This is a genomic window from Caballeronia sp. Sq4a, from assembly GCF_023170545.1.
Taxonomy (GTDB): domain Bacteria; phylum Pseudomonadota; class Gammaproteobacteria; order Burkholderiales; family Burkholderiaceae; genus Caballeronia.
The window spans coordinates 1137517-1194861 of the sequence record NZ_CP084251.1 but is presented as its reverse complement, the minus strand read 5'-3'; the positions used below and the strand labels follow the sequence as shown (position 1 = coordinate 1194861).

Genomic DNA, 57345 nt, shown 5'->3' with positions numbered 1-57345 from the left:
CGCCCGCCGCCAGCAGCACGGCGGGGCGCGCTTCGAACGGATCGATCGTGAAGCTGCCCGCCGGCTGCCGCGCTTCGATGATGTCGCCCACTTTCAGCGCGTCGTGCAGATACGCCGACGCCCGGCCTTCGCGCTTCACGCTGATGCGATACACGCCGTCAGCCGGCCCGACCGACAGCGTGTACGTGCGCACGAGCGGCTTCGTTTCGCCCGGCAACGTGAGCCGCACCGGCAAATGCTGTCCCGCCGCGTGCGGCACGATGCCCGCGCCATCCGCCGGTTCGAGCCAGAACGAGCGGATCACGTCGCTTTCATCGACGATCCGGCTCACGCGATACGGCCGCCACGCATTCGCGAGCGCCGCGGCCTTCATGCGCTGCGCGGCTTCGTTCCAGTCGCCCGTCATCAGCGAGTTCGGCGACCAGCCTTCGCGGCGAAACGTCCAGCGCAGCGGCAGCGCGTCTTCGCGCAAGAGAACGCGGCGCGGCACGAAGCGCCACAGGCGCTCGGCGCCCTGAAAAGCGGCGGTTTCCGGCGAGTCGAGCAGCACTTTCGCATCGCCCGTGAGTTGCAGGACGTCGCCGGTTTCGAAGTCGGCGAACACGAGTCCCGCCCGGCCGTTGACCGCAATATTGCCGAGCGTGTTGAAGAACAGATTGCCCGCGAAGTCGGGAATGGTGAGCGCGCCGTCGTCCGACACGCGCACGAAGCCCGCCTTGCCGCCGCGATGCGACACGTCCACCTGACGATGCCCGTCCTCGCGATCGAAGTACGACGCGACGAAGAACGTATCGGCGCGCTCGATCATCGCCCGCATGCGCGGCGACTGCGCATCGAGCGAAACGGGACCGGACGGCGAGGGCGCCGACGCGTCGCGCACGAACGCGAAGTCGCGCAACTGAATGTACTGCGGGCAATTGCCGAAGCTCTGCTCGACGGCCACTTCGAATGTCTGCCCGTGAGCCGCGTCGTCGCGATGAATCACGCCGTTCACGCGATTGCGCCGCCGCGTATGCATCTCGATGCCGAGCAGGCCGACCGACGCGCCGTCCGCAAGACCCGCGTCGGCGGGATCGAGCGGATCGCGAATGTGCCCGACGGAAAGCGTGGTCGCATCCGGCGTGCTCATAAAGCCGGGGCGGCCGGTGAGGAACGCGGCCCAGGCGTCGCCGTCGGCATCGACCGTACCGGCGACGATGAACGGCAACTGCGCGAAGAATTGCCGATGCTGTTCCGGCATGAACGGACGCACGACGCGCTGTCCGACGTCGTGCATGCGCGCCGCGACGCCAGCGGCGGTTTGCATCTCGACTTCGCCGCGATGCCAGGGCGAAGGCGCGGTAATCGAAGCGGGGGCAGGCATGATCGTCGTCTCCGGCAAAGGTCAGGCGCGCAGGCCCGCAGCGGTCTGTTGGAATGGCACGAAACCCGGCAACGCCTCGATGCGCGCAAGCCACGCCAGCACGTTGCGATAGCCCGACAGATCGACATTGCCTTCCGGCGCGCCCGCGATGTAGCTGTAGAGCGCGATGTCCGCGATGGTCGGATGCGCGTTGCCGATATCCGCGATCCAGTCGCGGCTTTGCAATTCGTCGTCGATCACGTTGAGCACTGCATGCGCGCGGGCGATGACTTCATCGACGTCGAACTTGCTGCCGAACACCGTGACGAGACGCGCGGCGGCCGGACCGAACGCGATCTGCCCTGCCGCGACCGAAAGCCAGCGCTGCACGGCGGCGGCTTCGGCGGGCGTTTCGGGGAGCCATTGCGTCGCGCCCGCCTTCTTGGCGATGTAGACGAGAATTGCGTTCGAGTCCTGAATGACGTGCTCGCCGTCGACCAGCACGGGCACCTGGCCGAAGCGGTTCAGGCGCAGAAACTCGGGCGATTTGTGCCCGCGGGCGGCGAGATCGACCTCCTCTTCGTCGTGCTCGATGTTCAGCAGATGCAGGAACAGACGAGCGCGGTGCGAATGTCCGGAAAGCGGGTGGTGGTAGAGCTTCATGGCAACTCCTCTCATGTGGACCGGGGGAATCCCGATCGCTTGAGAAGCAGTATGGGTTCGTGCGTCGTGAAGCAGAATACGAGCGAAAATCAAATCACTGTTCTCCTTTCCAGATCAATCAGCGGGCGTTCTCCCGTATCCGCTCACCTTTTGGAGAGGCGCTCCCGAAAACACTCACCGGCACGCGCCTTGCTTCTTTCGGAAAGTATTTCCTACGAGCCGACTCCATGCCTCCACTTCCCGGCCCGCGCCGGCCTCCTGCGAAGATCCTGCCGCCCGACGCGCCGGGCCTGCGCGCGCTGGCGTCCCTCGTGGCGGTCGTCGTCGTGATCTGCGCCTTGTACTTCGGGCGCGCGGTGATGATCCCGATCATCCTCGCGATCCTGCTCAGTTTCCTGCTCGCGCCGTTCGTCGATTTTCTGCGGCGGCTGCGCTTCGGTCAGGTGCCGTCGGTGATCGTGGCGGTCGTGGTCGCTCTGTCGGTGCTCACGGCCGTCGGCGCGCTGATCGGCGCGCAGGTCGCGCAACTCGCGAGCGATCTGCCGAAGTATCAGGTGGCCGTCGAGCGCAAGGTCGACAGCGTGCAGCGCATGACGGTCGGCCGCGCGGACGCGTTTCTCGGGCGCGCGTCGCGTGCGCTGAAGCGTCTATCGCCGGCGCGCGAGCAGGAACCTCACGCGAACGAGGACAACCCGGCGGCTTCGCCCATCGATCAGCCGATGCCCGTCGAAGTCCACGAGCCGGCGCCGTCGCCGCTGGAACTGGCGCAGCGGTTTCTCTCGCCCGTCATCAGTCCGCTGGAAACGACCGGCATCGTGCTCGTCGTCGCGGTGTTCATTCTGTTGCAGCGGGAAGACCTGCGCGACCGGCTGATACGGCTTTTCGGTTCGCGCGACCTGCACCGCGCGACCACCGCGATGGACGAGGCCGCGCGCCGCCTCTCGCGTTATTTTCTGGCGCAGCTGGGCATCAACGTGGGCGTGGGTATCGTCATTTGCATCGGGCTCGCAGTGATCGGCGTGCCCGGCGCGCTGCTTTTCGGCGTGATGACGGCGCTGCTGCGCTTCGTGCCGTATGTCGGGACGTGGATTGCCGCGTTGCTCGCGGTGATCTTCGCGGCGGCAGTCGGGCCGGGCTGGACCATGCTGATCTGGACCATCGTGCTGTACGGCGCCACCGACATCATCGCCGGGCAGGTCGTCGAGCCGCTCCTGTACGGACACAGCACGGGCCTTTCGCCGTTCGCGGTGATCGTCGCAGCGATTTTCTGGAGCTGGATCTGGGGGCCGATCGGCCTCGTCCTTTCGACGCCGCTCACGCTTTGCCTTGTCATTCTCGGGCGACATGTGGACCGCCTCGAATTCCTCGATGTGCTTTTCGGCGATCGGCCCGCGCTGACACCAGCGGAGAATTTCTATCAGCGCCTGCTCGCCAACGATCCCGATGAGGCGCTCGTGCAGGCGGAATCGCTGCTGAAGGACCGCTCGCTCGTCGCGTATTACGACGAAGTCGCGCTCGAAGGCTTGCGCCTCGCGCATAACGACGTGCTGCGCGGCGTCGTCACGGCGGACCAGTTGAAGCGCATCAACGAATCGGCGCTCGACATCATCGAAGGGCTGGAGGACGCCGAGGACGTGACGCCGGTGGTTCAGCGCAAGGAAGAGCCGCTCGTGAATCTCTCCACCGACGATACGGCAGCAATCGCATCGGAGACGCCGCCCGAATACTTCGACGCGGGCGCGGAAGGGCACACGGCGTCGGTGCTCTGCATCGCGGGGAGAAGTCCGCTCGACGATCTCGCCGCGACCATCGCCGTGCAGCTTTTCCGCAAGCACGGGCTAGGCGCGGATCTGACCGGCTACGAGCGGTTCTCGCGCGGGCGCTTCGGCGAAGTGGACCTGTCGGGCGTGACGATCATCTGCGTCGTCTCGTTCGATGCCGCCGAATCGCCGCCGTATCTGCGCAATCTGCTGCGCCGGCTGCATCAGCGCGCGCCTGCGGCGGAGTTGATCGTCGGGCTCGTGGTCGCGGAAAGTCCGTTGCAAGGCGAAGTGCTCGTGCGGACGAGTTCGGCGGCGGTGTCGTTCAAGGAACTGGTCGATGCCTGCGTGGCGGCCGCGCGCCGCCAGTCCACCGATGGCGTGTCGTGGTCCGGCCTCGATTCGCAGGCGACCGCGCCCACGCTGGACAACCCCAGCCGCGCCCCGCAAGACGACGTGCCCGCCTTGCGCAACGTGCTGGGCGACGCCTAGCGGTTGCCGTCGAAGAGATCGTTGAGCATGGTGTCGAAGGACGCCTGCGCGTCTTCGAGCTCCTGCAGCGCGGCGTCGAACGTCTGAAGCGCCATCTGCGAGGGCCGGCCGTCGCCTTCGGGCGGAAACTGCTTCTGCAGCGCGACGAACGCGGACTGCACCTGCCGCGTGGCGTTGACGATACGTTCCATCGCGCGCGCTTCTTCCGCGCGATTGTTCTCAGCGGTCATCGGAGACACTCCTCGTTGGCAATGTCCCGATAGTACCAAGCGCGGCGCGCTTGCAGGCTGCGCCGTCGCGCGGCCCGCTCGACGGACGCGGCGCAGCGTCGCACACGCTTACTGCGCGCTCCAGCCACCGTCGATCTGCAACGCCGATCCGCGCATCTCGCTCGCTGCATCCGAGCAGAGGAACACGGCCATGTCGCCGATCTGCTGCGGCGTGACGAACTGCGCGGACGGCTGCTTTTCGCCGAGCAGTTTCGCGCGGGCGGCGTCGGGCGAGAGCGATTCGCGGGCGGCGAGATCGTCGATCTGCTTCTGCACGAGCGGCGTCAGCACGAAGCCGGGGCAAATGGCGTTGACGGTCACGCCCGTGCGCGCGTTTTCGAGGGCCGCCACTTTCGTGAGTCCGAGAATGCCGTGCTTGGCCGCGACATACGCCGACTTGCCCGCCGAGCCGACGAGCCCATGCACCGACGCGATGTTGACGACACGGCCCCAGCCGCGCTCGCGCATGCCGGGCAGCGCGACGCGCATGGTATGGAACGCGGAGCTCAGGTTGATCGCGATGATCGCGTCCCAGCGTTCGACCGGGAATTCGTCGATGGTCGCGACGTGCTGAATGCCCGCGTTGTTCACGAGGATGTCGAGCGCGCCGAAGCGTTCCGCCGCGAACGCGATCATGGCCTCGATCTCGGCGGGCTTGGTCATGTCGGCCGCGTGATGCACGGCCTTCGCGCCGGTCGCCTCGATCTGCGCGAGCGCGCCGCTCACGTCGCCGAAGCCGTTCAGCACGAGATTCGCCCCCGCTTGCGCGAGCGCCGTGGCAATGCCGAGGCCGATACCGCTCGTCGAGCCGGTGACGAGCGCGGTCTTGCCGGCCAGGTTGTTCGATGCGGATTGAGTCATGAGCGGTTTCCTTTTTCTGTAGCGCTGCGGGTACGACTACGTTCGATATTGCTTCGACAAAACAACTAATCGCTTTCAGGCGTCGCCGGCGCGGCCGATTTTCGCACGACGCGATTCACGACGCGCATGGCGCGTTCCCGCGTCTGTTTGACGAATTGCTTCGTCATATAACCGGTTTGTCCCCACGGCGTCGCGAGCACCATGAATGAAGACATCGGATACGACTCGCCGCCGCTCCATGACGTTTTATAGCGTTGATCGCCGGGACCGAAGTCGAAGTCCAGATGATGTTCGAAAGCCCATTTCACGCATTCATCGACGAGAATGGTGCCGGGCGAGAATTTCTTCAGATCCAAATTGTAAGTAATCGCGATGAGATAAAACGTTTTGCTATTCATCGAAACGATATTCGCCGCGACCGGCTCGCCATTGAACGTCATGACGAACAGCCGAAAGATTCCGGACGCCGCAGCCGGGCCTGAAAGAAGCGCTTTCCAGAATTTCAGGCTGGCATCGGAGAATGTCCATTGACTTTCGCCGACTTTCTCGGTCGCCCACTTTCGCTTTTGAACCACGAACCATTCGATGAACGATTCGAGACGCGGATCGGAAGCGTCGATCAATTCGATCTTGAACTGTCCTTCTTTCGCGAGCCGCCGTTTCAGGTACTCCGGCTTGGTCTTCTCGCGTCCGGACCGCGAGCGGCTGAAAGCATCCCAGTCTTGAACGCCGCGTAACGCTGCGTAAGGCGTGAGGTCATCTTCTTCGCGGCGAATTACCGCATGGCGCTTCACGCACGCATAAAGCGGCGAAGTCTTGCGAACGCGCCATAACTCGAAAACGTCGGCGCGCGTGGCTCGCACGGTCTCTTTGTATAGCGCTTCGACGATTTGCTGCGCGTCCTTTTCCGGTGCGACGAGAATATCGCTCGGCGAGCGGTTTTGCGGTGTCAGCGGTTCAGCGAATTTCCAGCAATTGCGATAAGACACGAGCAGCGGCCACACGGCCACCATTTTTCCATTGCGCCTTGCGACGACGCAATGCGGTTTGCGCCGCGTGCCGACGTGTTCGCACATCAGGCTGTTATAGCAATAGTCGAATGACTGAAAATATTCGCCGTCCACATGGCGATATAATGCGCCCCATTCCGCTTCGAGAGCGCGAATGCTTTCAGGATCGCGGCAGTGCTCGAATGTCAGAGACCGATCGGCGGATGTCGGAATATCAGCGCGAGAGACATTTTCTTTTTCAGGAGTCAGATTCACTTAAAAGCCCGCGATTAAGATGTTCCAGATTAAGCGTGAGCACATGCTTACGCTGGATGACACTGTCGTCTCGTCATTTTATCAGGCATCAGTTAATCGAGCACATAACTGGCGCATTAAATACTAAATGACCGACTATCGGGCGGTAATAAGGGTTAACCTGCTCGTTTTAATCGGACAAAAAATAGCGAATGGCCGCCGCCCTGAAGCGTGCGGCCATTCGATCCATTACACGATGCCCGTCGCGTAGTACACGCCGATGACGAAGAACACCGCGAGCGTCTTGATGACCGTGACGGCGAAAATGTCGCGATAGGACTCGCGGTGCGTGAGCCCGGTGACCGCGAGCAGCGTGATGACCGCGCCGTTGTGCGGCAGCGTGTCCATGCCGCCGCTCGCCATGGCGACCACGCGGTGCAGGACTTCCAGCGGAATATGCGCGGCTTCCGCGCCCTTGATGAAGAGGTCCGACATGGCGGCGAGCGCGATGCTCATGCCGCCCGACGCGGACCCCGTGATGCCCGCGAGCGAACTCACGGAAATCGCGGCGTTGACGAGCGGATTGGGGATGCTCTTCAGCGCGTCCGAGACGACCAGAAAGCCCGGCAGGGCCGCGATCACGCCGCCGAAGCCGTATTCCGACGCCGTGTTCATCGCGGCGAGCAACGCGCCCGCGACGGCGGCGCGCGTGCCCGGCGCGAAACGTTCCTTCACGCGGGAAAACGCCGTCAGCAGAACGAGCAGAATGCCGAGCAGCAACGCGCCTTCGACCGCCCAGATCGCGATGACCGGCTTGATCGCGGTGGTCACCGGCGTGTGCACGCCCGGCAGCGCGTTCGGCGCGACGGTATAGCTCGCGCCGTACCACGTCGGGATCCAGCGGGTGAGCGCGAAGTTCGCGACACCCACGAGCACGAGCGGCGCGACCGCGAGCAGCGGATTCGGCATGTTGGTGGACTCGACGCGTTCCGGCTCGTTCACGAGCGAGGTGCCATAGCCTTCGCCCTTGGCCATGGCCGAACGCCGGCGCCACTCCAGAAACGAAAGCCCCACGACGATGATGAACACGGAGCCGATCACGCCCAGCCACGGCGCGGCCCAGCCCGTCGTCTTGAAGAACGTCGTCGGGATGATGTTCTGGATCTGCGGCGTGCCGGGCAGCGAATCCATCGTGAAAGAGAACGCGCCGAGCGCGATGGCGCCGGGCATCAGCCGTTTCGGGATATTGCTCTGGCGGTACATTTCCGCCGCGAACGGATACACGGCGAAGACGACCACGAACAGCGACACGCCGCCATAGGTGAGGAGCGCGCAAACGGCCACGATCACCGCATTGACTCGCGACTTGCCGATGTAGCGGATCGCGGCGGCGACGATCGACTCGGAAAATCCGGACAGCTCGATCACCTTCCCGAATACCGCGCCCAGCAGGAACACGGGGAAATAGAGCTTCACGAAGCCGACCATCTTCTCCATGAAGATGCCCGAGAACACCGGCGCGACGGCGGCGGGATCGGTGACCAGGACGGCCGCGAGCGCGGCGATCGGCGCGAACAGGATGACGCTGTAGCCGCGATAGGCGGCCAGCATCAGGAACGCCAGGGCGGCGAGCACGATGAGGAACGACATTGAGTCTCCGTTAATGGTTGTTCTTTGAACTTCGTCCACGGCTTGTTACGGCAGGCCGTCGGCGGCGCGCAGTCATGCAGCTTCCGTGCCAACGGTCGCGAAAGCACACTGGCGCACGCGCAAAGGCGGCGCGACCTGCGGGAAGCCGCCGGATTGTCTCCGATAAGAGACCGCCAAGCTATCAACCGTTGCGGCCATCAGGCCAATCAAGGCTGTCGACTGTCTCCGATATGAGATACGCTGTCGCCAACAAGAGAAAACACGGAGACAAGCGCCGATGCGCAACGACTGGATCAACGTACCCGCCGACTACAGCGACGTCATGCGGCGCGCCATGGAGTCGCTCTTCAAGACGTTCGAGAACCTGAGCGAAGGCACGTTCATCGTCGATGCCGACGCCCGCGTCGTCTGGATCAATAAGCGTTATGCGGCGCGCTTCGGCTTCTCCGATCCGACCGACGCCATCGGTCTCGACTGCGAAGCGGTCATCCCGAACAGCCTGATGCGCGAAGTCGTCGCGACCGGCAAGCCGATTCTGCTCGACGTGCTCGAGACGGACCGCGAGCCGCTCGTCGTCACGCGCCTGCCGCTGAAGGACGATCAGGGCGCGACCGTCGGTGCGATCGGCTTCGCGCTCTTCGACGAGATGAAGGCGCTCACGCCACTTTTCGCGCACTACTCGCGCGTGCAGCAGGAGTTGATCGCGACGCGGCAGTCGCTCGCGCAGGCGCGGCGGGCCAAGTACACGTTCGCGAGCTTCGTCGGCACGAGTCCGGCCAGTCTCGAAGTGAAGCGGCAGGCGCGGCGCGCCGCGCTCGTCGATTCGCCCGTGCTGCTGCTCGGCGAAACCGGCACCGGCAAGGAACTGCTCGCGCACGCGATCCACGGCGCGTCGACGCGGGCGGCCAAGCCGCTCGTCACCGTCAACGTCGCGGCGATTCCGGACACGCTGCTCGAAGTTGAATTCTTCGGCGCGGCGCCGGGCGCGTACACGGGCGCGGAACGCAAAGGGCGCGTGGGCAAGTTCGAACTGGCGGACGGCGGCACGCTATTTCTCGACGAAATCGGCGACATGCCGCTGCCGTTGCAAGGCAAGCTCTTGCGCGTGTTGCAGGACAAGGAGTTCGAGCCGCTCGGGTCGAACCGCATCGTGCGCGCGGACGTGCGAATCATCGCGGCGACGTCGGCGGATCTGCCCGCGCTCGTCGCGGCGGGGCGCTTTCGCGCCGACCTGTTTTATCGGCTGAACGTACTGACGATCCACGCGCCGCCTCTGCGCGAGCGGCTCGGCGATATCGAGGCACTCGCGTACGCGATCCTCGAAGACCTGTCGGGCGAAGCGCGCACGGGGCGCATTCGCCAGTTCGTGCTTCACGACGACGCGCTGCGTCTTCTGACCGCGTGCGCGTGGCCGGGCAACGTGCGCGAACTGCGCAACACGCTCGAACGGGCGCTGATGCTTTCTGACAGCGAGCATATCGATGCGCGCGCGCTCGCTCCGTTCATCGACTCGAAGCCGGCCGCGCTGCCCGCGCCCGCTGAAAAGGCGCAAGCGGAAGCGGCCGTGCCCTACGCGCAGGCGATGATCGACTTCGAGCGCCGCTTTCTCTCCGACGCATTGCGCGCGAGCGGCGGGCGCGTGGCGGAAGCAGCGAAACGCATCGGCATCGGGCGGGCGACGATGTACAAGAAGATCGCGGCACTCGGCATCGAGGTGTGAATCGCGTCGCGTCATGAATCGACGCGAAAGCTCCGCGTGGCATACTCGCGAAACGACGCAATCAAGAATAACGACCTGAAAACAAGGGGTGCGGGATGAAGCTCGGCAAGGCAATCGGCCATATCGTCATGCTCGCTGCGAGCGCGTGGGCGCTCGGCGGATGCAGCAGCGCGCCGCCGCTTTTTTCCGCCGACGGCCGGCCGACGCAACTCGTCACCTGTCCGGCCTATGGCGGCTGGCGTCTGTGTACCGATAACGCGAAGGTGGCGTGTCCCGCCGGCTACGACGTGCTCGATCAGTCGAGCGACAACAACCAGAATTCGCTGTTGCTCGCCTGCAAGGCGAACTGAGCCGGACCCCGCTCAGTCGTGCTGCGTCTCGCGCAGCATCGTGGTGTCGTAGCCGAGCGCGGCGGCGCGCACGAGCAGCGTGCGGCGCAGTTCGGCCGATGGGCGGGCCTCGCGCGTGAGAATCCACAGATAGCGGCCCGTCGGCTCGCCGACGATGGACCACGAATAGTCGTCGGCGTGATCGAGAATCCAGTAGTCGCCGACATAGAACGGGCCGAAAAACGAGACTTTGAGCTTCGTTCCGTTCGATCCCGGTACGACCTTCGCGCGTCCTTCCGCCGACCGGTATCGCCCGGTCAGGCTGCCTTCCCGGCACGCGTTGATGACTGAAATGAGCCCGTCCTCGCGCCGCGCGTAGTTGGCGGTGACGGCCTCGCAATTGCGCTCGAAGCGGTTTTCGTAGCGGGCGAATTCGAACCAGTGGCCGAGATAGCGGTCGAGGTCCACGGCCTTCGACGGCTCCGGCACGTGCTCGTTGCCGCTGCGCTTCGCGCCTTTCAGCCCATAGGCCGCGAGCGCGCCGATGCCTCCTATCGCTATCAGCGCCGCGGCGCCATACGCCCAAGGTCGTCGTGATTTCATTGGCTTCAGAGTCGGTTAGAAATCAGTTCGATAGCAATGACCGTTCCGACGCGAGCGGTCCCGGAAAGTCTCACCTTTCGCCGTTGCTGCGCGGTGCTGAGCACGAACGGCTTACTCCCAAGTTGTTGCTGTCTCTAGGCTTTTTTCGCAAGCCGATTACGCGCTGAGCCGCGCCCGCCGCCTCCCGAAACGTCTCACCTCACAACGCAGCGACCCAGTGACAGCCAAACGTCGAGCGAGTGCGTCCACCGCAACGCGCGAAATCGGCGAAAACCGCGTTCTGTCTGCAATCAACGAGTTGCGTGAGTTAGTGAAAGCTTTGTCACGCGTCGGCCGAATCGAAAAGTGAGACTCCTCGGCGCAGCGGTCCTCACCGTCCCGCAGTTCCCGAAACCTCTCACCTGTCGGTCTGCGGGTATGCTTTCGGCTCTTCCGATTTGGCTCGCGCTCCGTTCTTCATGTCATCGCCGGTTTCTTCGCCCGTTGCGTTCCTCTCGTCGCTGCTCGGTCCGCTCGTCACCATCATCTTGCCCGTCTTCGGCCTGATCGCCGCGGGCTATGCGTGCCGCAAGCTCAACAAGCTCGGGCCCACGGCGGCGTCCGAACTGAACCGCTTCGTCGTCTATCTCGCGCTCCCGGCGCTGCTCTTCGACATCATGGCGAAGACGCCATTGAAGACGCTCGATCAACCAGCGTTCATGGCGGTATTCGGCATCGGATCGGCGGTCGTGTTCGTGCTGACGCTCGGCGTACGGTTGATGCAAGCGCGTCCGCTCGCCGATGCCAGCATCGACGGGCTGAACGCCGCCTACCCGAACACAGGCTTCGTGGGCTTGCCGCTCTGCCTGCTCGCGTTCGGCAAGCCGAGCCTCGCGCCCGCCGTGATCGCGACGATCATGACCGTGTGCGTGCTCTTCGGCATTGCGATCGTGCTGATCGAACTCGGCTTGCAAGCGGGAAGCGGGATCGGCGCGACGCTGTGGCGCGTGGCGAAGTCGCTCGGCAAGAATCCGCTTTTGATCGCGCCGGTCGCGGGGGCGTTGATGAGCGGCAGCGGCGTGGCAGTGCCCGAAGGCGCGGAAGCGCTCATCAAGCTGCTCGGCGGCGCGGCGAGTCCGTGCGCGCTGGTTGCGCTCGGCCTGTTTCTCGGCGCGAAGGGCGAAGCGCGCAACCTGCGAACGACGAGCGCGCTCGTCGCGCTCAAGCTCCTGGCGCAGCCGCTTCTGACGTGGTGGCTAGCGGCTCACGTGTTCGCGCTGCCGCCGCTGTGGGCCAAAACCGCCGTGATTCTCAGCGCGCTGCCGACCGGCACCGGCCCGTTCATGCTCGCCGAGTTCTACCGGCGCGAGGCCAGCGTGACGTCGAGCACGATCCTTTTTTCGACCGTGCTGTCGCTCGTCACGGTCACGCTCTGTCTCGCGCTGATGTTGTGACGTTGCCGCGAGCGCACCACGATTATTGCAATCGCGGCAAAAATCACTTTGGTCGAAGCCGCTTTTTCCGCCGTCGCCGCACCGATAAAGTTCGCCTCAACCGGTCCGACCGGTCGGTCAACGAACTCTGTGGAGGCATATCATGAAGCGCATTCTTTCCATTCTCGCCGCATCCGTCGCTCTTTTCGCAGCAGCCGGCGCTGCGCAAGCGGCCGATTCTCAGTCGTCGACGTGTCAGGGCTCGGCCGCGCAATGCAACGTCTTCTTTGGTCAATGAGAGGCGTTCACATCGCACTGAACGGGCTCGCCGCTGCATTTTGTTTCGTTCGTGAATCGAAAATCAAGGCCCGCCGGCCAATGCCCGGACTTATCCACAGTTTCTGTGGATAAACGTGGGGATAGCTGGCCGCAAAGCGAGCGTTCATGCGGCGCGAGCTGGACTGCGCGATTGATTACAAAAACGAAGCCGGTCGCCTGGCGCAGCATCCCGGTGACGATCGCCTGACGATGGGCCTATGATTGCTCTCGCATCGGTTACAGATGACGTATCGGTGGTTCAATCTCATCCTTTCGACGGGGGAAATATCATGGCGTACAAGATCGCGGTGGTCGTGGGAAGCCTGCGCAAGGATTCGTTCAACCGGCAGCTCGCCCACGCGCTCGAATCGCTCGCGCCGAGCGATTTCACTTTCGAGCATCTGGACATCGGCAGCTTGCCGCTCTACAGCCAGGAATACGACAGCGACTTCCCCGAAGCCGCGCGCACGCTCAAGCAGAAGATTTCCGAAGCCGACGGGCTGCTCTTCGTCACGCCCGAGTACAACCGCTCGATTCCCGGCGTGCTGAAGAACGCGCTCGACTGGGGCTCGCGGCCGTGGGGGCAAAGCGCGTGGGGCGCCAAGCCGGGCGCGGTCATCGGCACGTCGGTCGGCGCCATTGGCACGGCGCTCGCGCAAGCGCATTTGCGCAGCGTGTGCGCGTACCTCGACGTCGCGCTGATGGGTCAGCCGGAGATGTACATCAAGCACGACGAAAACCGCATCGACGCGAACGGAAACATCGTCAGCGAAGACACGCGCAAGTTCTTGCAGACTTTCATGGACCGATACGTCGCGTGGGTGCGCGACTTCGCCGCCTGAGGCGTCCCGCAAACAACAACGGCCCGCGCAAGCGGGCCGTCGTCATTGGAGTGAAGATCGCCGGTTACGCGTGATGTTGCCCCGTCACGCGATCCCAGCCGTGGCGGATCGCCGCCTTGAAGCGGTCCCACGTATCGCCTTCGGGATGGCGGCTCTCCCAGTCGCGCCGCATTTCATACTCCATCTGGTCGTCCCACGCGCGGTTGCGGAAACGCTCGTCGTTGCCGAGCGTCGCGCCGTAGCGATACGCGCTTTCGTAGTCCTCGTACGGCTCGCCGGTCGTCGCGTACTTCGTGGCGTAGTCGGCGCGGAAGTCCTCTTCGTACTCCATGTACTCGTTCGGCACTGTGCGCGGACCGAGCGGAACCGCGGCCTGCGACGCCGCCGACGTGCCGATGGGATCGCCCGCCGCGCCCATCGCGGGCATCGACTGCGATTGCACCTGATTCTGCATGTTCAATTGCTGCGGCTTGGCCGGCTCGTCCAGCGTGCTCAACGGCTCGATCGTGTCGATGGAGCGCCAGTCCGTGTTCGGATCGACGTGCACGCCGGTCAGCGGATCGGTCTGCGCCTGCGCTTGCGCCTGGCCTTGCGCGGTGCTCGCCGGCTTCGTTTCGACCTGTTCGTATTGCGTCGTCGACGGCTCCGGCGTGCCGCGCTGCGGGCGCGTGGCCGGCATCAGCGGATCGTCGGCGGGGTCGGTCACGTAGTCGCGCGAGGTTAGCGTCGCGGGATCGGTGCGCGTGAAGGCTTCCGCGCCGGTCTCGCTGCCGATTCCGCCGCCCGCCGGCGTGCGCGGCTCGCCGATCGGATCGAGCAGCGGATCGCCGAGCGGACCGGCGAGCGGGTCGACGATCGGCGGCGCGACCGGATCGGCCACCGGCGCGTCCGAGCGCGGATAAGCGCGCGCGCGCGGCACGTCCGTACGCGGCGGATTCACAGGATCGCGGCCCGGAACGCCGCTGCCGCGACCGAGGCCGAGTTCGTCGAGAATGGAGTGATCGCGGTCATCGGCGGTCGTGGGCGGCGTCGCGGCCGCGCCGTGCGAAAGCGTCGACCAACTCGCCGCGCGTTCGTCGATGTCGATCGCGCCGCAGTCGGTGAGCGTCGTGCGTGCGATATCGGCTTGCGCCTCGCTCGGCGTATCGACGGCGACGAGCACCGCGCCCCGGCGCACCGCTTCGGAATAATGCGCGACTTCCGGCGGCTGATCGCGTCCGCCGAAGAGCATGCTGAAGAACCGCTCGATGTTGGCGAGCACGCCGGGCTGCGCGTGCGTCTCGGCGTCGCTCAAGCTCGACGGCTGCGCGGCATCGTCCCGCTTCGGGTTCGCCTGGAGCTCGATATCGCCGCGCGCGAAGCCGGCCGTAACGAGCGCCGAGCGCGCATCCTCGGCCTGGGCGTAGGTATCGAATACTCCGATGACGGTGTGTCGCATGGTCGTCTCCTCTCGTTGAGCGGATTCCGCGGATCGGCAACGCCGGGTTGCCGCACATGCGTTTGCTCACGCAACAGTCGTGCCGGAGGCGGTCAGCGGTCGACGGAACGCACGGCGTGTTCCTCGCGAATGCCGCGCAGCAGCGTATCCAGCAGCGCGATGTCGAAGGGCTTGGCAAGCACCCGCGCATCCACCTGGCGGGCGCGGTCGAGTTCTTCGGCATAGCCGGTGACGAGAATGACCGGGATGCGCGGCTCGAACCGCTGCATGCGTTCAGCGAGATCGATGCCGTTGAGCTGCCCCGGCATGTGGATGTCCGAGAGCACGACATCGAACGGGAAGCCCGACACGGCCATGTTCTCCCGAGCCGCTTCGAGCAGCGTCATCGCGGTGTCGGCGTTGAACACGTAGGTCACGCGATGACCCATCATCGTGAGCAGCGCCTCCGTGCCGGCGGCGACTTCCTCGTTGTCTTCGACGAGCAGCACGCGCAAGCCGTCCGCCTCCTGCGCCGTCGCGGCGGCCTGCTCCGGTTCCGCGTGCGGCGCGTCTGTCGCCGCGGCCTGCGGCAGATAGAGACGCACCGAGGTGCCCGCGCCGATGGCGCTGTCGATGGTCGCGAGCCCGCCCGCGCGCTCGCAGAACGCGAAGACCTGCGGCAGGCCGAGCCCGGTGCCCATGCCTTTCGGCTTCGTCGTGAAAAGCGGCTCGAACGCGCGGGCGAGCACGTCCGCGCTCATGCCGACGCCCGTGTCCTCCAGCGAAATCTGCACGAATTCGCCGATGAGCGGAAAGCTGTCCTCGTGCCGAAAGCGCACGTTGTCGGCGCGCACGGTGAACGTGCCGCCGTTCGGCATCGCGTCGCGCGCGTTCACGGCTACGTTGATGAGCGCGAGTTCGAGTTCGGCCGGATCGACGCGGATCGTCCAGACGTCCGCCGCGACCTCCGAGTGCAGCGCGACCTTCGCGCCGAGCGACGCGCGCAGCAGTTCGCGCTCCGCCGTCACCCATTTGCCGATGGCGATGACCTCGCTGCGCAATGGCTGCTTGCGCGCGACGCCGAGCAACTGCCGCGTGAGCGACTGGCCGTTCTTCAGCGCGCGCTCCATCGCCGTCAGTTCGCGATCGAGCCCGATGGGGCCGCGCCGCCGCGCGATCTGTACGTTCGTGGAGACGATCATCAGCAGGTTGTTGAAGTCGTGCGCGACGCTGCCGACGAGATTGCCGAGCGCCTCCATCTTGCGCGCCTGCCGGTACGCGGATTCGATCGAGCGGCGCATCGACGCCTCGGCCTGCCAGCGTTCCCACGCTTCTTCCTCTTTGGCGAGCCGCCGCAGCGACTGCCCGATCACGCCCCACAGCACGACGCACGGCGCGAGGATCGACAGCGCCAGCACGCTCAGATGGCGGTACCACTGCGTCCAGATGGTGTCGACGGGAAAGCCGCTCGACACGTAGAGCGGATAATCGCCGACCCGGCGAAACGCGACGATCTTCAGCTCGTTGTCGAGCCCCGAGACCATCTTCATGACGCCGTCGTGCGTGCCGGCGCGATAGGCCTCGCGCAAAGGCGAACTCGCGGCGAGCGCCATGCGGTCGGGCGGCCGCTCCGGATACCACGCGAGCACTTCGCCGTCGGCGCGGGTCAGACCGATCGACACGGTCGGGCTGTCGCCGAGCAGTTCGCGATAGAAGTCATTGAAGTACGACGGGCGCAGCGCGATCGACACCATGCCGGCAAACTGCCCGTCAGGCGTTTTGCGTGCGACGGCCGTGTTGAACACGCGCTCGCCGGCCACTTTGCCCAGCATTACGCGTGAAATCTGCGCGAGCCGGCTGTCGGCGCGCAGGCTGGCGAAGTCCTCCCGGGTGCCCACCGTGACATCGGGCGTCGGCCATGCGCGGCTCGTGGCGAGCAACCGGCCGTCCGGACCGAACACCGACGCCGCCGACACCTGCCGGTAGTGGCCGATCATCTGGCTCAGGCGCGCGTGGACCACGCCGTCTTCGCGGCGAATCGCGTCGGCGTCGAGGTCGTCGAGCAGATCGACGATGCGTTCGTTGAGCGTGACGTTGAGATCGAAGACTTTGAGCGCCTGCTCCTCCGCGATTCTCGCGTTGCGCGCGACGGCATCGGACGCGCTAGCGACGCGCGCGCGGTAGTCGGAGATCGCAGTAATGGCGACGTACACGCACGGAAGCACGACGGCGGCGACGAGCAGCGCGTAGAGCGTCATGCGCTGCGCGGCGAAGTTGCGCTCGGGGACGACGGGAAAAGGCGGTTCTTCCTGCCGCGTTACGGCGGCAGGCTCGGCGTCGTGCTCCTCACGTTGCAGCGTCATTTTGGCAGCGAAGTGGAAAACTTTACTCGACCCTTGGCGCGATCAACCGTTCGATAAACGGCGCGCGGGCCGCGCGCGGTGTAATCGTCTGGAGCATGCAGGAAATGTGCCATTGGCCGCAGACAACCGGCGCTTTTCGTCATGCGTTCCGCACGCGCGTGCGGTGCATAGTTAGCGAAAAAATCCGTAGCGCAAACGTACAGCGAAGCAGCGGACAATTCGCGTAGCCGCAGTCGAAAAAGCATTTTCTCGTGCCGACCGAAAGATGAGTATGAAAATCCCCGACCCGAGCACCGCCGAGTTGCTTTTGCACGCATCGAAGCCGACAATGCAATCTTCCGATCAATCTGCCGTCAGAGCGGACGTGGGACACAAATAGCTCGCTTGCGCGCCGCGCGGGCGGGCAACAGAACAAAAGGCCAAGGTCCGGCGCGGCTCGCCGCCCGGACGACGCACGGGGCAAGGCAACATGACGCCGAACCAGACGCTTGGGTACGCGCTCGCCGCGTACCGTTCAATCGCGCCGCAAAGCCGCGCCGCTTGGGCGCTTTCGCATTCGCTTTGGCCCGCCGTCGGCGGCTGGCGACGAACGCGCCGCCTGTCTCCCTAAAGAACTCCGCAGTCGCGCCGTAAACGCCTACGAGAGCATGCCGTGTAGGCCGTGCTTCCCGTCCGCCACGAACGCCCACCGATTCGACCGACCATGCCTTTGCCGATTGTCATTGCCGATGATTCCCTGCTCGCGCGCAAGGTGTTGACGCGCGCACTGCCCGCGGACTGGGACGTCGATATCTCCTACGCGACGAATGGACGCGAGGCGCTCGAGTTGTATCGCGCGGGCCGCGCATCCGTCATGTTTCTCGATTTGACGATGCCGGACATGACCGGCTATCAGGTCCTCGACGCGCTTCAGCATGAAGACCTGAATACGTTCGTGATCGTCGTTTCCGCCGACGTGCAACCGCTCGCGCAGGAACGCGTGCGCGCGCTCGGAGCCATTGCGTTCCTGCCGAAGCCCGTGACGCCCGAAGCGCTGCGTCCCGTTTTGAAGGAGTACGGTCTCCATGGTTGAACCCGCCCTCAACGAAGACCAGCGCGACGCGCTGCAGGAAGTCGCCAACATGGCGATGGGCCAGGCCGCCACGCGCCTGTCGAAGCTGCTCGGCACGTTCATCGAACTGTCGGTGCCGCGCGTGCGCGTGGTGAACGTGTCCGAAGCGTCCGCCGCGCTGCGCGAGATGACCGGCATCACCGACGCCGTGACCGCCGTGCGCCAAGGCTTTCGCTCGGACATCAAGGGCGAGGCGATCGTGCTGTGCAAGAGCGGCAGCGTCGATGACCTCTGCGCGCTCGTCGACGATCCCTACACCAAGTCCACCTATGAAGCGACGACGCGCACGGAACTCGTTTTCGACGTGGCGACGGTGCTGATCGGCGCGTGCGTGTCGTGCATTCTGGACCGGCTCGGCCGCGCGCCGATCTTCTCGCCGCCCGGCATGCTCGGCGCGGAACTCGCGCTGGAAGAAGTCTTCCAGCCCGCGATGCTCGCGTGGAAGACAGCGCTGCTGCTCGAAGTCAACTTCGCGCTGGAGGATCACAGCTTCCGCGCGCATCTGGTGATGCTGATGGCCGAAGACGCCATTGCGCATCTGAACGAGGCGCTCGACGCGCTGCTTTCCAGCTTCTGACGCCGCGCCGATATGGAAGAACTGCGGCATGTGCTGAGTGAACTGGTGATCGAGCGCGTCGGCTTCGGCATTTTCGTGCTCGACCGCGATCTGAACGTGCTCATGTGGAACCGCTTCATGGCGGACCACAGCGGCAAGACGGCCGAGCAGGTGACGGGCAAGTCGATTTTCGCGAGCTTTCCTGAACTGCCGCGCGTGTGGCTCACGCGCAAGGTCGAGAGCGTGTTTCAGCTCGGCAGCTTCGCGTTCAGTTCGTGGGAGCAGCGGCCGTATCTCTTCAAGTTCGATCACGACCGGCCGATCACCGGCGGCGTCGACTTCATGCAGCAGGACTGCACGTTCATGCCGCTCACGCACGAGCGCGAAGTGCGCGCCGTCTGCGTGACCATTTCCGATGCCACCCACGCGAGCATGATGCAGCGCGCCCGCGACGAAGCCGTGGCCAAGCTGCAGGAATTCGCCGACCGCGACGGCCTGACGGGCATCGCGAACCGGCGCTATTTCGAACTGCGCATTCGCGACGAATTCTCGCGCTGGCAACGCTACGGCGGCGATCTGTCGATGCTGCTGTTCGATCTGGACCACTTCAAGCGCATCAACGACGAACTCGGCCATCTGGTCGGCGACACGGTGCTGCGCGTGATGGCCGAGCGGGTTGCGGCGACCGTGCGCGTGCAGGACGTGTTCGGGCGCTTCGGCGGCGAGGAATTCGCGCTGCTTCTGCCGTGCACGAACTTCGACGACGCGATGATCGTCGCGGAGAAAGTGCGCCACTCCATCTGCGAAACGCCTATCGACGTGCAGGGCGCGCGCGTGCCGGTGACGGCGAGTGTCGGCGTGGCGTGCGCGCGGCGCGAGGTGACGTCGTCTTACGAGGCGCTCATCAACGAAGCCGACGCCGCGCTGTACGTGGCGAAGCGCGAAGGGCGCAACCGCTCGGTCGGCTTCGCCTGATCGCGGCCACGCGCGCCGCCGCAAGGCGCAATCGGGCCGAATCATTGGTATACTCCTAGCCGCTTCCGGCGCAGTTCGCAGCCGGCGCGCGCCGGCCGTCTCCTTCGGTCATTCCCTCTTCAGCGCCACGTCGTTCCGCGCGCTCGACGGGACCGTCGGAACCGGCGCCCGATCTCTTAATTTGCCCTTGGGGGCGCCACAGCGGAGTCCGTCTTGGCCGTTTCCAATTTCATCGCCGACGAATCCACCACCGAGGCCGCGAAGGCATCGTCGGGCAGTTCGTTCTATCTCGCCATGCGCATCCTTCCGGCTGCGCAGCGGGACGCGATGTACCAGATCTACGCCTTCTGCCGCGCGGTGGACGACATCGCCGACGAAGGCGCGTTGCCGCGCCGCGAACGCGCGCTCGCGCTGGAAGGCTGGCGCGAGGACATCGACGCCTGCTATCGCGGCGCGCCGAAGCGCTCCCTCGAAGCGCTCACCCGCCACATTCACGCTTTCCATCTGTCCCGCGACGACTTCCACGCCGTGATCGACGGCATGGCGATGGACGCCGCCGGCGACATCGTCGCGCCCGACGAAGCCACGCTCGACCTGTACTGCGACCGCGTCGCGAGCGCGGTCGGGCGGCTGTCGGTGAGAATCTTCGGGATGCAGGAAGACGCGGGCCGGCGGCTCGCGCATCACCTCGGGCGCGCGCTGCAACTCACCAACATCCTGCGCGATATCGACGAAGACGCCGCCATCGGCCGCGTCTATCTGCCGCGCGAACTGCTCGCGCGCGAAGGCATCGCGACGAGCAACCCGGCGGCGATCGTCGGCGATGCGCGGCTGCCGCGCGTGTGCGCGGTGCTGGCCGAGCGCGCGAAGGGCCACTACGCGCAGTCCGACGCGATCATGGCGGCATCGCCGCGCCAGGAAGTGCGCGCGCCGCGCATCATGTCGGCGGCGTATCGCGCCGTGCTCGAGGCGAACCTGAAACGCGGCTTCGACCTGCCGCGCACGCGCGTGCGCACGCCGCGTGCGCGCCTGCTCTGGATCGTCGCGCGCAATCTTCTCTGATGTCCCGGCTCGTACACGTCGTCGGGGCCGGCCTCGCCGGTCTCGCCGCCGCGGTGCAGGCGCAGCGGCGCGGAGCGCGCGTCGTCCTCCACGAATCGGCGTCTCGCGCAGGCGGCCGCAGCCGCTCGTACTTCGACGCGAAACTCGGCATGACGGTCGATAACGGCTGTCATCTGCTGCTCTCGGGCGATCACGCCACGCTCGGCTTTCTGCGCGCGATCAGTTCCGCGGATGGCATCAGCGGCCCGACGCAGCCCGACTATCCTTTTTTCGATGCCGCGAGCGGCCAGGCGTGGACCATCCGCATGACGCCGGGACGCCTGCCGCGCTGGATCTTCGACGCCGAGGCGCGTCTGCCCGGCACGCAGCCCGCCGACTATCTGCCCATGCTGCCGCTCTTTTTCGGCAAGCCGGGGCGCACCGTCGAGGAGTCGATGCGCGCGCGCGGCCGCGTGTGGGAGCGGCTCGCGCGACCGCTGTTGCGCACGCTGCTGAATGCCGACCCGGCGGAAGCGAGCGCGACAGTCGCGTCGCATCTGCTGCGCGAAACGCTGGCGGCGGGCGGCCAGGCGTGCCGGCCGCTCATCGCGAAGAACGGCGTGGCGCATGCGTTCGTCGAGCCCGCGCTGCGGCTCTTGCAGTACGGCGGCGCGGACATCCGGCTCGGCGCGCGGGCGACCAACATCGGCTTTTCGGGCACGGATTCGAAGGAACGGGTAAGCTCGCTCGCTTTCGAGGGCGCGGGCGAGCCAGTCGCGCTCGGACCGGGCGATGGCGTCGTGCTCGCGGTGCCGCCCGACGCGGCGCGCGCGCTGGTGCCGGAAATCGTCGCGCCGGACGAATTCCGCGCGATCGTCACCGTGCACTTCGCGGTGGATGCGCCGATCGGTTCGATCGGCGCCGAGCGGCTGACGTTCTTCGTGAACGGCGCGGCGGACTGGCTCTGCGCAGGCGATGGCCGGCTCACGGCGACCATCGTCAGCGCGGATCGGCTGCTATCGACGCCGCACGAGGAGATCGCGGCGGCTGCCTGGCGCGACGTGGCGAAAGCCGTGCGCCTGCCGCCCGTGCCGATGCCGCCGTGGCAGGTCATCGCGGAAGAACGCGCGACCTTCGCGGCGGTGCCCTCGCAGGAAGGCTTGCGGGCCGCGACGCGCACGCGCTGGCCCAATCTCACGCTCGCGGGCGACTGGACGGCAACAGACCTCCCCGCGACGATCGAAGGCGCGATCCGCTCCGGCCAGAAGGCCGCGGATGCGCTGTTGAACCCATCGATGGAACGCTGATGAACGATTTATCCCTGTCGGCCGTGGGCGCGCCGGCGTCGAATGCCGCGCTGGACCACGCCGTCACCCACGCCACCGACGCGCTGCTCGCGGCGCAGTTTCCCGAAGGCTATTGGCTCTACGAACTCGAAGCCGACGCAACGATTCCGGCTGAATACGTGCTGCTCGTGCATTACCTCGGCGAGACGGCTGACGACAAGCTGGAAGCGAAGATCGGCCGCTATCTGCGCCGCATTCAGCGCGCAGACGGCGGCTGGCCGCTTTTCACGGACGGCGCGATGGACGTCTCCGCGACCGTGAAGGCGTACTTCGCGCTGAAGATGATCGGCGATTCGCCCGATGCCGAGCACATGCAGCGCGCGCGCCGCGCCATTCTCGCGGCGGGCGGCGCGGAAAAGGTCAACGTCTTCACGCGCATTTTGCTGGCGCTCTTCGGCGTAGTGTCGTGGCGCGCGGTGCCGATGATGCCCGTCGAAATCATGCGGCTGCCGATGTGGTTTCCGTTCCACCTGTCGAAGGTGTCGTACTGGGCGCGCACGGTGATCGTGCCGCTGCTCGTGCTGAACGCCAAGCGGCCGGTGGCGCGCAATCCGCGTGGCGTGCGCATCGACGAAGTGTTCACCGACGCGCCCGTGAACACCGGCATGCCGGAGCGCGCGGGGCATCAGAGCCGCGGCTGGTTCACCTTCTTCCGCATGGTCGATACCGTGCTGCGCGCAACCGACAGCGCGTTCCCGAAAGCCGGCCGCGAGCGCGCGATCGCGGAGGCGGTGCGCTTCGTCGACGAGCGGCTGAATGGCGAAGACGGCCTCGGCGCCATCTTCCCGGCCATGGCGAACGCCGTGATGATGTACGACGTGCTCGGCTATCCGCCCGAGCATCCGAACCGCGCGATCGCGCGCAAGTCGGTCGACAAGCTGCTCGTCATCGACGAAGCGGACGACGGCGAGGCGTACTGCCAGCCGTGTCTGTCGCCCGTTTGGGACACGTCGCTCGCGGCGCACGCGTTGCTCGAAACCGGCATGCCGAAGGCGCGCGCCGCCGTCGCGCGCGGGCTCGAATGGCTGCGTCCGTTGCAGATTCTCGACGTGCGCGGCGACTGGATTTCGCGCCGTCCGAACGTGCGGCCGGGCGGCTGGGCGTTTCAGTTCGCGAACCCGCACTATCCGGATGTCGATGACACCGCCGTCGTCGCGATGGCGATGGAGCGCGCTGGCCGCGAGAACGGCACGCCCATGTTCGACGAGGCGATTTCCCGCGCGCGCGAATGGGTCGTCGGCATGCAGAGCAGCGACGGCGGCTGGGGCGCGTTCGAACCGGAAAACACGCAGTATTACCTGAACAACATCCCGTTCTCCGACCACGGCGCGCTGCTCGATCCGCCGACCGTCGACGTATCCGCCCGCTGTCTTTCGATGCTCGCGCAACTCGGCGAAACGCCCGCGAACAGCGAGCCGGCGCGCCGCGCGTTCGATTACATCGTGAAGCATCAGGAGCGCGACGGAAGCTGGTACGGGCGCTGGGGCATGAACTACGTGTACGGCACGTGGTCGGCGCTGTGCGCGCTGAACGCGGCGGGCGTCGCGCCAACGGATTCGCGCATGAAGCGCGGCGCGGAATGGCTCATCGGCATTCAGAACGCGGACGGCGGCTGGGGCGAGGACGGCGAGAGCTACAAGCTCGACTATCGCGGCTACGAACAGGCGCCGAGCACCGCGTCGCAGACGGCGTGGGCGCTGCTCGGGCTGATGGCGGCGGGGCTCGTCGAACATCCGGCGGTCGCGCGGGGCATCGAGTATCTGATCAGGACGCAGCAGGCGCACGGCCTCTGGGACGAAACGCGCTTCACCGCGACGGGCTTTCCGCGCGTTTTCTATCTGCGCTATCACGGCTATCGCAAGTTCTTCCCGTTGTGGGCGCTCGCGCGATACCGCAACCTGACGCGCGAAGGCGAAACGCGCGTGACGGCGGGCATGTGAACGCGCGCGACGCACGCTCGGCCGCGCTTTCGCGTCCTCTGGTCGGCGCGCCGGTCGTCGCGGTGACGGGCATGGCGTTCGAGGCGAAGATCGCGCGCGGGCGCGGCGTGGATGCCGTGTTCGCCGCGCGATCGGACTGGCTCGAACGCGCGTTGTCCGATGCCGTGGCGCGCGGCTGCGCGGGCATTATCAGCTTCGGCACGGCAGGCGGCCTTGCGCCGGATCTGGAGCCGGGAACATTGATCGTCGCAGAGAGCGTGTCGGGCCCGTTCGGCACCTTGCCGACCGATGCCGCGTGGTCCGCGCGCATCGTCGAGGCTTTCGGCGGCTCGCCGCTCGCGCGCATCACGCGCTGCGGCCCGATGGCTGCCGTCGCCGCGCCCGTCACGAGCGAGTCCGACAAGCGGTCGCTGCATTCGTCGACGGGCGCGCTCGCGGTCGACATGGAGTCGCATATCGCGGGCGCCATCGCGACGGCGCGCGGCTTGCCGTTCGCGGTGTGTCGCGCGGTCGTCGATCCGGCGTGGCGCACGCTCCCGCCCGCCGCGACGGCCGGCTTGCGCGATGACGGCACCACCGCTATCGGTCCGATCCTGCGTGAACTCGCGCGTCAGCCGTCGCAATTGGGCGCGCTGCTGCGGCTCGCAGGCGATGCGCGCGCCGCCCGCGCGACGCTCGTCCACGCGCGCCATGCGATGGAGAAAGCGCGGGCGCTTTCCTTCGACTAGTCTCGTTCGCGCGGTCTTGCTTTCTGCGGGTTAACCCTCGGCTTGGTTATAATCAGGGAAAACCCTAGGTTGGCTGCGTGAGGTACGCGGTCATCGCAGGAACGTAAGAGGAAGCGCACCATGAATTTTCACACTCGCAAATGGGTCAAGCCCGAAGACCTCAACCCTAACGGCACGTTGTTCGGCGGCAGCCTGCTGCGCTGGATCGACGAGGAAGCCGCCATCTACGCCATCTCGCAACTGGGCAACCAGCGCGTCGTGACCAAGTTCATGTCGGAGATCAACTTCGTCAGCTCGGCGCGGCAGGGCGACATCATCGAGCTGGGCATTGCGGCGACGCATTTCGGACGCACGTCGATCACGCTGCGCGCCGAAGTGCGCAACAAGATCACGCGCAAGAGCATTCTGACCGTCGAGAAGATGGTGTTCGTCAACCTGAACGAACAGGGCGAACCGGCGCCGCACGGCCGCACGCAGATTCGCTATGCGGACGAGTTGTTCGAAGCGTACCGACGCGACCAACGCGCGGTGGAAGCGCCGAAAGCATCGACCGATGATATCGGCCGCGAAGAAACCACCGAAGCGGCGCATTGAGACAGGAACGGGCGCATGAGCGCCCGTTTTTCTTTGCAGCACTGCCGGCAGCGGCTTATTTGCTTTCCGCCGGATCCTGATACTGAGGCAGGCCCTGCGACTTGCTGGAACTCGGCGACGGCGCGGTGTTCGACTCGCCCGCTCCCGGCGCCGGCGATTTCGGGCCCACGCCGCCCGCAGGCGATGCCGCCGCGCCCGGATCGACGTAATTCGGCAGACCTTGCTCCTGGCTGCTGCTGCCCGGCGCGCTCGCTCCTTCGGGCGAGCTTGCTCCTTCAGGCGCGCTCGCGCCTTCGTCGCCGTAATCGGGCAGCGACGCCGACGAGCCGCCCGTCAGCAAATATTGGCGGCGCTGCGTGTAGGCGTCGCGCACGAACGCGTATTTGTCGAGCGCGGCTTGCGAGAGCAGATCGGTCGCGCCGAGCAGGTCCGCGCGCGCGCTCACGAAGTTCACGCCATACAGCGGCCAGCGAATCTCCGAGTCCGCATAGCTGACCGGATTCACCCGCCAGTCGACGAGCCATGTCGTCGAATCGCGCACCGAACTCGGGCCGAGCAGCGGCAGCACGACGTACGGCCCCGACGGCACGCCGTAATGGCCGAGCGTCAGGCCGAAGTCCTGATGATGCTTGGGCAAGCCCGCAGGCGATGCAATGTCGATCAGCCCGCCGATGCCGAACACCGAATTCATCGCGATGCGCATCAAATCCTGCGTGGCGTCCGTGATCTTCAGTTGCAGCAGGTTGTTCGCGAAGTTGCTGAAATCGCCTAGATTCGAGAAGAAATTGCTGACCGCCGTGCGGAACGGACTCGGCGTCCAGTTGACGTAGAACTGCGCGACGGGACGCGCCACGTAATTGTCGACCGTGTCGTTGAACTTGAAGATGGTCCGGTTCATCGGTTCGAGCGGATCGTGCGGATTGCGGTCCGGACCCGTCGCGCATCCAGCCATCAAAAGCGCGCCCGCGACGGCGAAACTCGTCGCCAGCTTGCGAAGCGCGGCAGCGGCAGGCGCCGCTGGAGCCATTCTCATTCTTCAATTCCTCTTAGATTGTCATGCCGCTGGCTCGCGCGCAGCCTCGCGCGGTCCGCCGCGCGCACCTTGCGCGGTTTGCCCATCAGCACGGGCTGAAACACCACGGCGCCGATCAGCGTGCACAGAAGCGACAGCGCCAGAAGCCGCCCCATGCTCGACGTGCCCGGATGATGCGAGAACCAGAGACTGCCGAAAGCCGTCGCGGTGGTGGCCGCGCTGAACATCACGGCGTGCGTGAGGCTCGACTGGAGAAGGCGCGTCTGTCCTTGCCGCCACGCCATCACGAAATAGATCTTGAACGCGACGCCGACGCCCAGCATGAGCGGCAACGCGATGATATTCGCGAAGTTGAGCGGCATGCGGAAGACGACGCACAACTCCAGCGTCACGATCGCCGAAACGAGCAACGGTACCAAAGTTCGCAGAACGTCGCCGAAACGACGCAGCGCGAGCCACAGCAGCACCGTGATGGCGATGAGCGAATACAACGCGGCATGCTCGAACGCGGTGATGATGACCTCGGCCGAATGGCGCACGGAAATCGGTCCGCCGATGGCGTTCGGCTCGACGCGCTGCACGGCATCCGCGAAATGCGCGAGCAGCGTGTCGTCGTTCGGATCGACGCCCGGCGGCGCTTTCGGCGACACGTTCACGAGCGCCTGACCGCCCGGCGTCACCCACGACTCGACCATCGCGGGGGGCAGCGTCGCGCGGGTGATTTCGGTCGGCTGCAACAACGCGCGAAGCTGCGCGAGCGCGAGGCGCAGCGGCTCGGCCATCGCGTGCTCGGCGCGGTCGCGCGTGGCGGCGTCGGCTTGCGCGAGCTTCGCGAGCGTCGCCGACAAATGCTTCGCTTCCGGCGCGCCCTGGCCGGGATGCTCGTCGGCGGCGAGCGAAAGCTGATTCGACACGCGCTTGAGCGTCGCGACCCGCACCGCGTCCGTCACCGGCGACGCCACCGGCTGATTCAGCGCGGGCAGCAGTTGATCGGCGGCGGCCTGGATCAGCTTGAGCTTTGCCGGCTGATCGGCGGGAATGAGCGACGACAGCGTGGTCGCGCGTTCCACTTCGGGCAGCTTGTCGAGCTTCGCCGCGATGCGGTCCGCGTCCGCGAGCGACGGCGCGAGCACGGCGACGTCATTCACCGCGGCTTCGGGCGAGTCCTTGAGCGAGATGAGCGTCGCCATCGACTCGGTGTGCGGGTCTTTCAGATGCAGCGGATTGAAGTCGAAGCGCAAGTGCGTGAGCAGCGGCAGGGCGCCGATCACGACGACGAGCGTGCCGATCAACACCGGCTTGCGATTCCGGTCGAGGAATTCGTCGACGGGCGCGAGCATCGGGAAACCGGGCGCTTTCGCCTCGCCCGGCGGCGCGAACACTTTGATGAGCGCGGGCAGGAGCGTCATGTTGGTCACGTACGCGACGAACATGCCGACGCCCGCGATCAGCCCCAGTTCCGACACGCCGCGATAGGCGGTCGGCAAGAACGAGAAGAAGCTCGCGGCGGTGGCCGTCGCGGCAAGCGTGAGCGGCACGGCGACGTGCCGGGCGGTTTCCGCGAGAGAGACATCGAGCCGCTTGTGCCGATGCCGCTCCTCGCGATACTTCACGCCGAACTGAATGCCGAAGTCCACGCCGAGCCCGACGAAAAGCACCATGAACGCCACCGAGATCATGTTGAGCGCGTGGACCATCATGAGGCCGAGCGCCGCCGTCACCGAGAGCCCGACGAAGAGCGTGATGAACACCGCGAGAATCATGCGCTTCGAGCGCAGCGCGACCCAGAGAATCATCAGCACGACGAGGAAAGTGAGCGCGCCGTTGAGCGCCGCGCCGTCCTGCACGGAGGCGAATTCCTCGTCGGCGAGCGGTTGCGCGCCGGTCAAATGCAGCGTCGCGCCGTATTTCTTGTCGAGGCCGAGCTTCGCGGCCACCGCGCGGATTTCGTTGGATGTGCCGGCGGCCGCTTTCAACGCGCTGAAATTGAGTTGCGGCAACACGGTGATAAAGGCGCGGCCAGGGCCGTCGGCGCCCGGAGTGGCGACATCGCGCCATGAGAACGCGGCGGGCTGGTTCGCCAGCACGCGGTCCAGCACGGTCGCGCTGCGGCCAAGCAGATTGGCCATTTGGCCGAGATTGACCTGACCGAGCATCAACGGCACATTGAGTGTCGTGTTCAGCGTCTGCGCGAGGCCCGTGAGCGTGGGGTCGTGCGCCAGCGTGTTGATGAGCGGGCGCGCCTGAACCAGCTGCTTCGTGACCTGATCGACCTTGTCGGTCGGCAGATAGAGCAAGCCGTTGTGCGCGAAAAATTCGCCGCCTTCCGGCTGCGAGATCGACTTGAAGCGGTCCGGCTCTTTGGCGAGCGCGGCGGCGAGTTCGTTCGCGGCGGCATCGGCGAATTCGGCGGCGGGCGCTTCGAGCACGATCAGCAGCGTGGCGCCGCGCTGCGGAAAGGCTTTCTCGATGGCGTCGCCGCGCGCAGCCCATTCCGGCTCGTTTTCGATCAGCTGGCTGACGTCGGTGCTGATCTTGAAGTGGTGAACGACATAAATCGTGGAGAGGATGCCGAGCAGAATGGAAGCGGCGATAATCCACGCCGGCCGGCGAATGGCGAGCGTGACGAAGCGGGTAATGTTGGACGTCAGCATGAAGACGCTACCTGGTGTGACCTGTTATTTTCGCGGACCGCATATTGCGAGCCGCGTAGTGACGCTGCCGCGTTCGCGCGCCGGCTTTCGCATCGGCGGCCGAACCGCGAGTCCAACGACGGCGGTTGATGCCGCGCAAGTATACCGGTGGAGACGGCGCGGTCGGGCGGCAGTGAACTGTCGGCCCGCTGGTCTGTCGATATACTGGCTCGACGGCCTGACGAGTCCGCGCCGAACAATTGGATCATTAGAGAACGGTTGCCATGAAACGCTATCTGTCTGTCTGCTTCGCTTTTCTCCTCGCCACGCTGTCGTTTTCCGGCGCGGCGGTCGCCCAAACGAGCCCGGAGGCCGTCGTCAAAAGTGCAGTCGAAGGCACCGTCAACGCGATGAAGGCCGACCCGCAAGCGCGCGGCGGCGACATGGCGAAGATCACGCAACTCGTGCAAGCGCGCTTCCTGCCCGCTACCGACTTTCAGCGCACCACGCGCATTGCATTGGGCAAGGCGTGGGCCAGCGCCACGCCCGAGCAGCAAAAGCAGCTTTACGACCAGTTCCAGACGCTGCTCGTGCATACGTATGCGGCTTCGCTCGCGCAACTGCGGGACCAGGACGTGACCTTCCGCTTCGACCCGCCGAACGTCGACGCGAGCGCGAAAGACGCGGTGGTTGAATCGCACGTCGTCTCGACGGGTGGCGACAACCCGGTGCGCTATCGCCTCGGCAAGACGGCGCAGGGCTGGAAGATCTACGACATCGACATGATGGGCGCGTGGCTCATCCAGGTCTATCAGCAGCAGTTCGCCGGTCAGCTTCAGAAGGGCGGCGTGGACGGGCTGATCAAATACCTGGCCGAGCATAACGCGCGTTCGGCCGGCTGACCTAGCCGCGCCGGTTTTCCACGGCGAACTTGATCAGTTCCGCCTGCCCGTCGATGGCGAGCTTGCGCTTCAGATTCAGCCGGTGCGTTTCCACCGTGCGCACCGACAAGCCATGCTGCGTTGCAATCTGCTTGCTCGACAAGCCTTGCGCGAGCGCGTCGAGAATATCGCGCTCGCGCGGCGTCAGGCGTTCCAGCGGCGTTTGCATGGCCTGCGCCTGAATCATGCGGGCCGCGAGCCCCGCGCTGAAGAAGGTCTTGCCGGCGAGCACGGCGTCGATCGCCTGAATGATCTCGGCAGCGGGCGAATCCTTGAGCACGTAGCCGCTCGCGCCCGCGCGGACGGCTTGCGTCACGTACTCGATGTTGTCGTGCATCGAAAGCATCAGCACGCGGATAGCCGGGAAGCGTTCGTGGAACCGCGCGGCCAGTTCGATGCCGCTCATGCCCGCCATGCCGACGTCCATCAGCACGAGGTCGGGGCGCGTGGTTTCGTCGGCGGCGAGCGCGAGCGCATCGTGGCCGTTGCCCGCTTCGCCGGTGACAGAGAGACGCGGGACGGCTTCGAGCCGCGCGCGCAGGCCATCGCGCACGAGCGGATGATCGTCGACGAGCAGCAGTCGGGCGGGTTCAGGCGTCATCGGAAAGTCCTTGCAGATTCGGGGCGGCGAGCGGCAACGGCACGTGTGCCGTGATCGACGTGCGGCCCAGTTGCGACTGGATGGAAAGCGTGCCGCCGAGCGTGTCCAGCCGCTCGCGCATGTTGCGCAGGCCGAGACCGCTCGCCGGATCGGCCAGCGCGGATTGCGCATCGAAACCGCGGCCATTGTCGCTGACGACGAGCCGCACGCCGTTCGGCGCGATATCGAGCGCGAGCGTCGCCCGGCTCGCGTGCGCGTGTCGCGCGATGTTGTTCAGCGCTTCCTGCGCGATGCGAAAAAGCACCGTATTCACCGGATCGGGCAACGCCGGCGGTTTGCCGTCCGCCGTCCGTTCGAAGCGCACTTCGATGCCGTCCTGCCCGTCCATTTCGCGGGCAAGCTGCTCCAGCGCGGCCGCGAGGCCGAGGTCGTCGAGCATCGTCGGGCGCAGCGCGTGCGAGATGCGGCGCACTTCGCGCAAGGTCGCGGCCAGACGCCCGAGGCCAGTGGAGAGCGCAGCCTCGGCGGCGGCTTCGCGCGTGGGCGACCGTTCAAAGCGCGCGAGCGCCGATTCCAGCAACAGCTTGACCGACACCAGCATCTGGCTGATGCCGTCGTGCAATTCGCGCGAGAGCCGCGCCCGTTCGTGCTCCTGTGATTCCACCACCTGCCGCGCGAGGCGCTTGAGCTTGGCATCCGCGCTGCGATGCTCGCTGATATTGAGCACCGCGCCGCACAACGCGATCACGCCGAGTGCCGCGAGCGCGATTCCGCCGATCCACATCACCGTTCTGTCGATGTTCGCTGCGGCCTGGCCGTCGATGCGCGTGAGCGCCGTCTCCACGTCCTCCAGATAGATGCCGGTGCCGATCATCCAGCCCCAGCGTTCGAGCGGCACCACGTAGCCGAGCTTCGGCGCGAGCTGGCCGGTGGACGGCCGCTGCCACACATAGCGCACGTAGCCGCCGCCCTTCGACGCTTCCCGGATCAACTGCTGAATGGTGAGTTCACCCGCCGGATCGCGCATGGTCCACAAGTCTCGTCCGACGAGATCCGGCTGGCGCGGATGCATCAGCGACTTGCCGCGCATCGTGTAGACGAAAAAGTAGCCGTCGGGCCCGAAGTCCAGACGATGCAGCGTATCCAGCGCAAGCTGGCGGCGTTCGTCGTCGCTGCGCGGATCGCCGGGCGGCGCGTCGTAATACGGCGCGATGGCGCTCTGCGCCAGTTCGACGTAATGCCGCAACTCGACTTCCTTGCTGGACATGTACGCCGTTTGGAGCGTCGCGTGCTGAGCGCGGGCGAGCGAGGTCGCCTGATGGCGCACGCCATATTCGATACCGCCGATGGCGAGCGCGAACGGCACGATCGCCAGCAAAACAATCTTGGCTTTCAGGTTCATGACGCTGGAACGTTCGATGCTCTACGTAGTTTCGCGTAGCGAGCGTACGTAGTTGTCCGGTTGTGAGGTCCGGGACGAAGGCGAATACTACACGCCCGAGGCGCTCCACGGCGCGAGCCGCGCGGGCGGACATCCAAGACTTACCAAAATAGGAGACACCATGAATCGGGCTTCCGGATTCCTGGTCTGGATCGCGCTCGCGCTCCTGGGCGCGTTCGCTTTCGGCACCATCGCGCTCGCGCACGGCGAGCGGGTCAGCGCACTATGGATCGTCATCGCGGCGGTCTGCGTTTATCTCATCGCGTATCGATTCTATTCGCGCTTCATCGCCGGCACGGTGTTGAAGCTCGACGGCTTGCGCATGACGCCGGCCGTGCGTCACAACGACGGCCTCGATTACGTGCCGACCAACAAATACGTTCTGTTCGGCCACCATTTCGCGGCGATTGCGGGCGCGGGTCCGCTCGTCGGTCCGGTGCTGGCCGCGCAGATGGGCTACACGCCCGGCATGCTGTGGATTCTGGCGGGCGTCGTGTTCGCGGGCGCGGTGCAGGATTTCGTCGTGCTGTTCATTTCCACACGCCGCGACGGCCGCTCGCTCGGCGATCTCATCAAGATGGAACTGGGCACCGTGCCCGGCGTGATCGCGCTCTTCGGCGCGTTCCTCATCATGGTGATCATTCTCGCGGTGCTCGCGCTGATCGTCGTGAAAGCGCTGACGAATTCGCCGTGGGGCACGTTCACCGTCGCCGCGACCATTCCGATTGCGCTCTTCATGGGCGTCTATACGCGCTTCATTCGTCCGGGGCGCATCGGTGAAGTGTCGATTATCGGCTTCGTGCTGCTGATGCTCGCGATCACCTACGGCGGACAGGTCGCGCAATCGCCGACGCTCGCGCCGCTCTTCACGTTCACGGGCGTTCAACTGACGTGGATTCTGATCGGCTACGGCTTCGTCGCGTCGGTGCTGCCGGTGTGGCTGCTGCTCGCGCCGCGCGATTATCTGTCCACGTTCCTCAAGATCGGCACGATTCTCGGCCTCGCGATCGGCATCCTGATCGTCGCGCCCGAACTGAAGATGCCCGCTTTCACGAAGTTCGTCGACGGCTCGGGTCCCGTCTGGGCGGGCAACCTGTTCCCGTTCCTCTTCATCACGATCGCGTGCGGCGCGGTGTCCGGCTTCCACGCGCTGATCTCGTCGGGCACCACGCCCAAGATGATCGACAACGAAGTGAACATGCGTTTCATCGGCTACGGCGCGATGCTGATGGAGTCGTTCGTCGCAATCATGGCGCTCGTCGCCGCCTGCGTGATCGAGCCGGGCGTCTACTTCGCGATGAACAGCCCGGCCGCGCTGCTCGGCACGACGCCGGACGCTGTCGCGCAGACGGTCACGTCGTGGGGCTTCACGCTGACGCCGGACATGCTCACCTCGACGGCGAAGGCCGTTGGCGAAACCACCATCGTCGCGCGGGCGGGCGGCGCGCCGACGCTGGCAGTCGGCATGGCGGAGATTCTGCATCGCGTGATTGGCGGCCCGGCGATGATGGCGTTCTGGTATCACTTCGCGATTCTCTTCGAAGCGCTCTTCATTCTGACCGCGGTCGACGCCGGCACGCGCGCCGGACGCTTCATGCTGCAAGACCTGCTCGGCACGTTCCACCCGGCGCTGCGCCGCACGGAATCGCTCGTGGCCAATCTCGTCGCGACCGGGTTGTGCGTTGCGGCGTGGGGTTACTTCCTGTATCAGGGCGTGGTCGATCCGTTCGGCGGCATCAATACGCTCTGGCCGCTCTTCGGCATCTCGAACCAGATGCTCGCGGGGATCGCGCTGACGCTCGGCACCGTCGTGCTGTTCAAGATGAAGCGCGAGCGTTTCGCGTGGGTGACGATCGTGCCGACGGTGTGGCTGCTCATCTGTACGCTGACTGCCGGCTGGCAGAAGATCTTCGACGCGAACCCGAAGGTCGGCTTCCTCGCGCATGCCGGCAAGCTGCGCGACGCGTTCGAAGCAGGCAAGGTGATGGCGCCGGCGAAGTCGCTGCCGGAGATGCAGCGCATCATCTTCAACGATTACATCGATGCCGCGCTGTCCGGGCTCTTCATGTTCGTCGTGGTGAGCATCGCGGTGTATGCCGTGCTGGTCGTGCTGCGCGCGCGCCGCGAGGCGCGGCCGACGGTGCGCGAAACGCCGTTCGAGCCGATGCCCACGGGCGGCGGCGCGGCAGTGCGCTCGGGTCATTGAGCACGAGAACCCAGGGAGTCGGCCATGTTCAGCGATCTTCGGCAAGCAGGGCGGTATCTCGGCCAGGCGATGCGCCTGATGGTCGGCATGCCTGATTACGATGCGTACGTCACGCACATGCAGACGACGCATCCCGACAAACCCGTAATGACATACGCGGAGTTTTTCCGCGAGCGGCAGGAGGCGCGGTACGGATCGGGCGCGGGGAAGTGTTGTTGAAGCGTGACTGATTGCGGAGACCGGTGACTGAAGACGCGACGGCGCGAGCCGTCGCGTTTTCATTTGGACTTCGAACAATGTCCGTTTTGCCTATTCCATTCGGACGAGGCTAAAATGACTACCGTCACGTGACCAGGGTCGATATCATGTCTCACAAGCGAGTTTCGAAATCGGAGTTCAAGGCAAAGGCGCTCGAATACTTCCGGCTCGTCGAATCGACAGGAGAAAGCATGATCGTGACGGACCATGGAAAGCCCGTGCTCGAGGTGCGGCGGTATGACAACTCGGCACTCACGCCGCTGCAGGAATTGCGGGGCAGCGTGCTGTTTTGCGAAGACGCGTTCGAGCCGATCGGCGAGGACGATTGGGAGGCGTATCGGTGATCGTGCTGGACACGCATACGCTGCTCTGGTGGGTGAGCGGAGGCGCGCTCAGCAAGCAGGCGCGCGCGGCAATCGAGAAGGAATCGGGCGAACGCGGCGAGATCGTCGTCTCCACCATCTCGGCGTGGGAGATTGCGCTGCTCGTGCGGCGCGGCAAGATAGGACTGTCGATGGATGTCGGCGACTGGATCGAGAAGGTCAGTCGGATCGACGCGGTGCGGTTCATGCCCGTGGATAGCAGCATCGCCATCAGGTCGATCGACTTGCCGGGCGAGTTTCACAACGACCCGGCGGATCGCCTGATCGTCGCGACGGCGCGTGCGCTCGCGGCGCCTATCGTGACGCGGGATCGGCTAATCCGCGAGTACGAGCACGTCAAGACGATCTGGTAGCCGCAAAGAAAAAGGGCGAACGGCCCGCAAGCCATCCGCCCTTCGCACATCTCAACCTTCAACGAAAGCTCAGTGCGCCGCCGCAGCCGTCTTCGACGACTTGTTCTTCTGCGCGCGCCCGATCTCTTCGAGCTTGATCTCAACGTGCTTCGAGAACACGTATTCGGCCGGACGCTGCTGGTCGATCGGCAGTTCCTTCGCGTAAGCGCCTTCCGTGCGCGGCCCGCGCATCGACACGCCCAGCGCCTTCAGCGGATGCGCGACCGTGTCCATCACGGCGGTCGCCTCGAAGCCACTGTGGACCATGCAGTCCGCGCACTTCTCGTAGTTGCCCGTGCCGTACTTCTCCCACTCGGTCGTTTCCATCAGTTCCTTGAAGGTCTTTGCGTAACCTTCGCCGAGCAGATAGCACGGACGCTGCCAGCCGAACACCGTGCGCGCCGGGTTGCCCCACGGCGTGCATTGATACGTCTGGTTGCCGGCGAGGAAGTCGAGGAACATCGCCGACTGGCTGAACGACCAGTTCTTGCCGTTGTTGCCGCGCTTGAAGATTTCGCGGAAGAGCGTCTTGGTCTTGTCGCGATTCAGGAAGTGCTGCTGGTCCGGCGCGCGCTCGTACGCATAGCCGGGCGACACCGTGATGCCGTCCACGCCCATCGGTCCGAGCGTGTCGAAGAACTTCGCGACGCGTTCCGGATCGGCATCGTTGAACAGCGTGCAGTTGATGTTCACGCGGAAGCCGCGGCGCTTCGCTTCGCGGATCGCTTTGGTGGCCTTCTCGTACACGCCGTCCTGCGAAACCGAATGGTCGTGCATGGCCTGATCGCCGTCGAGGTGAACGGACCAGACAAAGTACGGGCTCGGCTGGTAATCGTCCATCTTCTTTTCCATCAGCAGCGCGTTCGTGCAGAGATACACGAACTTCTTGCGCGCGATGATGCCCTTCACGATCTGCGGCATTTCCTTATGCAGAAGCGGCTCGCCGCCCGCAATGGAGACGACCGGCGCGCCGCACTCGTCGACGGCGCCGAGGCACTCTTCCAGCGACAGGCGCTGGTTCAGGATCGGGTCCGGATAGTCGATCTTGCCGCAGCCGTTACACGCCAGATTGCAGCGGAACAGCGGTTCCAGCATGAGCGCGAGCGGATAACGCTTGTTGCGCGAAAAATGCTGGCGGGCGATGTACGCGCCAACGCGGACCTTCTGGAGCATCGGAATAGACAATTTGCGTCCTCTCCTTATTCTTCGCGAATCGCCGTTGCCGCCGTGGCCGACAGCGCGGCGAGCGGTTGCAGCAACTTCGCGGGGAGTTTGAATTCGACCTTTTCCTCGCGGCCGTTCATCGTCGTGACTTCGACGTGTCCGAAGGCGCGCAGGGCATCGATCACATGTTCGACCATTTCTTCGGGCGCCGAAGCGCCCGCCGTGATGCCGACCGTCTGCGCATGCGCAAACCATTCGGGCTTGATCTCGGAACCGTCCGCGACGAGATAGCTCGGCACGCCGCTTTCGGTGCCGATTTCGCGCAGACGGTTCGAATTGGAACTGTTGGTCGCGCCGACCACGAGCAGCACGTCGACTTGCGATGACAACTCGCGCACCGCGGCCTGCCGGTTCTGCGTCGCGTAGCAGATGTCGCGCGTGTCCGGCCCGACGATATCGCTGAAGCGGCGCTGCAATGCGTCGATGATGCCGCGCGTGTCGTCCACCGAAAGCGTTGTCTGCGTGACGTACGCGACCGGCGTGTCGGGCGGCAGCGACATGGTGTCGACTTCGGCTTCGCTCTGCACGAGCACCACCTTGCCGGGAATCTGGCCGATGGTGCCTTCCACTTCCGGATGCCCGGCGTGGCCGATGAGAATCAGCGTGCGCCCTTGCGATACATATTGCCGGCCCTGCACGTGAACCTTGGTCACGAGCGGGCAGGTGGCGTCGAGCACATTGAGACCGCGCGCCTCGGCGTCGCGCTCGACGCTGTGCGCCACGCCGTGCGCGCTGAAAATGGCGACCGCGCCTTGCGGCACTTCGTCGAGTTCTTCCACGAAACGCGCGCCCTTGCCACGCAGGTTGTCGACAACGTGCCGGTTATGAACGATCTCATGGCGAACGTAGACCGGGGCGCCATGCCGTTCGAGCGCGCGATCGACAATTTCGATCGCACGGACCACGCCCGCACAAAAACCGCGGGGTTGAGCAAGGATGATACGCATGTTCGAGCGAACTCCGACTAGCGCGGGTTTCGGGTAATAGACGCGCAACTCACGCCTTCGATCGATCGACGTTGCATTCGCAATGCCTGCAACGTCCTGAAAGCACACCGGCAGAAGGACCCGGTAAGTTTGTCTGCGCGCCGAGGTTGACCGCGTATTCTAACGCGTTCCCTTTTTGAGCGCTCGCCGCGCGGCGCGGGCGAACGCGTGCGGCGCGACGTCGATACGCCCGCGCGCCAAAGCCATTAAACTGTCGGTCGCCCGGGACGGCGTGAAGGCGTGCCGCATCGCGTTTTCCCGCGCCGTGTACATCCGCGGCGGCTGGTTTCGGCAGGCCGCCGCCATCCTGATTCGTGTGTCCTCCGTGCAACGCGTGCTTCGCCGTCAAGCGCGGTCGATGCTCGCGCGCGCATGGGTGCGCTGCCCGCCACGCGGGTTCAAGCTAATCGTCAAATTCATGTTACTCATCGCCTGGCTGTCATTGCTGATCTGGATCGTGCTGCTCGTTGCGCGAGGTGGCTTCTGGCGCGCGCAGCCCGCGCCCGCGCTTTCGGATGCCGCGGTGCACGCCGTCGGCCGAGCGGAGATCGCGCGACGCGGCGCGTGGCCCGCGCTCGTCGCGGTCGTTCCCGCGCGCAATGAAGCCGACGTGATCGGCCGCGCGGTCGGCTCCTTGCTGAAGCAGGACTATGCGGGCGCGTTCCACGTCGTGGTCGTCGACGATCACAGCACCGACGGCACGGCCGCCGTCGCGCTCGCCGCGGCCCGCGATCTCGGCCTCGAAGACCGCCTGACCGTGCTGACGGGCAAGCCGCTGCCGCCGGGATGGTCGGGCAAGGTGTGGGCGCAGTCGCAGGGCATCAATGCGATCGACACGCTCGGCCTTCCCGCCGAATTCCTGCTGCTCACCGACGCCGACATCTACCATCCGGCCGATGCCGCGACGCAACTGGTCGCGCGTACCATTCTGGAAGATCGCGATCTCGTTTCGCTGATGGTGCGCCTGCGCTGCGATTCGCCGTGGGAGAAGGCGCTGATTCCGGCGTTCGTGTTCTTCTTCGCGAAGCTGTACCCGTTCGCCTGGGTCAACGACAGACGCAAGATGACCGCGGGCGCGGCGGGCGGCTGCATGCTGGTGCGCCGTTCGGCGCTGGCGGAGGCGGGCGGCATCGAATCGATTCGCGGCGAACTGATCGACGATTGCAGTCTCGCGCTGCGCATCAAGCATCGCGCGGGCAAAGCGGACGCGCGCCCCATTCGCCTCGATCTCGCGGACCGCAGCGAGTCGCTGCGCCCGTACGACGACTGGCGCGAAATCTGGAACATGATCGCGCGCACCGCGTTCACGCAGTTGCGCTATTCGCCGCTGCTGCTGGCCGGCACGGTGCTCGGCATGGCGCTGATCTATCTGGTGCCGCCGGTCTTCGCGCTGACGTGGGGCGCGCGCGCATGGCCCGCTTGCGCGGCCTGGGCGATGATGTGCATCGCCTATGGGCCGATGTTGCGTTACTACCGGCGGTCGTTGTTGTGGGCGCCGCTGTTGCCGCTCGTCGCGCTGTTCTATGTCTCGGCGACGGTCGGTTCGGCCGTCCGCTACTGGAGCGGCAAGGGCGGTCAGTGGAAGGCGCGCGTTCAGGCGCCGACGCAGGAAGGTTCTTGATCGGGCGGCGGCGCGGACTTATCGCCGCGTCAGCATTGCGTACAGTTCGACGACCATGTCCGGCGAAAAGGTGAACGGCACCCAGCCGTGACCCGTGTGCCGCATGATCAGCAGGCGGTCGCCGTTCGCGTGCTTCTGCACCGCCATCACCGGGTTCTTCGTCGCCGCGAAGCGCCAGCCGGGCGCGACGCCCATCGGCTGTTCCACCGACATCGACGCCCGCACGTTCGACAACTCCTCGATCAACTCCGACACGCCCTGCGGATTCAGCAGCACGGACTTGCCCGCGATGGTCATCTGAATGGTGTCGCGGTCCGGGCGCGAAACGGTCAGCGCGGGCGGCGCGTCGGACTCGGGCTCGGAGTCCGCTTCGGCGAGCGCTTGCTTCTGAGCGTCGGCGGCTGCGAGCGCGGTGTCCTCGAACTCGTCCGCGCGAGGCGGCAGCGGCGCGGGCGGCTCGGCGATATCGTCGGTGGCGGACGCAGCGACAGATGCAGCGGCAGACTGAGCGGCAGCGCCGGTAACAGCAGGAACGGTGGCGGCCCGGAGGAGCGCATCGAGGCTCGACTCCAGCGCGCCGAGCTGGTCATGTAGATTCATGCGAAGTTGGATGTCTTGCGAAGCTGGCAGCGAGGGCAAGAATTTTACCTGCTCCCCTTCCTGCGAGCCGGCACACGTTGTAACCAAATGCGTTGAAACGGCGCGGGGCTGAATGCCGCTGGGACTGAACGCCGCGAAAAGGCGCTCGAAAAGAAATCGCGTTGGCGCCGAACGCCAACGCGATGGTGAGCGCGGGCATGCCGCCCGCGCTCGTTGCTGCGTTACTTCGTTTGCGCCTGTGCGAGCGCGGCGTTGAGCGTCTGGCTCGGACGCATCACGGCGGCGAGCTTCGCGTCTTCCGGCTTGTAGTAGCCGCCGATATCCGCTTCGCTGCCCTGCACGACCGTCAGTTCCTCGACGATCTTCTGCTCGTTCTCGGCCAGGCTCTTTGCGAGCGGCGCGAAGAACTCGGCCAGTTCGCGATCTTCCGTCTGGTTCGCCAGTTCCTGCGCCCAGTACATGGCGAGGTAGAACTGGCTGCCGCGGTTGTCGAGCTGGCCGGTCTTCGGCGACGGGCCCTTGTTGTTGTCGAGCAGCTTGCCGGTGGCGGCGTCGAGCGCCTTCGCGACGAGCTTCGCCTTCGCGTTGTTGCTCTTGATGCCGAGCTCTTCCAGCGACACGGCCAGCGCGAGGAACTCGCCGAGCGAATCCCAGCGCAGGTGGTTTTCCTGCACCAGCTGCTGCACGTGCTTCGGCGCCGAGCCGCCCGCGCCCGTTTCATACAGGCCGCCGCCCGCCATCAGCGGAACGATGGATAGCATCTTCGCGCTCGTGCCGAGTTCCATGATCGGGAACAGGTCGGTCAGGTAGTCGCGTAGGATGTTGCCGGTCACCGAAATGGTGTCAAGGCCGCGGATCACGCGTTCGAGCGTGTAACGCATGGCGCGCACTTGCGACATGATCTGAATGTCGAGCCCTTCGGTATCGTGATCCTTCAGGTACTTCTCGACCTTCTTGATGAGCTCGTTTTCGTGCGGACGGTACGGGTCGAGCCAGAACACGGCCGGCATGCCCGAATTGCGCACGCGCGTGACGGCGAGCTTCACCCAGTCGCGGATCGGCGCGTCCTTCACGAGGCACATGCGCCAGATGTCGCCTTGCTCGACTTGCTGCGTGAGCGATTCGATGACCTCGTTCGTCGCGTTATCGACGATACGCGCCGTGCCGTCTTCCGGAATCTCGAAGGTCTTGTCGTGCGAGCCGTACTCTTCGGCCTTCTGCGCCATCAGGCCGACGTTCGGCACCGTGCCCATCGTGCGCGGATCGAATGCGCCGTTGGTCTTGCAGAAGTTGATGATTTCCTGATAGATGCGCGCGAACGTGCTTTCCGGAATCAGGCACTTCGTGTCTTGCGGGCGGCCATCGGCGCCCCACATCTTGCCGCCGGCGCGAATCATCGCGGGCATCGACGCGTCCACGATCACGTCGTTCGGCGCGTGCAGGTTCGAGATGCCCTTCGCCGAATCCACCATCGCCAGTGCCGGACGGTGCTCGTGGCACGCGTGCAGGTCGCGGATGACTTCATCGCGCTGCGATTCCGGCAGAGCCTCGATCTTCGAGTACAGATCGACGAGACCGTTGTTGACGTTCACGCCCAGTTCTTCGAAGAGCTTCGCGTGCTTGGCGAACGCGTCTTTATAGAACACCTTTACGGCGTGGCCGAAGACGATCGGGTGCGAGACCTTCATCATGGTCGCCTTCACGTGCAGCGAGAGCATGACGCCGGTCTTGCGCGCGTCTTCCATCTGGTCTTCGTAGAACGCGATGAGCGCCTTCTTGCTCATGAACATGCTGTCGACGATCTCGCCTTCCTGCAGCTTGACCTTCGGCTTCAGCACGATGGTTTCGCCGCGCTTCGTGACGAGTTCCATGCGCACTTCGCGCGCCTTGTCGTTCGTGATGGACTTTTCGCCGTGATAGAAGTCGCCGTGCTTCATGTGCGCGACGTGCGTGCGCGACGCCATGCTCCATTCGCCCATGCTGTGGGGATGCTTCTTCGCGTAGTTCTTGACGGCGAGCGGCGCGCGGCGGTCCGAATTGCCTTCGCGCAGAACCGGGTTCACCGCGCTGCCGAGACACTTCGAGTAACGCTGGGCGATGGCCTTTTCTTCGTCGTTCTTCGGCTCTTCCGGATAGTTGGGCACCTTGTAGCCCTTGCCCTGAAGTTCCTTGATCGCGGCGACGAGCTGCGGCACCGACGCGCTGATGTTCGGCAGCTTGATGATGTTGGTGTCCGGAAGCTGCGTGAGGCGGCCGAGTTCGGCGAGGTTGTCCGGAACGCGCTGCTCTTCGGTCAGGAATTCGGGAAATTCGCCGAGAATGCGCCCGGCGAGCGAAATGTCGCTGGTTTCCACGTTCACGCCGGCCGGCGCGGTGAACGTGCGGATGATCGGCAGAAAGGCGCTGGTCGCGAGCAGCGGAGCTTCGTCGGTCAGGGTGTAGATGATGGTGGGTTGCTGATTACTCATCGCTTGTCTCGACATCCAGAAACGGGTTGAAAAAGGACCGCCGGCTGCTGTGGACCTGCGCGGGCGCTTTCGCGCGCTGCGGCCGCACGCAACATGGTTGCTCGCGCCTTCCGGCATCAGTCCGCTATTTTGCCTGATTTTGCGGGCGTCGCGTGCGCAAAATCGCTCGCCGAAGCATCAGAAAACGGGCCTTTCTCCGTTATTTCAATGACTTAGAATTTTTGGGTCTTATACAAGAGTGCGTTGCAGGCGATCGACGGACTGCGCCCGGCCGGCTCACGCGTCTAGATAGCCGTTTGCCCGGAACCAGTCGAGCGCGTCGCGCAAGCCTTCGCGATACGGTCGCGCCCGATAGCCCAGTTCCGCTTCCGCCTTCGCCGACGTGAAGTACATCTTGTTCTTCGACATCCGCAGGCCGTCGACGGTCACGAACGGCTCCTTGCCGCTCATCTTCGCGAACATCTCCGCGCCGATGGCGAGCGGATACAGCGGCCCGCGCGGCAGCTTGATGGTCGGCGGCTTGCGGCCGACGAGTCCGGCGATATCCGCGAGCATCTGCTGCAACGGCAGGTTCTCGCCGCCGAGAATGTAGCGCTCGCCGATCTTGCCGCGTTCCAGCGCGAGGAAGTGGCCGTTCGCGACGTCATCGACATGCACGAGGTTCAGCCCTGTGTCGACGAACGCGGGAATCTTGCCGGTCGCCGCCTCGACGATGATGCGCCCCGTCGGCGTCGGACGCACGTCGCGCGGGCCGATGGGCGTCGACGGATTGACGATGACCGCGGGCAGCGCGTCGTTCACGACCATCCGTTCCACCGCGCGCTCGGCCAGCACCTTGCTGCGCTTGTACGCGCCGATGGTGCTCGCCGCATCCGACGGCTTCGTTTCATCGACGATCGCGCCCGAACTCGTCACCTTCAACGTCGCGACGCTGCTCGTGTACACGATGCGCTCGACGCCTTCCGCCAGCGCCCCGCGCATCGTGGCCTCGGTGCCTTGCAGATTCGCGCGCTCGATCTCGCTCGGGTCCGGCGCCCAGATGCGATAGTCCGCCGCGACGTGAAAGAGATAGCGCACGCCCTTGAGCGCCGCGCGCATCGACGCTTCGTCGCGCATGTCGCCGACGACGATTTCCGCGTCGAGCGACTCCACGTTCTTGCGCGGACTCGTCGCGCGCACGAGCAGCCGCACGTCGAAACCGCGTTCGATGGCGAGCCGCGCGAGCGCCGACCCGACGAAGCCCGAAGCGCCGGTGATGAGCACGCGAGAGCCGGATATATCTGTCATTCTTACCTCGTTGGATGCGCTCTTCGCGCGATCGTTCGTAACAAGTGCCGCGCCGAAATGGCTGCGCGAATCGCCGCCGGAGCCGATGTGACAAGGCGTTGCGGCTCGTGCTATGGTCCGTGCCTGCTGCGGGGCGCGCGGCCTTCGCGAAACGGACACACTACTGGTCAACGATGCCTCAGGACAACCGCAACCACTCCTTGTGGATCTACTTCGCCATCGCGATTTCTCTTGCGCTGGTGTTCGCCGTCGATGTGCTGACGCCCATGCGCGTCGCGATCTGGGTGTTCTACGTGTTGCCGGTCGTGCTGTGCATGTGGATCAACCGCCCGGTCGTGCCGATGATTACCGCCGGCGCGGCGTCGGTGCTGATGATTCTCGGCTACGCGCTTTCCACGGGAGACTCCGTCGCCAGCCGCGAAGTGCTGCAACTCAATCGCGCGATGGGCATATTCGTGCTGCTCGTGCTTTCGATCGTGGCGCATCTGTATATCAAATCGCGGCTCGCGGTACAACGCACCGCCTGGTTGCAGGAAGGCGTCGCGCAGATGAGTCTGCAATTGCGCGGCGAGCAGTCTCCGGCGTCCATCGGCGTCAGCATTTTGCGTTCTCTCATTCCGTATGTGAACGCGAAGGTCGGCGTAGTCTACGCCCTCGAAGGCGAGACGCTCGAACGCATCGCGGCCTGGGCGCTGCCCGACGAGAACGGCGCGCCGCGCCGCATCGCGCGCGGCGAGGGGCTCGTCGGACAAGCAATCGTCGACAAGCGCGTGCTTCAGCTTCGCGATGCCTCCGCGCATTATCTGAAGGCGGGATCGGCGCTCGGCGCGGCGGCGGCATCGCGCGTGATCGTGTCGCCGCTTTACGCCGATGGCGATGTGGCGGGCGCGATCGAAGTCGGTTTCGTCGGCGACGAGGGCCGCTTCGACGACGCGCGCGTGCTGCTCGAAATGGCCGGCGAAGCGATGGGCATGGCGATGCGCTCGGCGCGGTATCGCATGCGGCTTGTCGAATTGCTCGAAGAAACGCAGCGCCAGAGCGAAGAGTTGCAGGTGCAGCAGGAAGAACTGCGCGTGTCGAACGAAGAACTGGAGGAACGCGGCCGCGCGCTGCAAGACTCGCAGGCGCGTCTTGAACAGCAGCAGGCCGAGCTCGAACAGACCAACGTGCAGCTCGAAGAGCACGCGCAGCATCTGGAGCGGCAGAAGACCGAACTGCTTCAGGCGCAGCAGGAATTGACCGCCAACGCGCTGGAAATGGAGCGCGCGAGCCAGTACAAGTCCGAGTTCCTCGCGAACATGTCGCACGAGTTGCGCACGCCGCTCAATAGCTCGCTGATTCTCGCAAAGCTGCTTCAGGACAACAAGCAGGGCAATCTGACGGACGAGCAGGTGCGCTACGCCGCGACCATTCACTCGTCCAATAGCGATCTGCTTTCCCTCATCAACGACATTCTCGATCTGTCGAAGGTCGAAGCCGGCCAGATGGACGTGCAGTTCGCGCCGACGGCCGTGGAATCGCTGATGCAGGCGCTGCGGCAATCGTTCACGCCGGTCGCCGAAACCAAGGGGCTTTCGTTCATCACCGAAATCGGCGCGGATGTGCCGCAGTACTTCGTCACCGACAGTCAGCGCCTTTTGCAAGTGCTGCGCAATCTGCTGTCCAACGCGTTCAAGTTCACCGAGCGCGGCAGCGTGACCGTCGCCGTGCAGCGCGCGGGCGACGACGCGGTGCGCTTCGAAGTGCGCGATACGGGCATCGGCATTCCGCGCGACAAGCAAGACCTCATCTTCCAGGCGTTCCAGCAGGCGGACGGCACGACGAGCCGCAAATACGGCGGCAGCGGCCTCGGCCTGTCGATCTCGCGCGAATTCTCGCGGCTCTTGGGCGGCTCGGTCGGCGTATCGAGCGAAGTGGGCCGGGGCAGCGTGTTCTCTGTGACACTGCCGATCGCCGCGCGCGAAGGCACCGTGACCGCGAAGCTCGACACCATCGGCCACATGAAGGAGCCGGAACCGGCTGCGATCGAGCCGCCGCGCGCCGTGGCGCCAGCGCCGGCGCCGGCGCCGGTTCCCCCGCAACCGGTTCCCGCGATGCCCGAGCCGCAAGGCATCGCCGATGACCGCGCGAAACGTCAGCGGCCGGATCGCGTGATTCTCGTGATCGAGGACGATCAGCGTTTCGCGCATATCCTGTACGACCTCGCGCACGAACTCGACTTCGATTGCGTGCACGCTGCCACGGCTACGCAAGGCGTCGAACTCGCGCGCTCCATGCAACCGAACGGCATTCTGCTGGATATCGGCTTGCCCGATCAGTCGGGTCTCACGGTGCTCGAATGGCTCAAGCATGACCCGATGACGCGCCACATCCCGATTCATATCGTGTCCGCCACGGATCACGCCGATGTCGCGCTGCATCTCGGCGCGATCGGCTACACGCTCAAGCCGAGCGCCCGCGATGATCTCGCGCAGGCCATCCGCAAGCTGGAAGCGCGTTCGTCGCAGGGCGCGCGGCGCGTGCTCGTGGTCGAGGACGACCCCGCGCTGCGGCAAAGCATTCACGCGTTGCTGGCGAGCGAGACGGTCGGCATCGTGGAAGCCGGGTCGATATCCGAGGCGCTGGAGGAGATGAAGCGCGCGCCGTTCGATTGCGTCGTGATGGACCTGGCGCTGCCCGACGGCTCGGGCTACGAGTTGCTGGAGAAAGTCTCCACGAGCAGCGGAAACGCGTCGCCGCCGGTGATCGTCTATACCGGCCGGCAGATTTCGGCGGAAGAAGAGCAGCGTCTGCGCCGTTACTCGAAATCCATCATCATCAAGGGCGCGAAGTCGCCAGAGCGCTTGCTCGACGAAGTCACGCTGTTCCTGCACAGCGTCGAAAGCGCGCTGCCGCCGGAGCAGCAGCGCATGCTGCGCGCGGCGCGCCAGCGCGACGACGTGTTCGAAGGCCGCAACATCCTTCTCGCGGAAGACGACGTGCGCAATATCTTCGCGCTTTCGCGCGTAATCGAGCCGCTCGGCGCGACGCTCGAAATCGCGCGCAACGGACGCGAGGCGCTGGAGGCGCTCGCGCGCCGCGACGACATCGATCTCGTTCTGATGGACGTGATGATGCCCGAGATGGACGGCCTCACCGCGATGACCGAAATTCGCAAGCACCCCGAGCACGCGCGCCTGCCGATCATCGCGCTGACGGCGAAAGCCATGCAGAGCGATCGCGAGAAATGTCTCGAGGCGGGTGCGGACGACTACATATCGAAGCCCATCGACGTGGATAAGCTCGTGTCGTTATGCCGCGTCTGGCTGCGGCAGCGATGAACCGACATTCGACCCGATGAACGACAGCAAGCACGAGGAAGACGCCACGTTCGACATCGAACTGAAGCTGCTCCTCGAAGCCATCTATCTCAAGTATCAGCACGACTTCCGGCATTACTCGGTGAGTTCGCTGCGGCGCAGGCTCGCGCAGGCCGTGCATGACCTGGAGTGCGCCACGCTTTCGCAATTGCAGGAGCGCATACTGCGCGAACCGGCGCTCTTTGCGCGGCTCTTTCAGTACCTCACGGTGCAGGTCAGCGAAATGTTCCGCGACCCGAGCTATTTCCGCGCAATACGCGAGCAGGTCGTGCCGATTCTGCAGACGTATCCGTCCATCAAGGTCTGGGTCGCGGGGTGCAGCAGCGGCGAAGAGTTATGGTCGCTCGCGGTGCTGTTCGCCGAAGAGAACATCGCGGAGCGCACGCTGTTCTATGCGACCGACATCAACGCCGAAGCGTTGCGGCAGGCCGAGAGCGGCATTTATCCGCTGGAGCGCATGGCGGGCTTCAGCCAGAACTATCTTGCGGCGGGCGGCAAACGTTCGCTGTCGGACTACTATCACGCGGCATACGGCGCGGCGAAGTTCTCGCAGGCGCTCAAGTCGCGCGTCGTGTTCGCGGATCACAGCCTCGCCACCGACAGCGTGTTTCTGGAAGCGCATCTGGTTTCGTGCCGCAACGTGCTGATCTATTTCGATCGCGCGTTGCAGGATCGCGCGCTCGGACTCTTCAGCGATTCGCTCGTGCGGCGCGGCTTTCTCGGACTCGGCAGCAAGGAAAGCCTGCGCTTCTCCAGACACACCGACCGCTTCGCGGATTTCAACGCCCGCGAGCGGCTTTATCAGAAGGTTTAGCGATGAGCCCCGCAGCCATCCCCGATGCCTTCGACGCCGTGGTGATCGGCGCATCCGCGGGCGGCGTCGAGGCGCTCAACCTGCTGCTGCCCGAGTTGCCGCGCGACTTCGCGGCGCCGGTGCTGATCGTGGTGCATGTGCGGCACGGTCAGCCGAGCCTCTTGCCCGCGCTCTTCGCCGAACGCTGCCGGTTGCGCGTGGTGGAACCGTTCGACAAGGACGAGATCGTGCCCGGCACGGTGTATTTCGCGCCGCCCGGTTATCACATGATGGTCGAGGCCGAAGGCGGCGAGCCGCCTGCCATCGCGCTGTCGGTGGATCCGCCGGTGCGCTTCTCGCGGCCGTCGGTGGACGTGCTGTTCGAATCGGCGGCGCATGCGTACGGCAAGCGGCTGCTCGGCATCGTGCTCTCGGGCGCGAACGACGACGGCGCGCGCGGCGCGCGCGCGATCCGCGACGCGGGCGGCCTATGCTGGGCGCAGGACCCGAACACGGCGTCCGCGACCGCGATGCCGCTCGGGGCCATCGCGCAAGGGGCGGTGCAGGACATTCTCACGCTGAACGACATGGTCGCGCGCCTCGCGGGGCGCGCGCGCCGATAAGACGTTCGACACGCAACAACGAAGGCAAGGAGTCACCAGATGACGCAACCCATTCACGTGCTGATCGTCGACGACATCCGCAACAACATCACCGCGCTCGAAGCGTCGCTCGCGCGGCCGGATCTGTCGGTGCTGAAGGCGGAATCGGGTCCGGCTGCGCTCGAACTCCTGCTCAAGCACGAAGTGGCGCTCGCGATCCTCGACGTCAACATGCCCGGCATGGATGGCTTCGAGCTCGCGGAATTCATGCGCGGCAGCCCGCGCACCGCGCACGTGCCGATCATCTTCCTGACCGCGACGGCGCAGGATACGAACCGCACGTTTCGCGGCTATGAGGCGGGCGCGGTGGACTTCCTGTACAAGCCGTTCGATTCGCGCATCCTCAATTCGAAAGTCGATGTCTTCATTCAGATCGAACGGCAGAAGCAGCAACTCGCGACGCAACTCGCCACCGTGCAGCAGTTGCTCGATGCGAACGAGATGCTGATGGCCGTGCTCGGTCATGACCTGCGCACGCCGCTGTCGGCGGTGATCGCGTCGGCCGAATATCTGTCACGCTTCGTGAAGGACGAGAACGTCGCGAATATCGGCACGCGCATCAAGTCGAGCGGCATGCGCATGGTCCGCATGGTCGATCAGTTGCTGAACCTCGCGCGGCTGCGCGGCGGGCGCGTGACGTTGCAGCCGCGAGCGGTCGAACTCAGCACGCTCGCGAAGAATATCGTCGAGGAATACGAGGCGCGCGTCGGCAAGGGACGCATCTTCGTGCTGCGTCAGGGCGATACGCTCTTGCAAGCCGACGGCGATCTGCTCTCGCAAGTGTTCTCGAACCTGATCGGCAACGCGCTGCAGCACGGGCTCGAAGGCGCCGCGATACAAGTGCGGCTCGAAGGCGGCGCGCAGGACGTCAGCATCATCGTGCAGAACGCGGGCGAGATTCCGCCCGACGTGCTGCCGAACGTCTTCGCGCCTTATCGCTCGGGGCGACGTCAGCATGAATCGGGCGGGCTCGGGCTCGGCCTGTACATCACGCGGGAGATCGCGCGGATGCACGGCGGCGACGTGAAAGTGCGCTCGTCCGCGGAGACGGGCACTATTTTCGAAGTCACGCTGCCTCGCGTGGCGCGTCCTACTACGGGCGATCGAGACGACAACGCGCAGACGTTTCGTCTCGGCTGAACGCGCAAGTCCGAATGCGCGGTCCACGCAGATTCGCGCGCGTGACTACAATGCGGCGTATGAATCAGTCACGAGGAATTGCATGATGTCCGGCCCGGATCTCGATACGAGGATCGAAACCTATTACGTGCGTGTGAAAGGCGTGGTGCAGGGCGTCGGCTTTCGCCATCACACGGTGCGGCGCGCGCATGCGCTCGGCGTGCGCGGCTATGTCGCGAATCTCAACGACGGCTCGGTGGAAGCCGTCATTCAGGGCGCGGCGAATCAGGTCGATCTGATGCTCGAATGGCTGCGACGCGGGCCGCCGCATGCCCGCGTCACGGATTTTTTTAGCGAAGAGCGTTACGTCGAAAAGCGCTACGAACGCTTCGAGCAGCACTGAGCGACACTGAGCGGCACGCTTAGCGCGCGACCAGCAGGCTCTCCGCGAAGTGCCATTCGTCGTCGCGCCATTGGTGCGTGCATTCGAAGCCCGCATCGATGGCAATCGGCGCGACTTCTTCGGCCGCGTACTTGTGGCTGCTTTCCGTCCAGATGGTTTCGCCTTCGCGGAATTCGACGTGCAAGCCGGCATCGCGCACGCGCGCCGTCAGCGGGCGTTTCGCGCGCAAGTGCATTTCGATGCTGCGCGCGTCGGGATTGAAGCGCGCGACGTGTTCGAACGCGTCGAGTGGAAAGTCGCCGTGCAATTCGCGGTTGATGCGCGCAAGCAGGTTCAGATTGAACGCCGCCGTCACGCCGATGGGATCGTCGTAGGCCGCGATCAGCACCGGCAACGGCTTGATCAGATCGGTGCCGAGCAGAAGCGCATCGCCGGGTTCGAGCATGCTGCGGATCGACTGGAGAAACTTGGTGGCGGCAAGGCGCGCGAAGTTGCCGATGGTGCTGCCGAGAAAAAGCACGAGCAGCCGCTCGCCCTCGTTACGCCGGGCGCTCACTTCGGACAGGCCGGCCAGATAGTCGCGTTCGTAGCCCACGATCGAAATGCGCTCGATATCGCCCAGTTCGCGATGGCACAGTTGCAAAGCCGTGCGCGAGATTTCGATCGGGTAATAGGCGGTCGGCTGCTTTTTACACAGTGCTTCAAGAATGCGGCGCGTCTTGCGTCCGCTTCCGCTTCCGAGTTCCGCGACTTTCACGTTGCCCGGCAGCGCGGCCACGATGTCGGTGGCGTGCGCCTTCAATACGCGTTCTTCGGCGCGCGTCACACCGTACTCGGGCAGCGCGGTGATCACTTCGAAGAGGGCAGAGCCGACTTCGTCATACAGATACATCGAAGGCAGTTCTTTTTGCGGGCGCTTGGACAAGCCGGCATGGACGGCTTCGGCAAAGGCACTGGAAAAGCGGGGCGACGGGGCAGCTTGAGTCATGACGTCTCCATCGATGCGGCGTTTTCTTCGCGTGCTCGCGTGAATCGGGCACGGCGTTCGGATGCTGCTGATGCAATGACGTGAGCGGCGGCTTCGCGCGTTGCTCGACTTTCTGTGGACTTCTGGATTGCCCGTGGGCGTAGACGGTTTAAGACAACGTTCCGGTGCAGCGAGTTCAGACCTATTCGCGGTTCATGCGCCGGTGTTCGCGCGATACGACGTTTAGAATGCGCAGTTCTTCCGCTTCGCCGGCCAACGCAACCACTCGGCGCTTCGCGCTTATTCGATGAATCAGCATGTCCTCGGACGCGGCATTGCGCTTTCCGTCGCCGCTTCCGCTTTGTTCGCGCTCCTGTCCGGCTATACGAAATGGCTCGCGCCGCTCGACGGACTCGACATTTTTGCATGGCGGATCGTCTGGACGCTGCCGGGTGCGCTGCTGCTCGTGGCGCTCTCCGGGCGATGGCCGCAATTATGCTCGCTCGTGGCGAACCTCGCCAGAAACGTGCGCCTGCTCGCGGCTTTCGTCGTCTCGACAGCGCTGCTCGGCGTGCAGCTATGGATATTCCTGTGGGCGCCGGTGCATGGACGCGCGCTGGAAGTATCGCTCGGCTATTTTCTGTTGCCACTCGCGATGGTGCTGATCGGGCGCTTCTACTACCGCGAGCCGCTCGACGCGCTGCAATGGGCGGGCGTGGCCGCGGCTGCGCTCGGCGTGGCGCACGAGTTCTTCGTAACGCGTGCCTTCGCATGGCCCACGCTCGTCGTGACGCTCGGCTATCCGCCGTATTTCATGCTGCGGCGGCGGCTCAACGTCGATCCGCTCGTGGCCTTCGTCATCGAAATGATGATGCTGGCTCCGTTCTGCGTGATCGCGCTGATCGTGCGTGGTTCGTTCGCGGTCGTCGCGGATTCGCCGCTTCTATGGAGTGTCTTGCTGCCGGGCCTCGGCGCGTTGAGCACCATTGCGCTGGGCTCGTATCTGCGGGCAAGCCGCTATCTGCCGCTCGTGCTGTTCGGCATTCTCGGCTATGTCGAACCGGTGTTGCTCGTCGCTGTCGCGGTCTTGCTGCTCGGCGAACCGTTCACTGCGAGCCAGCTAGGAACCTATGGGCCGATATGGATCGCGGTCGCGCTGACCGCTGTGCATAGCGCGCGGCTCTTGCTGCGCGAGCGGGCGTCGAAGGCCGCGTTGCCGATGAGCGAACATCACGCGAGCGTCGAACACGAAACGGGTGCCGAGCGCGTCGACTAAGCGGTCCTCTACAGGTCGCGCCGCATCTTTACTCGCACACTTCCGCGCCGAGCGTATGCAGATGCGCATGGAGGGCTTCGACGAAACGGCGCGCGAGCAGAGACGGAGCCGTGTGCAAAGGCATGGCCATGCGCACAGGAACGTCGATAGACGGCATGAGCGGCCGGATCGACAACTTCCCCGCATACGTGTTGGCGACATACGGGTTCACGATGCCTACGCCGTTGCCGGCCGCCACCAGCGCGCAGATCGTGATCGACGATGTCGTTTGGATCGAGAACTCGGCTGGCATGTCGTGCGCGAGGAGCACGTTCTCGATATCGATCGTGAGGTCGTCCATCTCGCCGAGCGAAAGCAGCGGCTCCGATCGCAACATCCGCACATGCACCACCGATTCGCTTTCGAGCCGATGCCCCGGCGGCAGCACGCATACGGCGGGCATCGTCTTCACGATGGTCGTTTCGAAGTCGTGCTCGTCGAGCTTGCCCGTGGTCAGAATGAGATCGAACAGATCCTGGCGCAGCAAGTCGGTCAGTTGCGTCGTGGCGAGCGTCTGGATGTTGATGTACGTGTCGGGAAACTGCGCCCTGAAGGCCCGAACGACCTCCGGCAGTAGCCCTACTCCGAGCGTGGGCGTGCAGCCGAGGCAGAGCGCGCCCGTGCCCGACTTGCGCAGCAGCGATATCACGGACTCGATCTTCTCGAGCCCATCGAAGTGCTTTTGAATGGTCTTGTACAGCAGCTTGCCTTCGCTCGTCGGTCTCAGCCTGCCATGATGCACTTCAAACAGTGTGAGTCCCGAGAAGCTTTGAAGCTCCGCAAGGCGGCGGCTGATGGAAGGCTGCGTCGTGTTGAGCATCGCTGCTGCGCCTGTCGTGGTGCCTTTCTGCATCACGGCGCGAAACGCCTGGATGAGCTGAAAATTCAACGGTCGGGTCATGTGTTTCGCAATCTGTCGAACGAAGATGCATCGCGCGTCGCGCGCGAGAGGCCTATGTCGAAACTGAATAGCATCGCGACAAATTCGAATTTTATAGGTTCGAGTTGCAGCGATATCCTGACGTCTAATTTTCGTCAAGGGACTGGCCGATGCATTCGCTTCATGCCAATCCGGCCGTCACGAAAGCCGGAGCCGTAACGTCCGCCGCGCCCGCCTTCGTTAGACCGTGCACGGTCAGCCGCCTCGGCGATGGCACGGCACATCACTTCTTCGGCTATTACAACAAGACGGCATGGGACCGCACCGGGCGATACGTGCTGGCACATCGGGCCGCCATGATGAATGCGCCGCTCACACCGGAACTCCAAGTCGAGGTCGGCTGCTTCGACTTGCAGAACGATGCGGCCTTTCACGCCTTCGATACGACGGGCGCTTGGAACTGGCAAATGGGCTCCCAGTTGCAATGGCTGGACGGCGAGCCCGGCCGCAAGGTCATCTACAACGTGCGCACGGGTGACATGTCCGCGCGTTATCCAGGCTTCGGCGCCACGATCCTGGATCTCGACACGGGCGCGAAGCAAGCGTTGCCGATGCCCGTCTATGTGACGGCGCCAGATAGTCGCTACGCGCTATGCGTCGACTACCGGCGTCTTTTCGTCACGCACGAAACCATCGGCTACAGCGTGCACGATGGACCGCTCACCATGCTGCGCGCGCCCGCCACGGACGGCATATACCGCATGGATCTCCCGACAGGCGGGGCGACGCTCCTCGTGAGCTACGCTGCGCTGCGCCGCTTTCAACCGAAGTTATCGATGGAGCACGCCATTCATTGGGTGAGCCACATCGAGATCAATCCTTCGTCGTCGCGCGTGGTGTTTCTGCATCGCTGGACCGAGCGCGTGGAGGATGAAACCTGCTTCCTGCATCGCCTGATCACGATGAATCCGGACGGTTCCGACATGCGTCTGCTCGAATGCTCGGACCATCCGCTTCCGCAAATCGGCAGGTCTTTCGATCCGAAGGTCGTCGGCATGTTCGACTATGAGAAGTCGGAGCATCAGATTTCGCATCCGCTGTGGCGCGACGACTCGCACATTATCGCGTGGAGTCCGCATGCCGGCGAGATTCACTACCACCTCTACGAAGACAGCGACGCTGGCAACGTAGCCGTGATGGGCCGCGACGTGCTCAGCGAAAACGGCCACATGTCGTTCTCTCCGGTCGACTCGCGCTGGCTCGTCTCGGATACCTATCCGGACGCGCACAGCAACAAGCGCGCTCTGTTTCTTTTCGATGTGCGCGACGGCGTGCGCATCGACGTCGGCGAGTTCTACGCGACGCCCGACCTCGGGAAGGAAAACCGCTGCGATTTGCATCCGCGCTGGAGCCGCGACGGCAGGGCCGTTTGCATCGACTCGGTGCACGAAGGCATGCGTCAGATGTACGTGATCGATGTTTCGCCGATCACGGGCGCGCGCGGCCGATAGCAGCGCGCGCGCCACACGCGACACGGTTCATGGAGACCAACATGGAACGACACTATTGGTGGGCGGCCAGCATCTTGATGCTGACATGGATGGCGGGTGCGCTTGCCGCCGAGCCGGCGGCCACCGGCACGCTCGAAAAGATCCGCATCGAGCACGCCGTCACCATCGGCTATCGCGATGCGTCGATTCCGCTGTCCTACTACGATGCGCAGCAAAAGCCGATCGGCTATTCGATCGATTTCGCCAATCTCATTGTCGAACGCATCAAGTCTCAACTGAAGCTCGCCGAACTGACGGTGCGCATGATTCCGATCACGTCGCAGAACCGCATCTCGCTCTTGCAGAACGGCACGATCGACTTCGAATGCACGAGCACCACGAACAACGCGGAGCGCGCGCAGCAGGTCGCGTTCTCCAACAGCTTCTTTGCGATCAGCACGCGCCTGCTCGTCAAAAAGTCCGCGGGTATCAGAGATTTTGCCGACCTCGACGGAAAGACCGTCGTCGTCGGGGCGGGCACGACGTCGGAGAAAATCCTGCGCCGATTGAACGTCGACAAGTCGATGAACATGAGGATCATCAGCGCGAAGGACCATTCGGAGTCCTTCATGATGCTATCGACGGGACGCGCGAAAGCCATGATGATGGACGACGCCTTGCTTGCCGGCGAGCGCGCGAAGTCGCCGCATCCGGACGACTACGAGATCGTCGGCACGCCTCAGTCCTACGAGGTCTACGGGTGCATGCTGCGCAAGAACGATGCGCCGATGAAGGCCGTGATGGACGCGGCCATCGCCGACGCGCAAAGGTCCGGACTAGCCGCCCGCATCTACGCGCGCTGGTTCACGCAGCCGATTCCGCCCAAGCAGATCAATCTCGACTTCCAGATGTCGCCGCGAGTGCAGGCGCTGTTCGCGCAGCCGAGCGACAAGCCGGCTTCGTGAACGGCGCGACAGGGCGTTCTGCAAAGGCGGACGAAAGATGGGTTACTCGTGGAATTGGCGCGTGCTCTTTCAGCCTGTGGCGACGGGCGAGCCAGAGGTCTATCTCGACTGGCTCGTCTCGGGCCTGCTGAACACGGTCGTGCTGACGGTGCTCGCGTTCATGCTCGCCTTGGCGATCGGCGTGGCAGTCGGGGTCATGCGCACGTTGCCCAATCGCGCCGCTCGAGCGGCCGCTGCGATCTATGTATCGATCTTTCGCGGCGTGCCGCTGATTGTGCAGTTCTTCATCTGGTTCTTCGCGTTGCCGGAGTGGCTGCCGACCGCGTTCGGCGACTGGCTCAAGGAGCTCTCGCCGAATGTGCAGTTCATGAGCGCATCGGTGCTCACGCTCGGCGTCTACACCGGTTCGCGCATCTGCGAACAGGTGCGCGCGGGATTGATGGCGCGCCCGCCTGGACAGCTTCACGCCGCGCTCGCGCTGGGACTCACGCGTCCGCAGGCTTATCGACATGTTCTGCTGCCCATGACGCTTCGCACGATAGCCGGGCCACTGACGTCGGAGTTTCTAATCATCTCCAAGAACTCGGCGGTGGCATCGACAATCGGTCTGCTCGAACTGTCGGGACAGGCGCGGCAACTCGTCGATTACACTGCGCAGCCGTATGAGTCGTTCATCTGCGTGACGCTCGCGTACGTGGCGCTGAACTTCGTGATCTTGTGGGGCATGGGCTGGCTGCGTCGGCTGAACACCGTGCCCGGTTCAATGGAGACTTGACCGATATGTTCGACATGGACTGGCAGGCTGTGTATGCCGCCAAATCGGTTCTGCTGGAAGGCATGGGCGTCACGCTACAGATCACGCTTGTTGCCATTCTGTGCGGCCTTGCGTGGGGCACGGTGCTCGCAGTGCTGAGTCTGTCGCCGGTCCGGCTGCTGAAGACAGGCGCGCACGTCTATGTCGCGCTGTTCCGCTCGATACCGCTCGTGATGCTGCTGCTGTGGTTCTTCCTGATCGTGCCTCGGTCTTTGAAGGCGCTGTTCGATTTGCCATCGGGCGTCGACGTGCGGCTGATCTCGGCGATGGTCGCCTACTCGCTGCTCGAGGGCGCCTTCTTCTGCGAGATCATTCGTGCCGGGATCGCCAGTCTGCCGCGCGGCCAGATGTACGCCGCGCAGGCGCTCGGCATGACGCCCGCGCAAACCGTGCGCTATGTGATCCTGCCGCAGGCCTTCCGCGCGATGGTGCCGGTTGCGCTCACGCAATGCATCGTGATTTTCCAGGACACGTCGCTCGTGTACGTGATCGCGCTCGGCGATTTCTTTCGCCGCACCACAGCCATCGGCGAACGCGACGGCACGCTCATCCCGATGCTGCTGTTCGCGGGCACAACGTATTGGCTAGTGAGCACGGCATCGATCGCGATGACTCGCCTGCTGAAAGCAAGGCTTGCGCGATGATCGATTGGCGAGCTCAAACGCGCTGTCCGGCGATTCGCCGTGCGCGCACAAGCAAACCGTCGCGGCACGACGCCGGACTTGGGAAGACATGAAGATCCACCAGCTTCGCGCGCTCGTCGCTGTCGCCGATACCGGCAGCGTGCGCGGCGCCGCGCGCCTGCTCCGTGCATCGCCGGCCGCCATCACGCAGAGTCTTCAACAGATCGAGGGCGATCTCAGGCTTCGGCTCGTCGCGCGCACGCCGTCCGGAGTCACGCTCACCTCAGACGGGCAGACCCTTCTCG

General features: G+C 64.9%; 50 protein-coding genes (2 of these 50 cut by a window edge). 30 read left to right on the top strand and 20 right to left on the bottom strand.

Annotation, left to right across the window (positions count from 1 at the left end; translation table 11 throughout):
* Together LDZ24_RS19500 and LDZ24_RS19495 are read right to left on the bottom strand one after the other, a co-directional pair.
* Nucleotides 1-1363 carry the 5' portion of a pyridoxamine 5'-phosphate oxidase family protein gene (locus LDZ24_RS19500; protein ID WP_248322832.1) on the bottom strand. It extends 716 nt beyond the left edge of the window, so only the first 1363 of its 2079 coding nucleotides appear in the window; its start codon is at nt 1361-1363; its stop codon lies off the left edge, out of view.
* Between the two features lie 21 nt (nt 1364-1384).
* Nucleotides 1385-2005, bottom strand: coding sequence for a glutathione S-transferase family protein (locus LDZ24_RS19495; protein ID WP_248322831.1), 621 nt, complete (start codon nt 2003-2005; stop codon nt 1385-1387).
* A 227-nt stretch (nt 2006-2232) separates the two neighbouring features.
* Between LDZ24_RS19495 and LDZ24_RS19490 the strand changes: the two genes are divergently transcribed.
* Nucleotides 2233-4257, top strand: coding sequence for an AI-2E family transporter (locus LDZ24_RS19490; RefSeq protein ID WP_248322830.1), 2025 nt, complete (start codon nt 2233-2235; stop codon nt 4255-4257).
* Here LDZ24_RS19490 and LDZ24_RS19485 read toward each other — a convergent pair.
* The 4 genes from LDZ24_RS19485 to LDZ24_RS19470 form a co-directional block, all read right to left on the bottom strand.
* Nucleotides 4254-4487: a hypothetical protein gene (locus tag LDZ24_RS19485; protein ID WP_159839271.1), complete on the bottom strand. Its 234-nt coding sequence runs from the start codon at nt 4485-4487 to the stop codon at nt 4254-4256. The genes LDZ24_RS19490 and LDZ24_RS19485 overlap by 4 nt on opposite strands.
* Before the next feature lie 108 nt (nt 4488-4595).
* Complete coding sequence (locus tag LDZ24_RS19480; RefSeq protein WP_248322829.1) at nt 4596-5387, bottom strand: 3-hydroxybutyrate dehydrogenase; 792 nt, start codon at nt 5385-5387, stop codon at nt 4596-4598.
* 65 nt (nt 5388-5452) lie between these two features.
* A complete protein-coding gene (locus LDZ24_RS19475; RefSeq protein ID WP_248322828.1) occupies nt 5453-6400 on the bottom strand; it encodes a GNAT family N-acetyltransferase in 948 nt (315 codons plus the stop codon).
* Between the two features lie 480 nt (nt 6401-6880).
* Entirely contained in the window at nt 6881-8281 is a 1401-nt protein-coding gene (locus LDZ24_RS19470; protein ID WP_248322827.1) for a GntP family permease, read from the bottom strand.
* A 277-nt stretch (nt 8282-8558) separates the two neighbouring features.
* Here LDZ24_RS19470 and LDZ24_RS19465 point away from each other — a divergent pair, with 277 nt between their 5' ends.
* Nucleotides 8559-10001, top strand: a complete 1443-nt coding sequence (locus tag LDZ24_RS19465) for a sigma-54-dependent Fis family transcriptional regulator (RefSeq protein WP_248322826.1) — start codon at nt 8559-8561, stop codon at nt 9999-10001.
* A gap of 95 nt (nt 10002-10096) precedes the next feature.
* Nucleotides 10097-10351 carry a hypothetical protein gene (locus LDZ24_RS19460; protein ID WP_175940781.1) on the top strand — a complete coding sequence of 85 codons (255 nt, stop codon included), beginning with the start codon at nt 10097-10099 and terminating at the stop codon, nt 10349-10351.
* Between the two features lie 12 nt (nt 10352-10363).
* Here LDZ24_RS19460 and LDZ24_RS19455 read toward each other — a convergent pair whose 3' ends face one another.
* A complete protein-coding gene (locus LDZ24_RS19455) occupies nt 10364-10933 on the bottom strand; it encodes a lipocalin family protein (protein WP_206468960.1) in 570 nt (189 codons plus the stop codon).
* A 458-nt stretch (nt 10934-11391) separates the two neighbouring features.
* Between LDZ24_RS19455 and LDZ24_RS19450 the strand changes: the two genes are divergently transcribed.
* Both LDZ24_RS19450 and LDZ24_RS19445 read left to right on the top strand, forming a co-directional pair.
* Nucleotides 11392-12366: an AEC family transporter gene (locus LDZ24_RS19450; protein ID WP_248322825.1), complete on the top strand. Its 975-nt coding sequence runs from the start codon at nt 11392-11394 to the stop codon at nt 12364-12366.
* A 587-nt stretch (nt 12367-12953) separates the two neighbouring features.
* Nucleotides 12954-13505, top strand: coding sequence for an NADPH-dependent FMN reductase (locus LDZ24_RS19445; RefSeq protein WP_248322823.1), 552 nt, complete (start codon nt 12954-12956; stop codon nt 13503-13505).
* 64 nt (nt 13506-13569) lie between these two features.
* On the opposite strand, the gene LDZ24_RS19440 is transcribed toward LDZ24_RS19445, so the two are convergent.
* Both LDZ24_RS19440 and LDZ24_RS19435 read right to left on the bottom strand, forming a co-directional pair.
* A complete protein-coding gene (locus LDZ24_RS19440) occupies nt 13570-14943 on the bottom strand; it encodes a hypothetical protein (RefSeq protein WP_248322822.1) in 1374 nt (457 codons plus the stop codon).
* Nucleotides 14944-15035: 92 nt separating this feature from the next.
* Complete coding sequence (locus LDZ24_RS19435) at nt 15036-17285, bottom strand: hybrid sensor histidine kinase/response regulator (RefSeq protein WP_248322821.1); 2250 nt, start codon at nt 17283-17285, stop codon at nt 15036-15038.
* Between the two features lie 703 nt (nt 17286-17988).
* Here LDZ24_RS19435 and LDZ24_RS19430 point away from each other — a divergent pair.
* The 8 genes from LDZ24_RS19430 to LDZ24_RS19395 all read left to right on the top strand — a co-directional run bounded on the left by LDZ24_RS19430 (nt 17989) and on the right by LDZ24_RS19395 (nt 25576).
* On the top strand, nt 17989-18357 hold the full coding sequence (locus LDZ24_RS19430; RefSeq protein ID WP_175940775.1) for a response regulator: 369 nt from the start codon (nt 17989-17991) through the stop codon (nt 18355-18357).
* Nucleotides 18350-18973: a chemotaxis protein CheC gene (locus tag LDZ24_RS19425; RefSeq protein WP_175940774.1), complete on the top strand. Its 624-nt coding sequence runs from the start codon at nt 18350-18352 to the stop codon at nt 18971-18973. Before LDZ24_RS19430 ends, LDZ24_RS19425 begins: the two co-directional genes overlap by 8 nt.
* Before the next feature lie 12 nt (nt 18974-18985).
* Nucleotides 18986-19927: a GGDEF domain-containing protein gene (locus LDZ24_RS19420; RefSeq protein WP_248322820.1), complete on the top strand. Its 942-nt coding sequence runs from the start codon at nt 18986-18988 to the stop codon at nt 19925-19927.
* 213 nt (nt 19928-20140) lie between these two features.
* On the top strand, nt 20141-20989 hold the full coding sequence (gene hpnD / locus LDZ24_RS19415; RefSeq protein WP_248322819.1) for a presqualene diphosphate synthase HpnD: 849 nt from the start codon (nt 20141-20143) through the stop codon (nt 20987-20989).
* Nucleotides 20989-22275 (top strand): hydroxysqualene dehydroxylase HpnE, encoded by a 1287-nt coding sequence (gene hpnE, locus LDZ24_RS19410; RefSeq protein WP_248322818.1) that lies wholly within the window; start codon nt 20989-20991, stop codon nt 22273-22275. Before hpnD ends, hpnE begins: the two co-directional genes overlap by 1 nt.
* The gene (gene shc, locus LDZ24_RS19405) at nt 22275-24254 is read left to right on the top strand and encodes a squalene--hopene cyclase (RefSeq protein ID WP_248322817.1); all 1980 of its coding nucleotides are present in this window, start codon (nt 22275-22277) and stop codon (nt 24252-24254) included. The genes hpnE and shc overlap by 1 nt, the downstream gene beginning before the upstream one ends.
* Nucleotides 24251-24982, top strand: coding sequence for a phosphorylase (locus tag LDZ24_RS19400; RefSeq protein ID WP_371747442.1), 732 nt, complete (start codon nt 24251-24253; stop codon nt 24980-24982). Before shc ends, LDZ24_RS19400 begins: the two co-directional genes overlap by 4 nt.
* A gap of 120 nt (nt 24983-25102) precedes the next feature.
* Entirely contained in the window at nt 25103-25576 is a 474-nt protein-coding gene (locus LDZ24_RS19395) for an acyl-CoA thioesterase (RefSeq protein WP_248322816.1), read from the top strand.
* A gap of 55 nt (nt 25577-25631) precedes the next feature.
* Here LDZ24_RS19395 and LDZ24_RS19390 read toward each other — a convergent pair whose 3' ends face one another.
* A complete protein-coding gene (locus LDZ24_RS19390) occupies nt 25632-26609 on the bottom strand; it encodes an MlaA family lipoprotein (RefSeq protein WP_371747441.1) in 978 nt (325 codons plus the stop codon).
* Nucleotides 26606-29263, bottom strand: coding sequence for an MMPL family transporter (locus tag LDZ24_RS19385; RefSeq protein WP_248322815.1), 2658 nt, complete (start codon nt 29261-29263; stop codon nt 26606-26608). The genes LDZ24_RS19390 and LDZ24_RS19385 overlap by 4 nt, the downstream gene beginning before the upstream one ends.
* 263 nt (nt 29264-29526) lie before the next feature.
* Here LDZ24_RS19385 and LDZ24_RS19380 point away from each other — a divergent pair, with 263 nt between their 5' ends.
* The gene (locus LDZ24_RS19380; RefSeq protein ID WP_244849638.1) at nt 29527-30144 is read left to right on the top strand and encodes a phospholipid-binding protein MlaC; all 618 of its coding nucleotides are present in this window, start codon (nt 29527-29529) and stop codon (nt 30142-30144) included.
* A gap of 1 nt (nt 30145) precedes the next feature.
* On the opposite strand, the gene LDZ24_RS19375 is transcribed toward LDZ24_RS19380, so the two are convergent.
* Nucleotides 30146-30784 (bottom strand): response regulator transcription factor, encoded by a 639-nt coding sequence (locus LDZ24_RS19375; protein ID WP_248322813.1) that lies wholly within the window; start codon nt 30782-30784, stop codon nt 30146-30148.
* Nucleotides 30774-32186, bottom strand: coding sequence for a cache domain-containing protein (locus tag LDZ24_RS19370; protein WP_248322812.1), 1413 nt, complete (start codon nt 32184-32186; stop codon nt 30774-30776). The genes LDZ24_RS19375 and LDZ24_RS19370 overlap by 11 nt, the downstream gene beginning before the upstream one ends.
* Before the next feature lie 160 nt (nt 32187-32346).
* Between LDZ24_RS19370 and LDZ24_RS19365 the strand changes: the two genes are divergently transcribed.
* From LDZ24_RS19365 to LDZ24_RS19350, 4 genes are all read left to right on the top strand, one after another.
* Nucleotides 32347-34431, top strand: coding sequence for a carbon starvation CstA family protein (locus tag LDZ24_RS19365; RefSeq protein ID WP_248322810.1), 2085 nt, complete (start codon nt 32347-32349; stop codon nt 34429-34431).
* Nucleotides 34432-34455: 24 nt separating this feature from the next.
* The gene (locus LDZ24_RS19360; RefSeq protein WP_086967065.1) at nt 34456-34650 is read left to right on the top strand and encodes a YbdD/YjiX family protein; all 195 of its coding nucleotides are present in this window, start codon (nt 34456-34458) and stop codon (nt 34648-34650) included.
* A gap of 143 nt (nt 34651-34793) precedes the next feature.
* Nucleotides 34794-35033 carry a type II toxin-antitoxin system Phd/YefM family antitoxin gene (locus tag LDZ24_RS19355; protein ID WP_175942317.1) on the top strand — a complete coding sequence of 80 codons (240 nt, stop codon included), beginning with the start codon at nt 34794-34796 and terminating at the stop codon, nt 35031-35033.
* Nucleotides 35030-35425, top strand: coding sequence for a type II toxin-antitoxin system VapC family toxin (locus tag LDZ24_RS19350; RefSeq protein ID WP_244850324.1), 396 nt, complete (start codon nt 35030-35032; stop codon nt 35423-35425). Before LDZ24_RS19355 ends, LDZ24_RS19350 begins: the two co-directional genes overlap by 4 nt.
* A gap of 69 nt (nt 35426-35494) precedes the next feature.
* Here the strand turns inward: LDZ24_RS19350 and hpnH are convergent, their stop codons facing one another.
* Together hpnH and ispH are read right to left on the bottom strand one after the other, a co-directional pair.
* On the bottom strand, nt 35495-36649 hold the full coding sequence (hpnH, locus tag LDZ24_RS19345; RefSeq protein WP_248322809.1) for an adenosyl-hopene transferase HpnH: 1155 nt from the start codon (nt 36647-36649) through the stop codon (nt 35495-35497).
* 14 nt (nt 36650-36663) lie between these two features.
* The gene (ispH, locus tag LDZ24_RS19340; RefSeq protein WP_248322808.1) at nt 36664-37635 is read right to left on the bottom strand and encodes a 4-hydroxy-3-methylbut-2-enyl diphosphate reductase; all 972 of its coding nucleotides are present in this window, start codon (nt 37633-37635) and stop codon (nt 36664-36666) included.
* A gap of 457 nt (nt 37636-38092) precedes the next feature.
* Between ispH and LDZ24_RS19335 the strand changes: the two genes are divergently transcribed.
* Entirely contained in the window at nt 38093-39295 is a 1203-nt protein-coding gene (locus tag LDZ24_RS19335) for a glycosyltransferase (protein ID WP_248322807.1), read from the top strand.
* An 18-nt stretch (nt 39296-39313) separates the two neighbouring features.
* Here the strand turns inward: LDZ24_RS19335 and LDZ24_RS19330 are convergent, their stop codons facing one another.
* The 3 genes from LDZ24_RS19330 to hpnA all read right to left on the bottom strand — a co-directional run bounded on the left by LDZ24_RS19330 (nt 39314) and on the right by hpnA (nt 43650).
* Nucleotides 39314-39895: a hypothetical protein gene (locus LDZ24_RS19330; RefSeq protein WP_248322806.1), complete on the bottom strand. Its 582-nt coding sequence runs from the start codon at nt 39893-39895 to the stop codon at nt 39314-39316.
* A 221-nt stretch (nt 39896-40116) separates the two neighbouring features.
* Complete coding sequence (locus LDZ24_RS19325; protein WP_248322805.1) at nt 40117-42363, bottom strand: NADP-dependent isocitrate dehydrogenase; 2247 nt, start codon at nt 42361-42363, stop codon at nt 40117-40119.
* 276 nt (nt 42364-42639) lie between these two features.
* Complete coding sequence (hpnA, locus tag LDZ24_RS19320; RefSeq protein WP_248322804.1) at nt 42640-43650, bottom strand: hopanoid-associated sugar epimerase; 1011 nt, start codon at nt 43648-43650, stop codon at nt 42640-42642.
* Nucleotides 43651-43823: 173 nt separating this feature from the next.
* Here hpnA and LDZ24_RS19315 point away from each other — a divergent pair, with 173 nt between their 5' ends.
* The 5 genes from LDZ24_RS19315 to LDZ24_RS19295 all read left to right on the top strand — a co-directional run bounded on the left by LDZ24_RS19315 (nt 43824) and on the right by LDZ24_RS19295 (nt 49986).
* Nucleotides 43824-46970: a response regulator gene (locus LDZ24_RS19315; RefSeq protein WP_248322802.1), complete on the top strand. Its 3147-nt coding sequence runs from the start codon at nt 43824-43826 to the stop codon at nt 46968-46970.
* Nucleotides 46971-46986: 16 nt separating this feature from the next.
* Complete coding sequence (locus LDZ24_RS19310; RefSeq protein ID WP_248322801.1) at nt 46987-47823, top strand: protein-glutamate O-methyltransferase CheR; 837 nt, start codon at nt 46987-46989, stop codon at nt 47821-47823.
* A gap of 2 nt (nt 47824-47825) precedes the next feature.
* The gene (locus tag LDZ24_RS19305; RefSeq protein ID WP_248322799.1) at nt 47826-48425 is read left to right on the top strand and encodes a chemotaxis protein CheB; all 600 of its coding nucleotides are present in this window, start codon (nt 47826-47828) and stop codon (nt 48423-48425) included.
* Nucleotides 48426-48464: 39 nt separating this feature from the next.
* Nucleotides 48465-49604: a hybrid sensor histidine kinase/response regulator gene (locus LDZ24_RS19300; protein ID WP_248322798.1), complete on the top strand. Its 1140-nt coding sequence runs from the start codon at nt 48465-48467 to the stop codon at nt 49602-49604.
* 85 nt (nt 49605-49689) lie between these two features.
* Nucleotides 49690-49986, top strand: a complete 297-nt coding sequence (locus LDZ24_RS19295; protein ID WP_175942315.1) for an acylphosphatase — start codon at nt 49690-49692, stop codon at nt 49984-49986.
* A 19-nt stretch (nt 49987-50005) separates the two neighbouring features.
* On the opposite strand, the gene egtD is transcribed toward LDZ24_RS19295, so the two are convergent.
* Nucleotides 50006-50974, bottom strand: a complete 969-nt coding sequence (egtD, locus tag LDZ24_RS19290; RefSeq protein ID WP_248322797.1) for an L-histidine N(alpha)-methyltransferase — start codon at nt 50972-50974, stop codon at nt 50006-50008.
* A gap of 286 nt (nt 50975-51260) precedes the next feature.
* Between egtD and rarD the strand changes: the two genes are divergently transcribed.
* Nucleotides 51261-52229: an EamA family transporter RarD gene (rarD, locus tag LDZ24_RS19285; RefSeq protein ID WP_248322795.1), complete on the top strand. Its 969-nt coding sequence runs from the start codon at nt 51261-51263 to the stop codon at nt 52227-52229.
* Nucleotides 52230-52257: 28 nt separating this feature from the next.
* On the opposite strand, the gene LDZ24_RS19280 is transcribed toward rarD, so the two are convergent.
* Entirely contained in the window at nt 52258-53169 is a 912-nt protein-coding gene (locus LDZ24_RS19280) for a LysR substrate-binding domain-containing protein (RefSeq protein ID WP_248322794.1), read from the bottom strand.
* Between the two features lie 149 nt (nt 53170-53318).
* Here LDZ24_RS19280 and LDZ24_RS19275 point away from each other — a divergent pair, with 149 nt between their 5' ends.
* The 5 genes from LDZ24_RS19275 to LDZ24_RS19255 all read left to right on the top strand — a co-directional run.
* Nucleotides 53319-54659 carry a hypothetical protein gene (locus LDZ24_RS19275; RefSeq protein ID WP_248322793.1) on the top strand — a complete coding sequence of 447 codons (1341 nt, stop codon included), beginning with the start codon at nt 53319-53321 and terminating at the stop codon, nt 54657-54659.
* Nucleotides 54660-54700: 41 nt separating this feature from the next.
* On the top strand, nt 54701-55603 hold the full coding sequence (locus LDZ24_RS19270; protein ID WP_256465403.1) for a glutamate/aspartate ABC transporter substrate-binding protein: 903 nt from the start codon (nt 54701-54703) through the stop codon (nt 55601-55603).
* A gap of 37 nt (nt 55604-55640) precedes the next feature.
* Nucleotides 55641-56378, top strand: coding sequence for an amino acid ABC transporter permease (locus LDZ24_RS19265; protein ID WP_248322792.1), 738 nt, complete (start codon nt 55641-55643; stop codon nt 56376-56378).
* A 5-nt stretch (nt 56379-56383) separates the two neighbouring features.
* Entirely contained in the window at nt 56384-57061 is a 678-nt protein-coding gene (locus LDZ24_RS19260) for an ABC transporter permease subunit (protein ID WP_248322791.1), read from the top strand.
* 88 nt (nt 57062-57149) lie between these two features.
* Nucleotides 57150-57345 carry the beginning of a LysR substrate-binding domain-containing protein gene (locus LDZ24_RS19255; protein ID WP_248322790.1) on the top strand. 755 nt of this gene lie beyond the right edge of the window, so only the first 196 of its 951 coding nucleotides appear in the window; its start codon is at nt 57150-57152; its stop codon lies beyond the right edge, outside the window.

Excerpts from the sequence above, each read along its gene's own strand:
- LDZ24_RS19370 (WP_248322812.1), bottom strand. The coding sequence starts at position 32,186 with ATGAACCTGAAAGCCAAGATTGTTTTGCTGGCGATCGTGCCGTTCGCG.
- LDZ24_RS19305 (WP_248322799.1), top strand. The coding sequence starts at position 47,826 with ATGAGCCCCGCAGCCATCCCCGATGCCTTCGACGCCGTGGTGATCGGC.
- LDZ24_RS19300 (WP_248322798.1), top strand. The coding sequence starts at position 48,465 with ATGACGCAACCCATTCACGTGCTGATCGTCGACGACATCCGCAACAAC.
- LDZ24_RS19260 (WP_248322791.1), top strand. The coding sequence starts at position 56,384 with ATGTTCGACATGGACTGGCAGGCTGTGTATGCCGCCAAATCGGTTCTG.
- LDZ24_RS19330 (WP_248322806.1), bottom strand. The coding sequence starts at position 39,895 with ATGAATCTACATGACCAGCTCGGCGCGCTGGAGTCGAGCCTCGATGCG.
- LDZ24_RS19365 (WP_248322810.1), top strand. The coding sequence starts at position 32,347 with ATGAATCGGGCTTCCGGATTCCTGGTCTGGATCGCGCTCGCGCTCCTG.
- LDZ24_RS19460 (WP_175940781.1), top strand. The coding sequence starts at position 10,097 with ATGAAGCTCGGCAAGGCAATCGGCCATATCGTCATGCTCGCTGCGAGC.
- LDZ24_RS19375 (WP_248322813.1), bottom strand. The coding sequence starts at position 30,784 with ATGACGCCTGAACCCGCCCGACTGCTGCTCGTCGACGATCATCCGCTC.
- LDZ24_RS19485 (WP_159839271.1), bottom strand. The coding sequence starts at position 4,487 with ATGACCGCTGAGAACAATCGCGCGGAAGAAGCGCGCGCGATGGAACGT.
- hpnE (WP_248322818.1), top strand. The coding sequence starts at position 20,989 with ATGTCCCGGCTCGTACACGTCGTCGGGGCCGGCCTCGCCGGTCTCGCC.
- LDZ24_RS19445 (WP_248322823.1), top strand. The coding sequence starts at position 12,954 with ATGGCGTACAAGATCGCGGTGGTCGTGGGAAGCCTGCGCAAGGATTCG.
- LDZ24_RS19455 (WP_206468960.1), bottom strand. The coding sequence starts at position 10,933 with ATGAAATCACGACGACCTTGGGCGTATGGCGCCGCGGCGCTGATAGCG.
- LDZ24_RS19325 (WP_248322805.1), bottom strand. The coding sequence starts at position 42,363 with ATGAGTAATCAGCAACCCACCATCATCTACACCCTGACCGACGAAGCT.
- LDZ24_RS19395 (WP_248322816.1), top strand. The coding sequence starts at position 25,103 with ATGAATTTTCACACTCGCAAATGGGTCAAGCCCGAAGACCTCAACCCT.
- LDZ24_RS19310 (WP_248322801.1), top strand. The coding sequence starts at position 46,987 with ATGAACGACAGCAAGCACGAGGAAGACGCCACGTTCGACATCGAACTG.
- LDZ24_RS19335 (WP_248322807.1), top strand. The coding sequence starts at position 38,093 with ATGTTACTCATCGCCTGGCTGTCATTGCTGATCTGGATCGTGCTGCTC.
- LDZ24_RS19295 (WP_175942315.1), top strand. The coding sequence starts at position 49,690 with ATGTCCGGCCCGGATCTCGATACGAGGATCGAAACCTATTACGTGCGT.
- LDZ24_RS19280 (WP_248322794.1), bottom strand. The coding sequence starts at position 53,169 with ATGACCCGACCGTTGAATTTTCAGCTCATCCAGGCGTTTCGCGCCGTG.
- LDZ24_RS19425 (WP_175940774.1), top strand. The coding sequence starts at position 18,350 with ATGGTTGAACCCGCCCTCAACGAAGACCAGCGCGACGCGCTGCAGGAA.
- LDZ24_RS19475 (WP_248322828.1), bottom strand. The coding sequence starts at position 6,400 with ATGGTGGCCGTGTGGCCGCTGCTCGTGTCTTATCGCAATTGCTGGAAA.
- hpnA (WP_248322804.1), bottom strand. The coding sequence starts at position 43,650 with ATGACAGATATATCCGGCTCTCGCGTGCTCATCACCGGCGCTTCGGGC.
- LDZ24_RS19315 (WP_248322802.1), top strand. The coding sequence starts at position 43,824 with ATGCCTCAGGACAACCGCAACCACTCCTTGTGGATCTACTTCGCCATC.
- LDZ24_RS19490 (WP_248322830.1), top strand. The coding sequence starts at position 2,233 with ATGCCTCCACTTCCCGGCCCGCGCCGGCCTCCTGCGAAGATCCTGCCG.
- LDZ24_RS19480 (WP_248322829.1), bottom strand. The coding sequence starts at position 5,387 with ATGACTCAATCCGCATCGAACAACCTGGCCGGCAAGACCGCGCTCGTC.
- LDZ24_RS19470 (WP_248322827.1), bottom strand. The coding sequence starts at position 8,281 with ATGTCGTTCCTCATCGTGCTCGCCGCCCTGGCGTTCCTGATGCTGGCC.
- LDZ24_RS19430 (WP_175940775.1), top strand. The coding sequence starts at position 17,989 with ATGCCTTTGCCGATTGTCATTGCCGATGATTCCCTGCTCGCGCGCAAG.
- shc (WP_248322817.1), top strand. The coding sequence starts at position 22,275 with ATGAACGATTTATCCCTGTCGGCCGTGGGCGCGCCGGCGTCGAATGCC.
- LDZ24_RS19265 (WP_248322792.1), top strand. The coding sequence starts at position 55,641 with ATGGGTTACTCGTGGAATTGGCGCGTGCTCTTTCAGCCTGTGGCGACG.
- egtD (WP_248322797.1), bottom strand. The coding sequence starts at position 50,974 with ATGACTCAAGCTGCCCCGTCGCCCCGCTTTTCCAGTGCCTTTGCCGAA.
- LDZ24_RS19420 (WP_248322820.1), top strand. The coding sequence starts at position 18,986 with ATGGAAGAACTGCGGCATGTGCTGAGTGAACTGGTGATCGAGCGCGTC.
- LDZ24_RS19440 (WP_248322822.1), bottom strand. The coding sequence starts at position 14,943 with ATGCGACACACCGTCATCGGAGTATTCGATACCTACGCCCAGGCCGAG.
- LDZ24_RS19495 (WP_248322831.1), bottom strand. The coding sequence starts at position 2,005 with ATGAAGCTCTACCACCACCCGCTTTCCGGACATTCGCACCGCGCTCGT.
- LDZ24_RS19360 (WP_086967065.1), top strand. The coding sequence starts at position 34,456 with ATGTTCAGCGATCTTCGGCAAGCAGGGCGGTATCTCGGCCAGGCGATG.
- LDZ24_RS19270 (WP_256465403.1), top strand. The coding sequence starts at position 54,701 with ATGGAACGACACTATTGGTGGGCGGCCAGCATCTTGATGCTGACATGG.
- LDZ24_RS19385 (WP_248322815.1), bottom strand. The coding sequence starts at position 29,263 with ATGCTGACGTCCAACATTACCCGCTTCGTCACGCTCGCCATTCGCCGG.
- LDZ24_RS19380 (WP_244849638.1), top strand. The coding sequence starts at position 29,527 with ATGAAACGCTATCTGTCTGTCTGCTTCGCTTTTCTCCTCGCCACGCTG.
- LDZ24_RS19450 (WP_248322825.1), top strand. The coding sequence starts at position 11,392 with ATGTCATCGCCGGTTTCTTCGCCCGTTGCGTTCCTCTCGTCGCTGCTC.
- LDZ24_RS19275 (WP_248322793.1), top strand. The coding sequence starts at position 53,319 with ATGCATTCGCTTCATGCCAATCCGGCCGTCACGAAAGCCGGAGCCGTA.
- rarD (WP_248322795.1), top strand. The coding sequence starts at position 51,261 with ATGAATCAGCATGTCCTCGGACGCGGCATTGCGCTTTCCGTCGCCGCT.
- LDZ24_RS19390 (WP_371747441.1), bottom strand. The coding sequence starts at position 26,609 with ATGAGAATGGCTCCAGCGGCGCCTGCCGCTGCCGCGCTTCGCAAGCTG.
- LDZ24_RS19465 (WP_248322826.1), top strand. The coding sequence starts at position 8,559 with ATGCGCAACGACTGGATCAACGTACCCGCCGACTACAGCGACGTCATG.
- ispH (WP_248322808.1), bottom strand. The coding sequence starts at position 37,635 with ATGCGTATCATCCTTGCTCAACCCCGCGGTTTTTGTGCGGGCGTGGTC.
- LDZ24_RS19435 (WP_248322821.1), bottom strand. The coding sequence starts at position 17,285 with ATGACGCTGCAACGTGAGGAGCACGACGCCGAGCCTGCCGCCGTAACG.